The organism is Thalassospiraceae bacterium LMO-JJ14, assembly GCA_021555105.2.
Classification (GTDB): domain Bacteria; phylum Pseudomonadota; class Alphaproteobacteria; order Rhodospirillales; family Casp-alpha2; genus UBA4479.
Map to the genome: position 1 here is coordinate 2,357,278 of CP134604.1, position 56,541 is coordinate 2,413,818.

The following is a 56,541-nucleotide window of genomic DNA, read 5'->3' on the forward strand; positions in this document are numbered from 1 at the left end:
TAACCGTCGTGTATTCCGAAAAAGGCTGGATACGCGCCGCCAAGGGGCATCTGGACGATGTTTCAGGCCTGAAGTTCAAGGAAGGCGACAAGCTCAAGTTCTGGCTGCATGCCGAAACCACCGACAAGGTGATCATTTTTGCCACCAACGGCCGCTTTTACACCATCGGTGTCGATAAGCTGCCCGGTGGCCGCGGTCATGGTGAGCCGATCCGCCTGATGGTCGATATTCCGAATGGCCACGACGTGGTCAAAATCATGAAATTCGAGGGGGGACGGAAATTCCTGGTGGCGTCCGATGTCGGACGCGGCTTCATCGTTCCCGAAGACGAGGTCGCGGCGCAGACCAAAAACGGCAAACAGATACTGAATGTCGGATCCAGTGACGAAGCGACGGCCCTGTCCGTTGTGCCCGATGGCGCGGATCATGTCGCCGTTATCGGCACCAACCGCAAGCTGGTCATCTTCCCGATCGACGAATTGCCGGAAATGGGCCGGGGCAAGGGGGTCATCCTGCAACGCTACAAGGACGGCGTCCTGTCCGACGTGCAGGCGTTCAAGCTGAAGGAAGGCGTGTCTTGGCAAACCGGCTCGGGATTGCGCTCGGAAACCGACCTCAAGGCATGGATCGGCAAACGGGCAGGCGCCGGGCTGGTTAAACCGAAAGGTTTTCCGACCAATAACCGCTTTTCGTAATCCGGCGGATAACTGGACAACAGATCGATTCTGCGCCAGACAGGTATCGTTATGGAACGCGGTTTAGGCTACTTGCTTGGCGGTATCGTTGCCGTTCTCATGTTATCGACCGTCGCCATGCTTTTCAGCGGCGCGATTGTCGGGATTCTTTCGGCTATTATTGCATTTCCGCTCGCAGCCCCGCTCACGACATCGGCCGTGCTCATAACCCTCGTCGGTGCTGGCGTCTTATACTGGTGGAGGCGGCGGTAAACTCGGCACGTACTTGATTTCCAGCCGCTACTTGTCCATCCGCTCCCAACCGTCCGGGGTAATCCGTTCCAACGGTTTGAAGCGCGATTTATAGGACATGTTGGAACAGCCGCCGATCCAGAATCCCAGATACATATACGGTAATTCCTGTCCGTAGGCTTCACCGATCAGCCACAGGATCATGTATGTCCCCATGCTGCGCTCGGTATCGCTCTCGTCAAAGAAACTGTAGACTGCGGACAAACCATCACTCAGGCGGTCTACCAGGCAGGCCCCGGCAAGCGTCCCTGACGGCTTGCGGAATTCGACCACGAACGTGTTGACGGGCGTATCCTCGATCAAAGCCTGATAATCCAGGAAATCCATTTTCGACATATCGCCGCCTTGGTGGCGCGAGCGCTGATAATCGCTGAAAAGCGCATACTGTTCATGCGTTGCGATGGGTTCAACGATTTCCGCCGTCAAATCGTTGTTGCGCCGTAAAATCCGTTTGAAAGACTTACCCGGTTTGAATTCGTCGACCACGACCCGCACCGCAACACAGGCATTGCAGTTTGGGCAGGCCGGGACATAACAGATGCCGTGCGAACGCCTGAAACCGGCCATTGAGAGCTGATCATGCAGGGCGTTGGCGTCACGGCCGACAAGCTCCGTCACAACACGCCGCTCAATCCGGCCCTCGATATACGGGCAGGGCAGGGGGGCCGTGGAAAAGAAAAACCGGGTGTCGGGTAACGCCTGGTGACGCATCTGCTATTCCGCTTTCGGTATCATCAGAATGAAAACGTTACGGCATTTAAGGGGGCAAGTGCAATTCTCACGAATGCATCCGCCGTATCGCAATGATCAGCGCGCGATATTCTGGTCGAGTTCAAGCCCAAGGCTCGGCACGGGAAGAGACCCTGACTGCGGTTTACGGGCCTGCGACGGCACAACGCTGGCTGGGGCTGGCGGCGCGGACTGTTCATTACGGATCTTATTCAGACCAGGCAAGGCTTCCGGTTCCCCCGGCTTGGCGCCACCGGCTTCTTCGGCCTTTACCACAGGATTATCCTTGCCGGTTCCACGCAGCATGATAACGGAAAGCCGACGGTTCGACGGGTGTGTCGGGTTATCCGCGACCAAAGGCTCTGTCGCCGCTTTACCGACGACACGGTCAAAGCGGTCTTCGGGAATGCCGATCTGCATCAGCCAGCGGCGAGCAGCATTGGCTCGGTCCGCGGACAATTCCCAGTTGGAATAGTCATTGCCGCCGCCAAACCGAGTCGAATCCGTATGTCCTGAAATAGAAATGTTTTGCGGCAAAGACTTGATGATTTCCGCGGCTACTTCCAGCAGGCGCTTTGTATGCAGGAACAATTCCGCCGAGCCGCTCTGGAACATCGAAAGGCCGTCCTTGTCGACAAGCTGAAGGCGTAGACCTTCGGGCGTGTTGTCGATCAGAAGGCTGTCCTTCATGGCCTTCAGTTGCGGAATGCTCTCGAGTGTCGCTTCAAGCTGTTCTTTCGCTTCTTCGAACTGCTGCTGCTCTTTCTGTTTCAGGACTTCGGCGGCGGCTTCCTCATCGGGCGCACTGCCGTCCTGGTTTTCCGCATTGTCCGAACCGCCTGTCCCGGCTTTCGGTGGGGGCAAGTCGACCGTAACGCTATCGCGTGACGTCGTGTTCTGCGCAGCGCCTTCTTCGGTAATTGTCTTGCCGCCAAGGATATCGCCGGAGCCGCTGGTCGATTGTGAGGCCGTCACGGGGGCGAAATAGTTCGAAATACCTTCCAACTGCTCTTGCGTGACCGAGTTCAGCAACCACAACAGCAGAAAGAACGCCATCATGGCGGTCACAAAGTCGGCATACGCAATCTTCCAGGCGCCACCGTGGTGACCGTGCCCGCCCTTGTTGATCTTCTTGATGATGATCGGGCTTTTTGATGCGCTTTCTTCGGCCATTCGTGGCCCCCGTTAGCCCGGCGCCGGCAGGTTCTGGGTAATTTCTTCAAGTTCCGCAAAGCTCGGACGGTATTCATCCGGGAGCACCTTGCGGGCAAATTCGACCGAAACCTGCGGGGCGTAACCCTGCATGTGCCCCATCAAACCCATTTTCATACACATGAAATAGTGATGTTCCGAGTTGTATGCCGCTTCAAGATTCGACGCCATCGGCAGAACGAAACCGTATGCCACGAGAATCCCCGAGAACGTACCGACCAGTGCCGCACCGATCAGGCCGCCCAGAACTTCGGGCGGTTCGGTAATCGAGCTCATGGTGACGATAACACCCAGCACGGCTGCAACGATGCCGAGGGCCGGAATGGCTTCACCGATACTGCGCATCGCCGACGAGACCATGAGTTTCTCGTGGTGATGGACATCAAGCTCCTGGTCCATGATGGATTCGATCTCGTGCGCATTGCTGGCCCCCAGTGTCAGAAGGCGCAGATAATCACAGAAGAAATCGATGGCATGATGGTCATGCTGAAACTTCGGAAAATTAGCAAAAAGCGTGCTTTCATGTGGTTTTTCAACATGTTGCTCCAAAGCAAGGTCGCCCTTGGATTTGGCCAGACGGAACACGCTGTAAATGCAGCTCAGCAATTCGACATAGGCGTCTTTCTTGTATTTCGGCCCCTTGACCATGGTGCCGACAGACTTGAAGGCACCTATGACAACCGGCTTCGGGTTCCCGGCCAGGAACGCGCCAAGTGCGCCACCAAGAATGATGACGTATTCGATTGGTTGCCAAAGGATGCGCAAGTCACCGTGAACTGAGTAACCACCGAATACGCAACCGATAACAAGAACGATACCGATGATGAAAAACATCTAGCAGGCTCTCAAACGTTAATATTTTCGCGCCCGCTTATCGCGTGGACGGGCAAAGTGACCCCTATCACCGCTATAGAGGGATTTTGGTTGAAACTCAAGTGTTTGGCACTATTTAGAAGCATTATTCGAAACGGCCTTGATGTTTCATTTCAGTCCGCCGGCATGCTAAAGAAAGTAGATGTCTGTCGAACCCCAACAGTTCCGCCAAGCACTCGCTAAATTTGCCAGTGGCGTAACCGTCATCAGCGCGCTTGGGGCGGACGGTGTGCCTGTCGGGGTGACAGTCAGTGCCTTCACGTCGCTTTCCCTGTCACCGCCGCTGATTCTTGTATGCCTTGATAACATGACGTCGCAAATAAGGACTTATACGGATGGCCCCGGATTTAACGTGAATATTCTTTCGGCAGAGCAGGAAGACATCTCCAACGCCTTCGCCTATCCGGGTCCGATACCGCCTTTCGATACAGTCCCTTATGAACTGGGCGTCCATGGGCTCCCGCTTATCCGCAACGCATCGGCAAATCTTGAATGCCGCCGCGAGGCCGTATATCCGGGGGGCGATCATGTCATTGTCGTCGGGGAAGTCGTGCATGCCCTTTGGGACGATTCTCTGGACCCGTTGGTGTATGCTGCCGGCAAGTACCGGACGCTCAGGCATCTGGAACCGACGGCATGACGCGCGAGGCGCGCTGGCCGGTGCCATGCACGCTCACGGCATCAATCGTCGCCGCCGGCGCCGCCCTTGCGATCTGGGGTTTTGCCCCGGCGGAATTTCCCCGCTCGCATACAACGCTTCTGGGCTTGGCCTTCTTTGCCGGTATCCTCGCCGTCGTTATCGGTCGCATCATGCATCTGGGTACGGCATGGCTGGTACTGTGCGCCATTGCCACGCCGGCCCTGGTTCTGGTGCCTGTCTATCAACCGCCGGTGTGGATATTTCCGGCGATCGTGCTCGTGCTTGCCGGGTTTTACATCAATGGCGTCCGTGAGCAGGTGCCGCTGTATCTGTCCAATGCAATCACCGAACGTGAAATTTCAGCGCTTTTTGAGCGGGCAGGGGGCCGATTGTTCATCGACCTCGGCTGCGGGCTTGGCGGCGTCGTCGCTGCCGTTGCGAAGTCCAATACGGATGCCCGCGTAATCGGCGTCGAGACAGCGCCACTGTCGTTTCTGGTTTCATGGCTCAGGATCGCGGCACTCGGACGGCAGACCGCCCGGATCCAGTTTCGGAGTATCTGGGATACGGATGTCAGCGATGCCGATGCGGTCTATGCGTTTTTATCGCCGGCGCCGATGGCTCGGCTCTACGAAAAGCTCAAAACCGAGATGAAGCCCGGTTCTCTGTTCATATCCAACAGTTTCGCCGTTCCCGGCGGTGAACCGGATGAAATCGTGCAGGTCGACGATTCACGCCAGACGCAATTGCTGATTTGGCGTATGTGAGCGCGCCTTAACGCATATCCGACAGCAGACGCGTGCCGAAGCCCTTGGCCTCCAACGCCGCCATGATCTCGCGCACATGGTTGGCATTGATGGTCTCGATGGCGATATCGACATCCGCTTCCTTGACCGGGACATCGCGGAACATGCGCTGATGCAGGACATCGACGATATTGCCGCCCTTGTTCCCGATGATCCCTGCAACGGCAGCAAGCGCACCAGGCATATCGATCAGCGATATGCGCAGTTTGGCCAGCCTGCCATCGTGAACCAATCCACGCATCAACACCGATGACAGCAGTCTCGAATCGATGTTGCCGCCGGAAATCATCAACCCGACCTTGCGTCCCTTGAAGCGTTCGGGGTCGGCCAGCACCGTCGCCAGCGGCACGGCTCCCGAGCCTTCGACGATCAGCCGTTGAACTTCGACGAGAATCTGCACCGCGCGTTCGATGTCGGCTTCGCTGACCACGGAAATGGATTTCATATGCCGCTTCAGGATCGGGGTCGTAATTTCCCCCGGCTCCTTGACCGCAATCCCGTCGGCGATGGTCTGCCCACTGCCGTGCGGCGGCTCACCCTTGAAAGCCTGGCACATGGAAGGGTAGGCATCTGCCTGCGCACCGACGACTTCAAGAGCCGGATTGTGCGCGGCTGCGGCAATGCAGCACCCAGCGGCAAGCCCGCCGCCACCGATCGGCACGATAATCGCATCCAGATCCGGCACGTCTTCAAGAAATTCCGCCGTCGCCGTACCTTGTCCCGCGATCACATGCGGATCGTCATAAGGATGGATGAAGACCTTGCCCTCGGCCTCGGCGGTCTGCATGGCAAGAATTCTGGACTCGGCAACCGTTTCACCTTCAAGAATGACCTTCGCGCCAAGCGCTTCGGTGCGCGCGACCTTGGTGAACGGTGTATTGGCCGGCATATAGATTGCCGCCGGGATACCCATCTTTTGTGCGTGAAAACCGACACCCTGGGCATGGTTGCCGGCAGAAGCGGCGAGCACGCCTGCCTTGCGTTCGGCATCACTCAACGCCGCCATGCGCACATAGGACCCGCGCACCTTGAAGGACCCCGTCACCTGCTGGCTTTCGAGTTTCAGATAAACCTCGGCACCGGTCAGTTTCGATAGCGCCGGCGAGGCAATCGACGGGGTGCGGAGGACATGCCCCGCCAAAAGTTCCCGTGCATCAGTGATATCCTTGAAATCGATCACGCGCGCCTCCGTCACAGAAGGCGGGTCATACACCCCGGATGCGGCTCTGTCACCGATTTTGAAGGGAATTCACATCGACAATGCGCGGGCCAGCATCTCCGGATCGGCATTGCCGCCTGAACAGACGACGACGACCGTCTTGCCCGCAAGATCGATTTTCTGCGTCAGTGCACAGGCCAACGCCACGGCGCCGCCCGGCTCGACAACGATCTTGAGCGACAGCATCGCCGTTCTCATGGCCATTAAGACCTCATCGTCGCTGACACTGAGGCCGCCTTTCAGCAGACGGCTGTTGAGCGAAAACGTCAGTTTGCCCGGTATCGGCGCCAACAGCGCATCGCAGATGGAAAATGCACCGGCAGGCACCGGTTGGCGCGTTCCGGCTTCGAGCGAACGTTTGTGATCGTCATAGGTTTCCGGCTCGGCGCTGTACACGGGGCAGGCGAGGGTTTCCGAGATTGCCAGGGCGGTACCGGAGATCAGACCACCACCGCCCGCAGGCACGATCACGGCATCGGGCTTGATATCCATCTCCTGCGACTGCTCGGCGATCTCGAGACCGATGGTCCCCTGACCGGCAATGATCAGCGGTTCGTCATAGGGTTTGACGAGGACCGCGCCCTGTTCCTTCTGCAACTGCTCGCCAATCTCCTCGCGGCTTTCCGTCATACGGTCGTACAGCACGACGGTTCCGCCGAGCGCTTTGGTATTCTCGATTTTCGCCGTCGGTGCATCCTTCGGCATGATGATGGTGGACTTCATTCCCATCAGGGTCGCCGCCGCGGCCACGCCCTGTGCATGGTTGCCGGACGAGAAAGCGACGACACCGTTGGCGCGCATATCTTCGGGGATGCGCGATATCTTGTTGAAAGCCCCCCGGAACTTAAACGAACCGGTGCGCTGAAGACATTCCGGTTTGACGACGAGACGAAAACCCAACTGCTCGTTGAGGATCGAGTTTTCAAGCAAAGGCGTGCGCCGGGTCCACCCTTGCAACTGCCGCTGGGCATCCTTGATATCTGCAAAGACCGGGGGTTCAGAACTGTTCAAGGAATCCATTCAGCGCCTCTATACTATTCGGTTCAGCAAGGCCCGGAGGATGCCCGACCCCGGGCACGACGACCGCTTGCATGTTACTGTGACGTGCCGACATCTCGGCAAGTTGAGTTTCGTCGAGAATATTCGACTTGGCGCCGCGGAGCGTCAAGACGGGGATGCGCTCCGTGGCCATGAAAAGATGCCACAGATCAAGCGCCTCGGCCGGATCGGCAAGGATCGGCTTCAGGATATTCTCATCCCAGTCGAAAGTAATGGTGCCGTCGGCGCGTTCGACGTAACTCAGTTTCGCGGCACGCGTCCAGTCTGCGTCTCCGGACAGCGGGTATTCTCCCATGAACGCATCGCGTAAATGCCGGCCGGCGGCAGCCCAGTCCGGCAGGGACGGCGGCGATTTCATATAGGCGACGATCTTGTCGAGGTCGTGCAGGCGCACGACGGGCCCGATATCGTTCAACACCAGCCCCTTCAGGGTGCTGGGAATTGCTGCAGCCATGATCATCCCCATGATCCCGCCCATGGATGTGCCGATGACAACGACGTCATGGATACCGAGCGCGCAAAGGATGTGCCGGACATCGCCGACATAGGTCTCCGGATGATAATTCCGCCAGTCAGGATCGTAATCGGAAAAACCGCGGCCCCGCGTGTCCGGGCAGATCACCCGGCGTTTACGGCTGTGATACTTGCCGATCCCGGCGAAGTCCTTGGAATTTCGCGTCAGCCCGCCAAGGCAGAGCAGGGGCGTGCGCGTACCGTTCTTCGGCCCCGGATAATCCCGCACGTATAGCGAAAGCCCGTCCTGAGACGTTATACGGCGCTCGATAAAGTCCTTCGGCATCAGGTCTTGTCGCTCAAAGACCCAGAAGCGGCGGCAGACCGTTCAGATCGCTGATCATCTCACGGATTTCACCGGGCAGACGTTCCGGCGGTTGGTTGAAGCGATTGACCCAGACGACCTGGAAACCGAAATTCGCTGCTGCCCATGCATCCCATGCATTCGACGACATGAAGCAGATGCGCTCCTTGGGAACATCCAGATCGTCACACGACATCTGGTAGATACGCGGATCGGGCTTGTAGATACCGATCCTGTCAACCGACGATACCGCGTCGAGGTCGAGCTTGGCGTTGTTCACGGCTGCATTCAGCATGTCGGGCGAGCCATTGGACAGCGTCGCGACTTTTTTCCCACCGGCTTTCAGGACCGCAAGGACGCTCGGCACTTCGGGGTAGGCATCCAGTTCGAAATAGATATCGAGCAGTTTCTGACGCAGATCGGCATTTTCGACACCATGCAGCGCAAGCGCATAGTCCAGGCTGTCTTGCGTGATCTGCCAGAACGGCACGTATTCGTGCATCAGGCTGCGAAGCCAGGTGTATTGAAGTTGCTTTTCCCGCCACGTCTGAGCCAGCGGCGCCCATTTATCGCCGAGTTCTTCCTGGCAATGCGATGCAGCGGCGGCAACATCGAACAGCGTTCCATAGGCATCGAAGACGCAGGCATCGATGTTATCGATTGCGGCCATGTCTGAATTCTCCCCGTTTTTGAATAGGCTTTGATTGCAGTTTGGTGCTCGGCTGATAGGGGGTCAATAGGCACACGGCCACAGCTTCGAAAACTGCAGCAAACCAGCAACCCCGGCCTCGCCGAATGATGCCATCTTCTCCCGGAACAACTGTCCGGTGGTCCCAAACACCTGTCCGGGTATCCTGAAATACAGAGAATTACCCCTTGTCGCGGAGCAGGCGGCCCTTTTCACGGCTCCAGTCGCGCTGCTTGACGGTATCGCGCTTGTCGTAGGTGTGCTTGCCTTCGCCCAGCCCCAGTTCCAGCTTCGCCATGCCGCGTGCGTTGAAGTAGATTTTCAGCGGAATCAGCGCCATGCCTTTCTGTTTCTGTGAACCCAACAAATGCGACATCTGCTTTCTGTGCAGCAACAGTTTTCGGTCATGTACCGGTTCGTGATTGAAGACTCGTGATGCGCCTTCGTAGGGGGGGATATGCGCGTTGAACAAATACATTTCGCCGTGCTTTTCACCGGCGAACGCCTCGTTCAGGCTGGCGCGGCCGGCGCGAAGGGATTTCACCTCCGTGCCGGTCAGCTGAAGACCCGCTTCTACGGTTTCGAGAATATTGTAGTCCCGCCGCGCGCGCCGGTTTTGCGCCACGACATTGCCGCTGGTCTTCTTCTTTTTGTTTTTGCCGGCCATTGCATATCCGTTCACGCCCCAAAGGGGCGTTGCCGTTGGCGCCCTTAGTTCAGAAGCCCTGCGGACTGCATCGCGTCACGCACCTGCGCTTTCGAGCTTTCGGCGATCTCGCACAGCGGCAGACGCGTATCCGGATCACACTTGCCCAGAAGACTGGCCGCATACTTGACCGGGCCCGGGCTGGCTTCGCAGAACATGGCGATGTGCAGCGGCATCAGACGCTTCTGGATTTCCATCACCGTATCGAGGTCACGGGCCTGCCACGCATCGTGCAGTTCCGCACAGGCACGTGGCGCGACGTTCGCCGTCACAGAAATACAGCCATCACCGCCTCCTGCGAGGAACGGCACGATGGTGCCGTCTTCACCGGAAAGCTGTGCAAACTCTGGTCCGATCTGCATCGCCGTTTTCATCGGCCGCATCGGATCGGCCGACGCATCCTTGACGCCGACGATATTGGCGATCTTGGAAAGCCGCGCCATGGTTTCAACGGTCATGTCGACCACACTGCGTCCAGGGATGTTGTAAACGATGATCGGAATATCGACCGCATCGGCAATGGCCGCATAGTGACGGTACAGACCTTCCTGCGTCGGCTTGTTGTAATACGGTGTGACGATCAGCGCCGCATCGGCACCCGCCTGCTTGGCGTGCTTGGTCAGCCGGATCGCTTCCGCGGTCGAGTTCGAGCCGGTGCCTGCGACAACCGGCACACGACCGTTATTCGCCTCGATGCAAAGCTCGATCACCTCGTCGTGTTCGTCGTGCGACAACGTCGGGGATTCGCCGGTCGTCCCAACAGGGACGAGACCATCGGTCCCTTCGGCAATCTGCCAATCGACGAAGGATTTGAACGCCGATTTGTCCACCGCACCATTTTTGAATGGGGTGATCAAAGCGACGAATGAACCCTTAAACATCGTTCCCTCCTTGGGACTAAAGATTAAAACAGCCCCGGAACATATATCTGCATGCGCGCCGGGGCAAGACTGCTGGTATCTGCCGCCACCGCTTATCTCGGGGCTTTCTTGCGGTCATCCGCTTAATATTAACAAGTTCGTGACATTTTCAGGACGATGTTGTTCGGATAAGCATGCTAGACGTATGATACGGCTTGTCTTAACGACTGCCGGTTTTTTGATTTTTTGAAGAGGCATGAGCGAAAGTTTGAGGTCTCTGTTTTCACTCCTTCTGATTTGCATACTGACGGTGCCAGGCGCCGTCAGCGCTGACGTCTTGACGGCTGCGGAAGCGCGCGAATTTTCGGCCGCACTCAAAGAAGTCGAACGCGGCTCCAAGGCCCGGCTCGATGTCCATGCCCGCCGTCTGCACGACCCCTTGGCACGCAAAATCGTATCCTGGTACGTATTGTTTCAGGGCGGTTTCGGCACCGACTTCGAGGCCATAGACGCCTTCATCAACCGCAATCCCGACTGGCCGCGCGGCAACCGGCTGCTGGCACGCGCCGAGGAAGCCATGGACGCCAATGCCGATCCGGCATACGTGATCGGCTGGTTCGGCGATCGTTCACCGGTTTCGACCGCCGGTCGCGAGAAACTGGCCAATGCCATCATTCGCTCGGGCGACGTCAAAAGAGGCGTCGCCATGATCAGGGACATATGGATTCATGAAAACTTCGCGAAGTCGCATGAAAAATCTTTCTACCGGAAATTCCGCAAGCACCTGACTCTTGGCGACAATCGCGCCCGTGCCGATCGGCTGATGTGGGATGGCCGCTACTGGCCCGCACGGCGCATGATCTATCGTGTCGATGCGCAGTACCGCAAACTGATCGAAGCCAGAACCTCGCTCAGACGTATGAAGGGCAATGTCGATCTGTTGGTGTCGCACATCCCGAAATCGCTGCAGAATGACGCTGGGCTGGTTTACGAGCGCATGCGCTGGCGCCGCAAGAAGGGGCTGGAGTCCGCTTACGACCTGTTGAGGTCACTGCCGGAAGGCATGCCTTATCCAAACCGCTGGTGGGATGAGCGCGCAATCATGGCGCGTCAGCTTCTGCAAAAGGGCTTCATTACCGAAGCTTATCGGGTCGCTGCACAACACGGCCTGACCGAGCAACATGCGGCGGATCATGCCGAGGCTGAATTCCTCGCAGGATGGATCGCGCTTCGGTTCCTGAACGAACCGAAGCAGGCGCGTGAGCATTTCCAGCGCCTTTACGATGCTGTCAACTACCCGGTCAGCCTTTCCCGGGGGGCATACTGGCTGGCGCGCGCCATAGAACAGGACGGCGATAAGGAAACGGCCAAGACCTGGTACGCGAAGGCCGCACAATTCCCGACGGCCTATTACGGACAACTGGCAACGGCAAAGGTCAATCCGGGGCAGGGGCTTCGCCTGCCGCCCGACCCCAGCGTCGATGCCGATGTCAGAAAACGATTCGATGAAAATGAACTGGTCCGCGCCGTGCGCATGCTGGCTGCGGCAGGCGAGGAAGAGCGCCTGTTTTCGCTTATCATGCATATCGCATCGCTAGAGGATACGGTCGACTGGCACATCCTGACGGCGCGGCTGGCGCGGTTGAGCGGGCGTCCCGACCTGGCCATTCGTGTCACCAAGAAAACACTGCAGAACCACGGTCATTTCGTCGCCGGCGGGTATCCCACCCTTGTCCCGCCCAGACTTCCTAAAAAGGTTAAGGCAGAGACCCCGGAAACCCCGCTGATCCTGGCCATCGTGCGCCAGGAAAGCGAATACGACACCGAAGCCATCAGCCATGCCGGCGCGCGCGGGCTTATGCAGTTGATGCCGGCAACGGCGCGCACCGTCGCCAAACGGGCCGGGCTGCGCTATTCCAAGGTCAAGCTGACCACCGACCCCGATTACAACCTGACCCTCGGCCAATCCTACATCGCCGAGCTGATTGACGATTATAAGGGGTATCTGCCGATGGCGATTGCCGCTTACAACGCCGGTCCGCACCGGGTCAGACAGTGGGTCAAACAAAACGGCGACCCGCGTGATGGCGACGTCGATGCCATCGACTGGGTAGAGCTGATCCCCTTCACTGAAACACGCAATTACGTGCAGCGGGTCCTTGAGAACGTCCAGGTCTACCGCATGCAGCTTGCAGGCACTGAAGTGGCGCTCAGCCTCGAGGAAGATCTCAGAAAGTGAGCGATGAAGACCGTTTCCAGGCTTTGTTCGCCGGCAAACCCGGCTCTGTTCTCGGCGAATTCATAGATCCCCCCGATGAAGCGCGAACCGGGTTCATTGACGCCAAGAAGAAAGCCCTCAGCGAGCGCCGCGATCCGCCGCGCCGGGACCGCGGACCTCGGGTGCCGCCGGGTCAGGAAGTCGTTGATAAATGGCCGGTGCTCGATCTTGGCCATCAGCCGCTGATCCCGCTCGATCAATGGTCGCTTGATATCAAGGGTGCGATTGCACGGCCGCTATCGATCAGCTGGGCCGCATTCAGGGATTTGCCGCAATCAAGGATCGCCGCGGATATTCACTGTGTCACGGCCTGGTCGATGCTCGACAATGCGTGGGAAGGGGTTACGGCACGGCACCTGGTCGAACTGGTGCAACCGAAAGAAACCGTGAAACACGTCATCTTTCATGCCCATGACGGCTATCGCACGAACGTGACGATGGAACGCTTTAGCGCCGAAGATTCGCTGCTGGCGCACAGTTGGAACGGCGAGGCCATCACCCGCGAGCACGGCGGTCCGGTGCGTGCCGTCATTCCGTCACTGTATTTCTGGAAAAGCGCCAAGTGGGTTCGCCAGATCACCTTTCTGGAACAGGATGTGAAAGGCTACTGGGAAGCGCTCGGCTATCACAACGAGGGGGACCCATGGCGGGAAGAGCGCTACGCGTAACCGTGCTGCATTCGGTGAACAGCGATGACGGCCACTTGTGCGTCGATGTCTTCAGACGGCCGGACGGGTCGATCGGGTTCGAGGAATTCCGCCGGGATGTCGAAGACCCGTCCGGCTGGTTCGCTGTCGGCGGCTTCCGGGAAGTCCGTTACGATGACGAGGAAACCGCTATCCGCGATGCCATTGACGCCGTTTCATGGTTTCAGGGGATTTGAAATCCAACACCGGATACGCCACGTATCACTGGTATGATGATCAACACCACGGACAACAAGATGACGAGAATCCTCCGACCTTTGATCCTGATACTTTTCGGGATTTTGTTCGCACAACCGCTGAAAGCTGAGCCGATGTCCTTTTACGATTTCGATTTCACCGCCATTGAGGGTCAGCCCATGCCGGCCAGTTCGTTCGCCGGCAAGGCCGTTCTGGTCGTCAACACGGCATCGTTCTGCGGCTATACCAAGCAGTATGCCGGACTGCAGGCGCTGTACGATAAATACCGCGACAGGGGACTGGTTGTACTGGGCATACCGTCGAACGATTTCGGCTCGCAGGAACCCGGCAAGGAATCCGAGATCAAGGAATTTTGCGAGACCAACTTCGCCATCAATTTCCCGATGACCACCAAGCAGAAGGTCAAAGGCAAGGATGCGCATCCGTTCTATAAATGGGCCGGCGACCAGGTCGGTATCATCGGATCGCCGAAATGGAACTTCCACAAGTATCTGATTGCACCGGACGGCACGCTCAAGGACTGGTTCTCGACAACCACCTCGCCCGATGCGGCCAAACTTGTCAGTGCAGTGGAATCCATGCTGCCGAACTAACGCATCACGAGACCAATCGCGTACAGCGCAGCGGAATCAGCATTATCGATATTGCTCTTCCCCCATGCCGCTTATTAAAGTCCATTTGGGAGAAAACAGCATGAACCTGAATATTGAACCTTTCGGCAACGGTCTTGGTGCGCATGTCCACGGTGTCGATTTTTCCAAACCGCTATCCGCTGAAATCGCGGATGCGCTGATCGCCGCTTTCGCCGATCACCACATCCTGTCATTTCCGGAACAACACGGCCTTGGTACGGACGAAGTCGTGGCAGCCAGCCGCGTCTTCGGCCCGGAAATGGAACCCCACGTTTTCACACAGTACCACCATCCCGACGAACCGCTGATCATGGTGCTTTCCAACCGCATCAAGGGCGAAAAGCCGGCCGGCCTTAAGGACGCCGGGTCTTTCTGGCACTCCGATGTTGCCTACAAGCCGGAACCCGCCAAGGCGACCATGCTGTATGCGCTGGAAATCCCCGATCAGGGGGGCGACACGCTGTTTTGCAACATGACGGCGGCTTACGACGGCCTGAGCGACGAGATGAAGCAGCGCCTCGATGGGCTTAAAGCCTGGCATTTCTATGCGCATCAGAAACGCGATCTTTTCGAGACGGGGCAGGTGCAATCACCGCCGGAGTGCTTGCACCCCGTCATCCGCACCAATCCGATTTCCGGACGCAAGGCGATCTACATCACGCCGTCCTACACGGTCCGCATCGACGGCATGGACGAGGACGAAAGCCAGACCCTGATGCAGGAGATTTTCGACCATTGCCTGCAGGACAAGTACCGCATGGATTATCAGTGGAATGCAGGCGACCTGCTTGTCTGGGACAATGCGGCCGTGATGCACACGGCGACGACAAAGAACCTGGACCCCAGTAAATACCGGACACTGTGGCGGACGATCATCTCCGGCGGTCCGACTTTCTGACGCTGCCGCTTTAAGCAATTGACGGTTTGTTTGCGTGCAGGCGCTCCGTTAAGGTGCCCGAAAATAACCTGATCTTGTGCTGAAGGACGTCGAAATGAGCGATAAGCCACTCTTGCATCTGGTCTTTGGCGGCACGGTTGCCGACCCGTCCGGAACCGATTTCGTCGACACGGAAAACCTCGATATCGTCGGGATTTTCCCGGACTACAAAACCGCGCTCACAGCGTGGCGGGGCGCCAGTCAGGCCCATGTCGACGATGCCGACACGAAATACGTGATCGTGCATATGCACAGACTTCTGGAACCCGACGAAAAACACGAACACTGATCGATCCGCACGCTCAGGCAGGGGTTTCCCTGTCATCTTCACCCGTGTCGGCGTCGCTCAGTTTCTTGCCGGCCAGCAGGCGTTCCGATTTTTCACGGCCCTTGCTGTCGGCAAGTTTCTCGGCCTTGCTGCGGCCGAATTTCTTACGGTTTTCAGCCGCTTGTTCGCGTTTCTCGTCTTTCTGCCGCGCTTTGCGGAACTGATTCAGATTGATGATGTCAGCGCTCACGATAATCCCCGTGGAAATGGACGTTTGCCAAAAGAATAACGCCAACCGCCGGGCGCGGAAAGAGGTGTAACGGCTTCAATCGTCCAGAAACGCACGAATTTTCACGAACACGTCCGAAAACATCTGCTCGTTCAAGCGGCCCGTGTTGGTGTTGTAGCGCGAGCAGTGATAGCTGTTGAACAGGGAAAGGCCATTGTCCGTTGTGTGGCGCGCCGCGTGGGCGAATTTAAAGGCGGATTTCTTCATGCCCAACGCAGACAGCACGGCACCATGCGACAGCGTCCCCAAAGCAAGTATCGCCAGAAGATTCGGCATGGCGGCAATTTCCGCTTTCAGAAAGTCATTACAGGTCGACGTTTCCGCACCGACCGGCTTGTTTTCCGGCGGCACACACCGCACCGCATTGGTGATGCGGCAGTCCAGCAACTTCAAACCGTCTTTCTTGTGCTTGGCATATGCGCCTTCGGCGAAACCGTGGCGATGCAGGGTGGCATACAGAAGATCGCCTGCATAATCGCCGGTGAACGGCCGCCCGGTCAGGTTTGCCCCTTTAAGACCCGGCGCCAGACCGACAATCAGCAGCCGTGCGCCTAAATCGCCAAAAGCCGGCACCGGACCGTTATACCAATCGGGATGCGCACTGATATTGGCGTCACGAAAGGCTTTCAGCCGGGGGCAGAGGTCACACGCATACGCCGGTTCGTTGAACATCAGATCAACACATCAGGGCAGTAAATCACGCAAGATGCGGCTCGTTTTCAAAATCGATACCGTCGTCGATGTAATCATCTTCGGGAAACCCTTCCTGTACGGGTTTGCGCGGTGCACCGGCACGCTGTATCTGGTTTTGAATATCGGAAAGCTCGATGAAATTGTCAGCTTGTCGGCGCAACTCATCGGCAATCATCGGCGGCTGGCTGTTGATGGTCGAAACCACGCTGACCCGCACGCCCTTGCGCTGCACGGCCTCGACGAGTCGGCGGAAATCGCCGTCGCCTGAGAATATCACGATATGATCCAGATACGGCGCCATTTCCATGACGTCGATGGCCAGTTCGATATCCATATTCCCCTTGATCTTGCGGCGTCCGGCGGCGTCCGTAAATTCCTTGGTCGGCTTGGTGACCATGGTGTAGCCGTTATAGTCCAGCCAATCGACCAGAGGGCGAATTGGCGAGTATTCCTGGTCTTCCATCAGAGCGGTATAATAAAAGGCCCTGATCAGCCGACCGTCTTTCTGAAAAACATCCAATAAGCGCTTGTAATCAATATCGAATCCAAGCGCCCTTGCAGCAGCGTACAGGTTCGATCCGTCGATGAAGAGCGCAACCCGTTCATTCAAATTTATTTGCATGTCAAAACCTCAAAGAATATGTACGCGCAATAATTCGCGTGGCGTAATCAAAACCCATTTCGTCGCAAAAATGATCGACGCGGGGCGTTACAATTTATTAGGTAGGCACTTATCAACTTTCGAACAAGGATATTTGAAAACGTGATTTTTATTGGCCTCGGCGGGAATTTGACCTGCCCGACATTCGGCCCGCCGCGCGCCACATGTGGTGCTGCCCTGCAGATCATGGAACAGCGCGGCATCAAGGTCCGGGCGCGATCGAAATGGTATGAAAGCGCACCGGTCCCGATCAGCGATCAGCCCTGGTACGTCAACGGTGTCGTCAGCGTCAAGACCACGCTAAGCCCGGAGAATCTCGTGGATGAGGTACTTGAAATTGAAGCTGAGCTTGGCCGCAGGCGCACAGCGGTGAACGCGCCCAGAACCATCGATCTTGACGTCATCGCACACGACATGAACGTCATTACCGGCGATGAGCGCCATCATGTCACGGTGCCGCATCCGCGCATGCAGGGCCGCGCATTCGTAGTGCTACCGATGGCGGAAATCGCTCCGGACTGGCGCCACCCCATCACAAACGAAACGCTCGGTGACATGATTGCCGTGCTGCCCGCCGGTCAGGAATGCCGGCCGATGCCGGACGGCCTGGGCTTGTTCGGTACGGAATGGACCGGATGATGTCCGCTTTAATCCTTGCATGGCAGAGCTTAAATCCCTATAAACCGCGCAAATTCCCATGATATTTAGCTGGAGAGCACCCGATGGCTCGCGTCACAGTCGAAGATTGCGTTGAAAGAATTCCCAACCGTTTTGAACTCGTTGCCATTGCCGCGCAACGTGCCCGTCACATTTCCGCCGGCGCCGCGCTGACGATCGACCGTGACAATGACAAGAATCCGGTTGTCGCGCTTCGCGAAATTGCCGATCAGACCGTCGATCTGGATGAACTCCAGGAAGACCTTATCAAGAGTCTGCAGCGCCACGTTGAGCAGGATGAGCCTGAAGAAGACCTGGTCGATGACATGGCCATTCGCCAGGAACTCGCCGGTCAGGGCAATGCCGGTGACAACGAAATCGAAGCGCTGACCAAAACCATGTCGATCGACGATGGGGCTTCGGATTCCGATAGCGCCGGTGAGGTCATGTTTGAAGATGTCGATGAAGAAGTCGACGACTGATTTACCGCATATATCCGGTCACAGCGGGAGCCTTTCGGCTCCCGTTTTTATTGCGCCGCAACAATAGCTTGGGCGGCAACATGGAAGCATGATAAGCTGAACCATCATGATGCGGCAGTTTGAACTCGTCGAAAAAATAAAATCCTACGATCCCGGCGCGGACGAGGATGCAATCAACCGCGCCTATGTTTTCGCCATGAAAGCGCACGGTTCCCAGAAACGCGCCTCCGGCGACCCATATTTTTCCCATCCGATCGAGGTTGCCGGCATTCTGACCCACTACAAGGTCGATACCGCGACCATCGTCACCGCACTGTTGCATGACACCATCGAGGATACCGATGCAACGTATGACGAGATCGAGCGGATGTTCGGCGAGGAAACGGCGCGCCTGGTTGACGGCGTCACCAAGCTGACACGGATCAATTTCGTTTCAGACAAGGCCAAACAGGCGGAAAACTTCCGTAAATTCCTGCTCGCCATGTCGGAAGATATCCGTGTCCTGCTGGTCAAGCTGGCTGACCGCCTGCACAACATGCGTACGCTTCAGTACGTCAAGAAACCGGAAAGCCGCCAGCGCATCGCCATGGAGACCATGGATATCTATGCCCCCTTGGCGGAACGCATCGGCATGGGTGAAATCAAGATTGAGCTTGAGGATCTTGCCTTCACCGAATTGAATCCGGATGCCCGGAAATCGGTAGTGCGCCGGCTTGAGTTCCTGCGCAATCAGGGCGGCGACCTAGTCAACCGCATCATCAAGGAATTGCAGCATCTCATGCAGGAGCAGGGGGTCAGCGCAAGCATTCAGGGACGCGAAAAATCACCGTACTCGATCTGGTGCAAGATGCAGCAGCACGATGTCGGCTTCGAGCAGCTTTCCGACATCATGGCATTCAGGATTGTCGTCGACAGCATCGAGAATTGCTACCGTGCGCTCGGCGTCGTTCATGGCGCCTACCGAACCGTTCCCGGCCGCTTCAAGGATTACATTTCGACGCCGAAGCCGAACGGATACCGCTCGCTGCATACCGGCGTCTTCGGCCCGGAAAATCACCGGATCGAGTTGCAGATACGCACGCAGGCGATGCATGAAATCGCCGAGAGCGGAGTCGCCGCACACTGGAACTACAAGGAAGGCGGTAACATCGACGCCGCGCGCCGGGACGGCCCACAATACCGCTGGCTTCGCGAACTGCTGGAAATTCTCGAACATGCCTCGAACCCCGAAGAATTTCTCGAACATACAAAGCTCGAGATGTTCAAGGATCAGGTTTTTGCATTTACCCCGCGCGGTGAACTGATCAGCCTGCCATCCGGTTCCACGCCCGTGGACTTTGCCTATGCCGTCCACTCGGAAATCGGCGACCGATGTGTAGGTGCCAAGATCAACGGCCGCATGATGCCGTTGCGTACCACGCTCCACAACGGCGATCAGGTGGAAATCGTCACCTCCAAGGCCCAGACCCCGTCACCGACCTGGGAACGTTTTGTTGTCTCAGGCAAGGCCCGGGCGCGCATCCGCCGCTTCGTGCGCATGCAGGAACGCGATCAGTATCAATCCCTCGGCCGCTCGATCCTGCAACGCGCGTTCAAGGAATCCGGCAACGACATGACCGAAAAGGGCCTGAACGGCGTACTTAAAACGTTCAGCCAGCCCACTGTCGATGATCTGTGTGCCCAGGTCGGCGCCGGCCACATCACGGCACGTGCCGTCGTCGAAGCCGTGTATCCACGACTCAAATCCACAGAAAAATCCGACAAGATCGTTCCTATCTCGCGTTCTCAATCCAACAAGGGAAAGAGCGACGGTGTCCCGATAACCGGTCTGATACCGGGTATGGCCATGCACTATGCCGGTTGCTGTCATCCGCTGCCGGGCGACCGGATCGTCGGTATCGTGACGACCGGCAAGGGTGTCACCATCCATACCATCGATTGCGAAAAACTGGCGCAGTATCAGGAAGAACCAGAACGCTGGCTCGACGTTGCCTGGGACACAAGCGGTGCGGACCAGAACCACGTCGCCCGTGTGAACGTCACCGTTGTCAATTCACCCGGCACACTGGGCGACCTGTCGACACTGATCGCCAAGAACGGGGGCAATATCTCGAACCTCAAGATCGTCGACCGGCAGATCGACTTCTTCGACATGCTGATCGATATCGAGGTCAAGGACGTCAAGCATCTGGCGGACATCATCGCCGCGCTTCGCGCCTCAACGGCGGTCAATACGGTGGAACGCGCGCGCGGCTGATCCGCAGGCTAGCGCCGCCGCCCCAGTCCAAGGCTGTGCCGGTCGATCGACGACGTTTTCACCGAAACAAACACCTTCATCCCGGCTTCGAGACCGTATTCAGCGACCGAACGGCGCGTAACCCGGGCGATAATCGGCGCCCCCGCATTGACCAGCACATCGACGTGCGGACTGACCCCCTCGGCAACGTTTTCGATATCGACAATGGTGGCTTCGAAAATATTCAACGTCATGCTGCCCCGGGGGCGCTCCAGCGACAGGGAAACATCGCGCGCCCTGAGCCTAAGGCGAAGCGGAGTGCCGCGTTCAAGTTCAAGCCGCGGCACCCAGACGGCCCCCGCGCCGAAGCCAAGCTCCGTCAGCATGTATTCATCGTCATGGCCGGACACCCAGACATGGATCACGGCCCCCGCCTCGAAGCGGCCCGTATGCGGACGCAGATCCAAGCGGCTCATGATGTCCTCGACATCGCCGAAGGCGATGGTATCGCCGTCTGCCAGAACCACCATCGTGTCGGCAAGCCGGACAACTTCCTCGACGGCATGACTGACATACATGATAGGCACGCCCGCATGGTCGCGAAGCTTTTCGATAAACGGCATGATTTCGGCCTTCCGGTCGAAGTCCAGCGCCGCCAGCGGTTCGTCCATCAGCAGGATTTTCGGACTGGCAAGCAGGGCCCGGCCGATAGCGACACGCTGCACCTCACCACCAGACAGGTCGGCGGGGTAACGCTCCAGCAGTTTTGAAATGCCCAGCATGGCCACCACGTCGTCGATACTGTGACGGCGTTCCGCCGGGGCGATCCGTTTCATGCCGTATTCCAGGTTACTGCGCACACGCATGTGCGGGAACAGTCTGGCATCTTGAAAAACATAGCCGACGCGTCGCTTTTCCGGGGCCAGGTCAATACCTGCCGATTTGTCGAAGAGCGTCTCGCCGGCAATGCGGATATGGCCGCTGTCGGGCCGGGCCAGACCTGCCAGACAATCGATGATCGTCGATTTGCCGGCCCCCGACCTGCCGAACAGCGTCGTCAGGCCGCCTTCTGTTTCGAATCTGGCCTTGAGTTCGAAATTTCCGCGCCTGAGACGGAAATCTATGTCGACGATTTTATCGTTCCCGTTCATCCGCCGAGCTTCACTTTTAACCGTCGTGCCATCAGTTCGGAGGCCAGCAGGGCCGCAAAAGCGACAACAACGGAAATCACCACAAGCCGAAACGCACCGGCTTCACCGCCGGGGATCTGCGTCAGGGTATAAAGCGCTATCGGCAGCGTTCGCGTTTCACCGGGGATGTTCGAAACGAAGGTGATCGTCGCGCCGAATTCACCAAGGCTGCGTGCAAAGCCGAGGATCGCGCCCGTGAGGATACCCGGACTGGCCAGCGGCAGCGTCACGGTCGCAAAAACATGAAGCGGCGAAGCCCCCAATGTTCGCGCAGCCTGTTCAAGTCCGTGATCGACGCTTTCAAGCGAAAGCCGGATCGCCCGCACCATGAGCGGGAATGCCATAACGGCAGCCGCGACGGCGGCGCCTTTCCATGTGAAGGCGAGGGTGATGCCGAAAACATCGTTGAGAAACCCGCCGACAATACCGTTTCGTCCAAGCCCCACAAGCAGCACATAACCGACCACGACCGGCGGCAGGATCAGCGGCAGATGGACCAGTCCGTCGATCAAACTTTTGCCGGCGAACTGCTTGCGTGCCAGAAGCCAGGCAACAAGCACGGCTAGCGGCAAGCTGAATCCCACGGCGGCGAAGGCTACCTGGATACTCAGCTTCAAGGCTTCAATTTCAAGATTGCTCATCAATCCGCTGCGACCTCGAACCCGGCGGCTCGGAATGCCGCCTTGCCGGTTTCAGACAGAAACAAATCGATCAGACGATTCACGTCCTTGCTGTCCCGGCCGGTAAGCGGCGCCATCGGATAGCGGATCGGTTCATGCAACGACGGATCGAACCTGTATACGATTTTAACGTCCCGGCTGACCGCCGCATCCGTCGCATAGACGATGCCGGCATTTGCCTCGGCATGCGCAACCACGGCCAGGGCGGCACGAACATTCGGCATCCTCAGCAAGTGGCCTTCAAGAGTCTGCCATGCCCCCAATGCCTGCAAAGCCTGTTCTGCATAGATACCCGCCGGAACATGTACCGGATCGCCGACGGCAACCCGGTCACCTGCAAGCCAGCCCAACAGTGTCTCGTCATCCATGTCGGGCACTTCCAGGGACTTCGGTGCAACCACAACCAGACGATTCGAGGCGAGTACGCTCACCCGGTTCGATACTACGTACTTGTTGTCGGACAGATAGCGCATCCATTTCAGATTGGCGGAAATATAGATATCGGCGGGCGCGCCACCGGCAATCTGCCGGGCGAGGGTAGAGCTTGCGGCAAACACCCCCCGGCAAGCTTTTGAAATCAATTGCGGGCACCTGGAAAGAACGGCCTCGACGGCCTGCTGCGTGCTGGCGGCCGCGAAGACCGTCAATGGCGGTTCATCGGCCCGGGACAGGCCCGGCAAAAGCACTAACGTGCAAAATAAGATGAAGGTCCTGAAGAGACATCGCATGCGCGGATTATAACGGTGGACAATGTAATTGGTATCGGGAATTGCATATGCGCGTCATCTCGGCAGCCGGGTTTCGAAAGGAAATCTTAACGCCTTGCTCCTAGCGTCATTTCAATAAAATTGGTCCCCGGAGGGCAGAATGTCCGCGTTGCAAATATGGCCTGATCACGAGACTTCGGATATCGGTGCCCAGTCGGGATACCGCAGGCGAACATCGTCGCGGGTCAATAACCCAAAACTTTGTGTCACGATCCGCGGCAAGCTGTATCAGTCCATCAACTGGTCTCTCGGCGGTATATTGGTTGGCGATTATGATGGCGTGCTTGTTGCCGGTGACATGTTCGAAATCGACAGCATCGGCCGCGCCGGCAAAAAAAACTGGCCGGTACTCATTTCTGCCCGTGTCATCCGCACCGGAGGTGAAACAGGTATGGATCTCGCGGCGCAATTCATAACCATCAGCGCGCCTGCTTTCGATATCCTTGAAGGGATTCTTCTGCGCCGCCCGCAATTTCAAAACGCTTCATAAACAGCGCATCCCAATACATCCATACTTAGAACGATAGCGAAGTGTTTTTCTGTAGTCCGTGCCTATTCTCTGCATTCCTTACCAGCGGGAATGTTCCGGATAACTATTAAATACGCGTACAAAGGCACGGAATATATTCTGCTGCTCACCCTCGAAGGCTTGGCGGGGAATGCTGATCAATCTTCCGGCGCGCCGTAACCTGATGTCCTGATGATCAGGAATAAAGCTTGTCCGGATCGGTTTTGACATCGGCAATAATGACGATCTCGCCATCTCTGACGGCATTGAAAAAACAATTGCGCCGTCCGGTGTGACAGGCGACGCCTGTCTGATCGACCTGCAACAGGATCGTATCGTTATCGCAATCCCAGCGAAATTCCTTGAGCATCTGAATTTGCCCCGACGTTTCGCCCTTGCGCCAAAGCGCACCTCTGGAGCGTGACCAGTAACAGACACGGCCCGTCGCCAGCGTCTCGCGCACAGCATCCGCGTTCATCCAGGCCATCATCAGGACCTCACCGGTATCTGCCTGCTGGGCAATTGCCGGAACAAGTCCGTCCGTGTTGAATGCAAGATCCTTGATAATGGTATTTGCTATGTCGTCGCTCATCATCATCTCGCTGCGTTGAAGCGCTCGAAGCCGTCGGCAAGGTTTGCGATCAGATCGACCGGGTCTTCCAGACCGATGTGATATCGCACTACAGGGCCGGTGCCGGCCCATGGCGTCGCCGTACGGATATTCGCAGGGTATTGGGCAAGCACCAGACTTTCATATCCGCCCCAACTGGCGCCGATGCCGAACAGATCATAACTGTCTATCATCGCCGCGACAGCGGCCTTGGGTGCGTCGATCAGTTCCACGCCGAAAAGTCCGCTGGCTCCGGTGAAGTCGCGTTTCCAGAGCGCATGGCCCGGGTCGTCGGGCAGGGCGGGGTACATAACCCGCTTGACCTCGTCGCGGCCCTGCAACCAGGTCGCGACCTCAAGCGCGTTCTTTTGGTGTTTTTCCAGACGCACGCCGATGGTCCGGAGGCCACGCTGGCCCAGATAACAATCATCGGGTCCAGCATGATAGCCATAGCTGTTCGCCATACCCTTGAGCGCCTGGAAATGCTCTTCGCTCGCGACAGTCACGGTACCCAGCATGGCGTCGGAATGTCCGACCGTGTATTTCGTCGCCGCCTCGATGACGACATCGACTCCAACCGCCAGCGGTTTGAAGAAATAACCCGACGCCCAGGTGTTATCGATCAGCGTCACGATGCCGCTGCCTTTCAGCGCCTCGACGATTGCCGGTACATCCATGACTTCAAACGTCACCGAGCCCGGACTTTCCAAATAAACGACAACCGTATTGTCGCGCACCAGGTCCTTGATACCGGCGCCGATATGCGGATCGTAAAACTCAACCTCGACCCCGGCACGTTTGAGGATATTGCCGGACACGCGTGAGCGTGTCGGCCCATAAACCGTATCCGCGACCAGCACGTGATCGCCATTTTGAACGAATGTATTCATGGCCCCGGCAATCGCCGCCAGCCCCGACGGGTACGCAACCGTCTTGTGTCCGCCGTGCAGGGCGGTGACGGCAGCTTCGAATGCAAACTGCGTCGGCGTCCCGGAACGACCGTAAGAAGGACCGTTATATGGCGGCTTGTCACGGGTTTCGAACTGCTCGAGCGTCGGGAAGGTAATCGTCGATGCATGATAAACCGGTGGATTGACAACGCCGTGGTTTTCTTCCGGCTTCAATCCGGCGTGTGCCAGGATGGTGTTTTGCCCGTAACCGCTGTTCTTTTGATCGCTCATTTCGTCCCTCACTTGTATGCAGTGGGGTGACATTAACCGAGCACAGACGGCTTGGCGATAGCCCCTTTTTCACAGCCTGCTTGCGACGTTCAGCTATTTCGCCGATGCGGTAGGGCATTGTGATCCATAAAGGATTGTTATCGTAACATTGCGTTTCGTCTTGAGGGTTGTTCGCGAATCGTGTTACGGATTCGGGTCTGCTGGGAGACTGGTTTGTTTTTCCGGTAAGGCGAAAACCTAAAATGAAGTCTTCAGGGAGCTTTATCACTATGAAGAAAACTCAATTAATCTCAGCTGCTGCTGTTGCCGTCATGGCACTCGGCGTGACTGCTGTTAGTGCAGGGACGTTACAAGACGTACAAGCGCGTGGTGAACTGCGTTGCATCGTTTCAACGGGTCTTCCAGGCTTTGCATACACAGATGCAGCGGGCGTTTATCAAGGCTTTGACGCGGATTTCTGTCGTGCCACCGCTGCTGCGGTCCTCGGCGATGCGAGCAAAGTTAAATACATTCCTGCTACCGGCAAAACCCGTTTCACCCTCCTCAACTCCGGTGAAGGTGATGTGCTTTGGCGCAACACAACATGGACATTCGCTCGTGACGTTGACGTTAAAACTACGTTTGTCGGCGTAAACTACTATGATGGTCAGGGATTCATGGTTCCGAAGTCGCTCGGCGTTAAGTCCGCGAAGGACCTTGATGGCGCCACGGTCTGCATCCAGACCGGTACGACCACGGAATTGAACCTTGCTGACTTCTTCCGTGTTAACAAAATCAAATACGAACCGGTTCCTATCGAAACCAGCGACGAAGCCCGCACCAACTATCTGGCCGGTCGTTGCGACGTTTACACCACGGACGCATCCGGACTTGCTGCCTCGCGTGCAACCTTCCCAACTCCGAAAGATCATTTGATTCTTCCGGAAATCATTTCCAAAGAACCGCTTGGACCAGTCGTGCGACACGGTGATGACCAGTGGTCAGATGTTGTCCGTTGGGTGTTGAATATGACCCTTGCCGCAGAAGAACTTGGCGTGACCAAAGCTAACGTTGCTGAACTCGCCAAAGGGACGAACAATCCGGAAATCAACCGGATGCTCGGCACCGAAGGCGACCTTGGCGCAATGCTTGGTCTGAACAAAGACTGGGGCGTTGCAATTATTACTGCTGTAGGTAACTACGGTGAAATCTTTGAATCTCACATTGGTAGCAATACCCCAATCGGTCTGGAGCGTGGTCTGAACGCGCTTTGGACGAACGGTGGTCTTCAGTACTCGCCGCCGTTCCGTTGATCCGGGACGTGTCGTCGGCATAAGCTGACGGCTTGAGCTTTTTGGGCGGGCACAAACACGATGTTGCCCGCCCATTAAAGCTCTCCTCAAACACCGAATGCCACCAAGGCACAATAAATCGGTGATGGGGAAGGGAGGTATCGCAGGGACGGCCATAAATCGGACGCCCTTGCTGTGTGTATAACCGGGGGACGGACGGCCTATGAATACGACCATTGCGGACCATGATGTGGACGGGCGCTCAGCGTTCAGTAAACTTTGGAACAACCGCGAAGCACGATCAGTCATTTTGCAAATATTGACAATGGCTGCATTGATTGGCTTCTTCGCTTTCATCCTTACCAATGCAGTCGCAAATCTGGCGGCAGTCGGCAAAACTTTCAGTTACGATTTTCTCTCGTCTCCAGCCAGTTACGACATCAACCAATCATTGATCGAATACACCTCGCGCGACACACATTTCCGCGCCGGATTGGTTGGACTGCTTAACACATTGCTTGTGGCCATATGCGGGATCATTCTGGCAACGATACTAGGTTTCATACTTGGGGTTTTGCGGCTTTCGCCGAACTATCTCCTGAACCGCATCAGTTATTGCTTTATTGAATTTACCCGTAACGTGCCGGTTTTGCTGCACATCCTGCTGATCCACGGCATTCTCGTTCATTCACTGCCGCACCCCAAGGTCGCAAGCACCGAATACAATATCGCCGACCTATTCTTCCTGTCGAACCGCGGCGTTTTCGCACCCAAGCCGATCATGGAGCCGCTTTTCTGGGCTACCATCATCGCTTTCTTCGCCGGCATCGCCTTTACCGTCTGGTTCAGGGGCTATGCCAAGAAGGTTCAGGACGCCACCGGTAAAATTTATCCGGTGTTCATGATTTCATTGTGCGCCATCATTGTTTTCCCGGCCGCAGTCTTTTTAATCACTGGCATGCCACTTGTTTGGGACGTGCCCGAATTCCAGCGCTTCAATTTCAAGGGCGGCATGGTTCTGCTGCCTGAATTCATGGCGCTCTGGCTCGCCCTGTCGCTTTATACCTCGGCCTTCATCGGAGAAATCGTTCGTTCCGGCATTCTCTCGGTTAGCCACGGTCAATGGGAAGCAGCCGGCGCGCTCGGCATCAAGCGAGGACGTATCCTCAACCTGGTGATCATTCCCCAGGCTCTCCGCGTGATCATTCCGCCGCTAACCAGTCAGTATCTGAACCTGACCAAGAACTCCTCGCTCGCCATTGCCATTGGATATATGGATGTCGTCGCCACTATCGGCGGCATCTCGTTGATGCAGACTGGCAAGGAAATGGAAACGATGATTCTCGTGATCGTGATCTATCTCGTGATCTCGCTGCTCATCTCGGCATTCATGAACTGGTATAACAAACGCATCAAACTGGTTGAACGGTGAGGGAGATAGATCATGAGTGACGTTACACAATCCTATACTCCCGGCACACACCCGGATATGCCACCACCTGCGGGCCAGAGCGGCATCCTGCTCTGGCTTCGCAAAAACCTGTTCTCGTCATGGATAAACACAATTATGACGATAATCGGGGTGTATCTGCTGTATAAGATCATCCCGCCGATTTTCAGCTGGGCAGTTCTAGACTCTGTCATGGAAGCAGGTAGCCGTGAAGAATGCCATGCGATTAGCAATGGGGCATGCTGGGCATTTATTAAAAGTCGCACCAGCATCCTGATATACGGCTTCTACCCAGAAGAATTAAGATGGCGCGTTGATTTGTCATTTGTGCTGCTTCTAGCGGCACTTGTGCCAATCCTGTTTGACAATGCCCCCATGCGAAAGCTGTGGATGTTATTCTCAGTCGCATATCCATTTATTGCTGGTTGGTTATTGTTGGGCGGTCTGGGATTAGAACATGTAGGTACCGACGAATTTGGTGGCATGCTGCTGAATACAGTGGTCGGTGTTACCGGCATTTCGTTTTCTCTCCCGATTGGCATACTCTTGGCGCTTGGGCGGCAGTCGCATTTGCCAATCGTGAAATCGATCTCTGTGTGTTTCATCGAGTTCATCCGGGGTGTGCCACTGATCACGCTGCTTTTCGTGGCCTCGACCATGCTCAACTACTTCTTGCCACCAGGCACCACGTTCGATCTATTGCTTCGTGTACTGATTATGGTGACGCTGTTCGCTTCGGCGTATATTGCCGAGGTTGTTCGCGGAGGCCTACAGGCTATTCCGAATGGGCAGTATGAAGCAGCCAACAGTATGGGATTAAAGTACTGGCAGTCGATGCGGCTGATTGTTTTGCCGCAGGCGTTGAAAATTTCCATTCCCGGTATCGTCAACACCTTCATCGGTCTGTTTAAGGACACGACACTGGTGTTGATCATCGGTCTTCTGGATATTCTTGGAATCGGACGCGCTTCGATGGCAGATGCGAAATGGAATGGCCTCTCAAACGAGGTTTATATCTCCATTGCAGTATTCTTCTTCATCGCCTGCTTCAGTATGTCGCGTTACTCGATCTACCTCGAAGGCAAACTCGACAAAGGATACAAGCGCTAGTAAGCGCATAAGCTACAGGCGCAAAAGCCAAGCAGGGAAAGGACAAATAAAAAATGGGTGAAGCTAGAGCAGTTGCGACTTCGGTTCAATCATCAGCGGGTGAGGATGCACTGATTCAGCTTATCAGTGTACACAAGTGGTACGGGGATTTTCACGTCCTCAAGGATATCAACCTGAAAGTCAAAAAAGGCGAGCGGATCGTTATCTGCGGCCCGTCCGGTTCGGGTAAATCTACCATGATCCGTTGCATCAACCGTCTGGAAGAACACCAGAAGGGACAGATCATTGTCGACGGCATCGAGCTGACCAACGATCTGAAACAGATCGACGCGATCAGACGTGAAGTCGGCATGGTGTTCCAGCACTTCAATCTTTTCCCGCACCTGACGGTTTTGGAAAACTGCACGCTCGGGCCGATCTGGGTGCGCCAGACCCCGAAAGCCGAAGCCGAAGCAACGGCCATGGAATACCTTTCAAAGGTCAAGATCCCCGAACAGGCCCACAAGTATCCCGGTCAGCTCTCGGGCGGTCAGCAGCAACGTGTCGCCATTGCCCGCTCGTTGTGCATGAACCCGCGCATCATGCTGTTTGATGAGCCGACATCGGCGCTCGACCCGGAAATGATCAAGGAAGTGCTCGACACTATGGTCGAACTTGCGGAAACCGGGATGACCATGCTTTGCGTGACGCACGAAATGGGTTTCGCAAAAACCGTGGCTGACCGTGTGATCTTTATGGATGGTGGCGAGATCATTGAATCCAACGATCCGCACGAATTCTTCGAGAACCCGCAGCATGACCGGACCAAGCTCTTCCTGAGCCAAATTCTCGGTCACTGAGGCAACGACTATCCCAGAGGGGGGATGGTGAGACGGTCCGCATTTCGGAAACGAGGCGGGCCGTCTCTCATTTTGGGCAGGCTATTCCCTGCAATCAGTCGAACAGACCGAGTTCACGCGGATCGGGAATAAGTTTCTTTTTCTGGTCATAAACCTCGAACCCGGCACGCTGGTAAACCTGCAATGCATTCGGGTGGTCCAGATTGCAGGTGTGCACGAATAGCCTGTGCGGTCCCCGCGACCAGGCTTCATCAATTGCCATACGCAGCAGATAGGCACCATAGCCCTGGCCGATGAACTCGGGCATAAGACCGAAATAGGCAAGCTCGATTACCTTGCCGTTCTCGGTTTCAGATAGTTCAAAATACCCGGCCGGCACGCCACCTGCGTACAAGACGAAAACATCGACATTGTCCGCCAGAACAGCCGCCGCAAGCTCCGCGTCCGAGATCATGCGGCGTTCCCACCACATATGATCGGCGCCGACGGTGTTATAGAGAAACCGGTAGAAGGCCACCGTGAGCTTTTCCGCGCGCATGAGCGCGAGTTGCCCCAGGGGCGGTGGCGGAGGCGGCGCGCTTGGCGGCGACGTCATCTCCAGATACGTAATTACCGTCTCCAGCTCGGCCGGCTTATCCACCATACCGCTTAATCGGTTTCGATCGGTGTGTCGTGACGGCTGCCCCATTCCGTCCACGAACCGTCATAAATCGCCATCTCGCTTTGGCCGATCAGATGTGCGGCGAAGGCGATCACACAGGCCGTCACCCCTGAGCCGCAACTGGCGACGGCGGGGGATTTAAAATCGACTCCGGCGTCATTGAAAATCTGCGCGATTTCATCCGCCGAGCGCATCTGGAAGTTGGCATCCTTATCCATCAGCTTGTTGAACGGCAAATTGACGCTGCCCGGGATATGTCCCTTGCGTAGCCCGGCGCGGGGCTCGTCGCCGGTGCCGGCAAAACGATCGGCACTGCGAGCGTCGATGACCGTTTCGCGCCCGGACGTGCAGTTATCGATCAACTGATCAACCGTGCGCACAAGGAAGTTATTCATGCGCGGGGTAAAATGGCGCTCGCGCGGGACAGGCGGCAAGTCGTCCGTCGGACGGCCCTCGGCCAGCCACTTCGGCAAGCCGCCGTTCAACACGGAAACGTCCTCATGGCCATAGAGGCGGAACATCCACCAAACCCGACATGCAGCACTTGAACCGCCGTTGACGTCGTAAACGACGATCCGGTTGCCGTCACCGAGCCCCAGCTTGCGCACCCGGCTCGAGAATTTCTCGGGCGACGGAATCATATGCGGCAGTTCGTTGCTGTCGTCAGCAATATCATCGATATCGAAGAAAACCGCGCCGGGTATATGGCATTCGCGATATTCGGCCTTGGCGTTACGATCGACTGTCGGCAGGAAGCTACTGGCATCGACGATACGCACATCCGGTGCATTCAAATGCCCGGCAAGCCATTCGGTCGAGACGAGCGCATCAGGATTGGCATAATTCATAATCTACTCCAGCCATGAAGGTACCGGCAGGTTCTTGCCTTTCAAGAATGCCGGATTGAACAACTTTGATTGGTAGCGTGTACCGGAATCGCACAAAATCGTGACGATGGTATGCCCAGGCCCCAGGTCCTTGGCGAGACGCACAGCGCCGGCAATGTTGATGGCACTCGAGCCGCCGAGGCAAATACCTTCATGTTGCAACAAATCGAATACCCAAGGCAGGGCTTCTTCGTCGGGAATCATGTAAGGATACTCGACAGTGATATCTTCGATGATTGGTGTCACCCGGCCAAGTCCGATGCCTTCGGAAATGGATCCGCCTTCCGATGCTTTCGCTTCGCCGTTCTTGAAAAGGTTATACATCGCTGCGCCCAGGGGATCGGCGCAACCGATGGCGATCTTTGGATTTTGTTCCTTTAGGTACGTCGACGTCCCGGCCAGCGTGCCGCCGGTCCCGACAGCACATATAAACCCGTCAACCTTGCCATCCGTCTGTTGCCAGATTTCCGGTCCTGTCGTCAGATAGTGCGCTTTGCGATTCGACAGGTTGTTCCATTGATCAGCGAACAGGCAACCGCCTTCGGAATTCTTTGCTGTTTCCTCGGCCAGCCGGCGGGCGATGTGCTGATAGTTGTCCGGGTTGGAAAAGGGCAGAGCCGGCACTTCCAGAAGTTCAGCGCCGCACAACCGGAGCATGTCCTTCTTTTCCTGACTTTGCGTATCCGGCATCACAATCTTGCACTTGTAGCCGCGGGTATTGGCCATCAGCGCCAGGCCGATCCCTGTGTTCCCGGCCGTGCCTTCGACGATCGTGCCGCCAGATTTCAGGATGCCTGCTTCCTCGGCATCCAGAACCATTTGCCGCGCCGGACGGTCTTTGACCGATTGGCCCGGATTGAGAAATTCAGCTTTCCCGTATATTTCACACCCGGTCGCATCGGATGCCGCCGCGAGCCGGATCAGCGGTGTATCACCGACGGTTTCTTCAAAACCGCGCTTAATGTCCATAGAATGATTTCCCCAGTCGGATCTTTAGTCGATTGAACTTGAGCGTTTTTCTGATTTCAGATTATCGGCGGCACCACGGGCGATCAAGCATTGGGGGAATGCTTTGCCGATAACAATTGCGTCAGCCCCATTCGGTATGAACTTTGGACGTGTTCAACATCAACCATTGCAGGGCAATAATCGTCATGCCGTTATTGATTTGTCCGTCCTCAATGCAGGCATATGCTTCCTCTAACGGCAAGGTGAACGGCCGGATATCCTCACCCTCGTGTGCAATACCGTGTATCCCGTCGACATTTGATAGATCTGCACGCCCGACAAAAACGAAGACCGACTCGGTCGTACCCCCGGGACTGACTAGGTAATGACTGATTTTGATCAGATCCTGCAGCGGGGTGTCCGCTTCCTCGATGCTTTCCCGGCGGGCGACATCTTCCGGCGATTCGCCTTCTTCTATAATGCCGGCAATACCTTCATATATCCAAGGCGATACGTCGTCATCAAACCACGGTGATGTCATTGAAAAATAGGCGCCCGGACGGAATTGTTCGATCAAAAGAACTTTGTTCAGAACCGGGTCATAAGGCAGTACCGCCACAGCATGCCCGCGCTCGAAGACCTCTCGCGTGATGTCCTGGGTCCATCCCCCGGCAAATTTTTTATGCCGTAAAGTGTAGATGTTGAGATCGAAAAACCCGCTGTAACCGGATTTTTCTTCCATGACTTCTACATCATGCTTTGTGAATGGTGTTTTTTTCATGCAACTAATAATCGGGATCGAACGCCTTTTGTCCAGACACGAACCGGGCGTCAAAAAATAAACTTCATGAAGTTCACGGAGACTAAAATGCCAGAACAACAACCAAGTGTGCTTTGCGAAATCGATGCACGCGGCGTCGCCACGGTCACGCTCAACAGACCGCATGTCAACAATGCCTATAACGGCGACATGGTGAAGAATCTCCTGGACGGCGCACGCGCGCTGAGCAGTGACGAAAATGTCCGCATAATCGTTATCAAAGGTAACGGTAAGCACTTTCAGGCAGGCGCCGATCTGGCCTGGCTGGACGAAGTCCGCCACGGCACGCCAGCAGAAAACCTCGCGGTTTCGCAACAGACAACCGATGCCGTGCGCATGCTCGATCAATGCATGAAGCCGACCATCGCGCTTGTTCAGGGTGCCTGTTTCGGGGGCGGCACGGGTATCCTAGCCGCCTGCGATGTGGTGATTGCGTCCGACGATGCACTGTTCTCGATTGCCGAAGTACGTTGGGGGTTGCACCCTGGCCCGATCATTCCACAGCTTGCCGCCGCCATCGGTCCCAGACAGGTCCGCCGCTATGCCATTACCGCAGAACGTTTCGACGCCCGGACCGCAGAAAAACTCGGACTAGTGCATACCGTGTGCCCCCGTGAAGCGCTGGCGGAAAATGGCGAAGCCATCATCAATGCGATATTGATGAACGGCCCGACAGGCATGGCGGAAACGAAGCGAATCCTTTTTGAAACGTCCGGCATGTATATGGACGATGCGCTTGCGGCGAATCTGGCCCTTAGCCATTCTCTGCAACGCCAAAGCGACGAAGCCGCAGAAGGGCTCCTGAGTTTCATGGAAAAACGCAATGCTGCATGGTATCCGGATTGATTTACTCGTAAAATATGCGGGCTAATTTATTTTAATTGGGGTGAAGGCAATTAAGATCATAGAAATCGATCCGACGGTCGAATTGCCGATTAATTTCCGGACTATCTACGATGCCTGGAACGCGCTCCCCAAATCACCCGTTCTGCCGCTGGAATCTGCATTCTCTCTGGAATTTGTTCCACCGAGGTTATTACCGTGGTCTGTCCTCGTCGACATCGAGCATGATCCCATGGACTTCAGATTTCGTTTCTGGGGCACGGAACGCACAAATTTGATCGGTGTGGAAATGACCGGCAAACTGCTTTCCAATATTGCCGACGAAACCATGCGAGAAGGTAACCGGGATGAATACGAAGACGTCTTCAGACGCCGTAAGGCCGTGCTGTGCCATACCCCCATCGTGGCCCGCTCGGGCATCGAATCATCCAGGCTGTCCATTCGTCTACCGTTGAGTGTCGATGGAGAAAATGTTTCCAGGATTTTTTCAGCCGTGGATCCGGACTCCATCAACGAAGATCATTACGCATATTACGGCACATCCCCGAAGCGAGGAATTTAGGTGTGAGCAGAAGCGAAAAAATAACTTTTACCGGCGCGCTGGGCGATGAACTGGCGGCACGACTCGATTCACCGGATGGTAAGGTCAGGGCTTACGCCCTGTTTGCACACTGCTTTACCTGCACCAAGGATATATTTGCCGCCAGCCGAATCGCCGAAGGTCTGACGGCACACGGGATTGCCGTATTGCGTTTCGACTTCACCGGGCTTGGCGCCAGTGAAGGCGAGTTCGCCAACACAAACTTTACCTCGAACGTTGGTGATCTGGTCGCCGCAGCGGGCTATATGCGCGAGCATTTATCGGCCCCGAAAATCCTGATCGGTCATTCCCTGGGCGGTGCCGCTGTCCTTGCCGCCGCGCCTGAAATTGCAGAAGTCGAGGCCGTGTGTACCATCGGCGCGCCGGCAGACCCTGGCCACGTTGCCAACAATTTCGGCGACGACATCAAGAAAATCGATGCCGAAGGCGAAGCTGACGTCACACTTGTCGGCCGTCCGTTCCGTATCAAAAAACAGTTCCTGGACGATATCCGCGCACAGAAGCTCAAGGACATCGTCGCCCGCCTCGGCCGCGCACTGCTGATTTTTCATTCACCTGTCGACAATATCGTCGGCATCGAAAATGCCCAGGAGATCTATATCGCGGCGAAGCATCCAAAAAGTTTCGTGTCGCTGGATAATGCCGATCACCTGCTTTCGAAACGCACCGATGCCGTTTATTGCGCCAACGTCATTGCTGCCTGGGCGGAGCGATATATTGAGGCAGATGTCGAAGCGGACAGCGAAGTTGACGTGCCTGCGGTAGCGGATGGAGTCGTCGTGCAGGAAACGGGGCAGGGCAAGTTTGCCAATATCATATCCGTTGGCGGACGACACTTGCTGCATGCCGACGAACCGCTGAGTGTCGGCGGCAACGACAGCGGACCGTCACCCTATGACTACCTGATGGCCGCCCTTGGCAGTTGTAAGGCCATGACCATGCGTATGTATGCCGAGCGCAAGGGGTGGCCGCTTAAGCAGGCTCGGGTAACACTGCGCCATGATAAAATTCACGCCGAGGATTGTGCCACCTGCGATACCGAAAAAGGCATGGTCGACCGGATAGACGCCGAAATCGCGTTGAGTGGCGATCTATCCGCAGAGCAGCGCCAAAAGATCTTCGAAATCGCCGAACGCTGTCCTGTGCATCAAACGCTGACCCACGAAATCAGCCTCACGGCCAAACTTTTCGAATAGCCCGGGGCTATGCCCACAAGCGACCGGTGGAACCGAGAATGACCGTGATCAGGCCAAGAACGAGATTGATCGCGACGATCTTGCGGATGCGCTCAAGATTATGCCGCGCATCATCCCAGTTCTCACCCGCAACTGCGGTCCTGAAGGCCGCATACGGTTTCATATAAAGATAGATGAACAGGACAATCATCAGCCATCCGGTTCCGTGCATCCAGTGGATGTGAAGGCCAGCGCCGGTAAACCCGCCGAAATCGATGAATATCTGCCAATAACCGGTTGCCGGAATCACCACCACGGCGATCCAGACCCAATAAAAGAAACGCCCGAAGACACGATTCCACAGCTTGAGCCGCTCGGGCGGTGGTTCGATCGCAGGGACGCTTGGCCGCAATACCTGATAGGCGAAAAACATACCGCCGACCCAAACGACGGCAAACAGGGCATGCAAGCCCAACATAAATGGTGACAGTTCGATCATTTGGCAGCCCTTTCAAGTTCATGGGCGAGGGCACGGATTTCATCCGCAGCCTGCGAAGACGGCTCGCTTTCCGTGACTCCCATACCATCCATCATGGAAGCGGCGAATGCGACACGGTTGCCGAGCGTATTTGTCGTCAATTTAAGATCATTCTGCCCGAGCAGACCCTGCACCGCTTCAACCAGACGCGAACGCGGCGGCACACGGTTGAGGACCAATCGCACATCGGTCCCCTGATCCTTGGCAAAACTTGCCGTCGGTGTTGTCGCCCAGACATCCATGGGTGAGGGCTGCACGGGTATAACGACCAGATCGGCGGCGCGCATGGCGTTCTTGGTTTCGGTTTCGGCATGCGGCGGGCAATCGATGAGGACGATATCGAAATCATTCTTCAGTCGGTCGAGTTCGGTGCCGACGCGCCACCCGGATACATCGCTGAGGCGGATAGCAGCCAGATCGCGGCTGTTGGCTTCACGGAGCGCATGCCATGCCGTCAGGCTCGACTGTGGATCGATATCCATCAGGGCGACGCGGCGGTTGTTGGCCCAGGCAACGGCCAATTGAGCTGCCAGCGTGGTTTTGCCTGCGCCGCCTTTCTGTTGCGCGACGGCAATGATACGTGCGGGCATCGTTCGTTCCTTCATCCGGTCGCGCTGCCGTTGATTTCGGCAGTGCACAATAACAACCTTAATGGGGGTGCCGGTTTCCCTCAATGCCTGAGCGCGAGGAAATAGCATCAACCAAGAAAAAAGCCGTAAATCACAGCACGTCTTTAGCAAGTGCGAAACTGGGTGTACGATTCCCCCATGTACGGGAATGCACTCTTGAGCGTGGCGCAAATGGGCGCCGCCGACCGGGCCGCGATCAAAGGCGGTGTCGCCGGTCTGTCGCTGATGGAACGCGCAGGCAGGGCAGTTGCCGAACGCGCCCAGCGGCTTGCCGGAAAACGGCCGATCGTCGTGCTGTGCGGTCCCGGTAACAATGGCGGTGACGGCTATGTCGCCGCGCGGTACCTGAAAAACCGGGGTTACAGGGTGCGCATTGCCGCCCTCGGCGATCCGGAAAAGCTCTCCGGCGATGCACTGGCCAATTACAGGCGCTGGAACGGCACCGTCGAGCCGCTGGCGCCGATGGTCCTCGAAGAAGGCTGCATTATCGTCGACGCCTTGTTCGGCGCCGGTCTGGCCCGCGAAATCGAAGGCGTTTGCGCCCATGTGCTGAATGCAGCGGCGGCGCTTGAACTCCCCGCCATCGCGGTCGACCTGCCGAGCGGGATTAACGGCGATACCGGCGCCGTCATGGGCTGCGTGCTGCCGGCACTGGAGACCGTTACATTTTTCAGAAAGAAACCTGGGCATCTGCTGTATCCGGGCCGGGGCACGTGCGGCGGCATTCATGTCGCCGACATCGGTATTCCGCCCGGTGTCCTGCATGACATCCAACCGGAAATTTTCGAAAACACGCCTGCGATTTGGTCCGCAAACGTTTTCGCAGGCCATCGCCCGACCCGGCATAAATATGACCGCGGCCATGTGATCATTGCCGGGAGCGCCGTCATGCCGGGCGCCGCGAAACTGGCCGCCCGCGCCGCGCGCCGGGCGGGTGCGGGGTTGGCAACATTATCGGTGCCGGAACCGGCGCTCGGTATTTATCTTGCCGGCGATCCCGGCAATATCGTCGAAGCCCGGCATGATTTTCAAGAAACCCTCGCCGATCCGCGCCGCAACACGGTCCTTGTTGGCCCCGGCATCGGTGTCGGCGAGGAAGCACGAGGCCTGGTACTTCAGGCACTCGCCGGCGGCGCGCGCTCGGTCGTGCTGGATGCCGATGCCCTGACGTCCTTCAGCGATGCGCCGAAATCCCTGTTCAAGGCCATCCGTGGCCCTTGCGTCCTGACTCCGCACGAAGGCGAATTCCGCCGTCTGTTCGCGTTTGAAGGCGACAAACTGTCGCGCGCCCGCGCCGCCGCCAAGCAATCCGGGGCAATCATCGTCCTGAAAGGGGCAGATACCGTGATCGCCGCACCGGATGGACGTGCCGCCATCAATGCCAACGCACCTGAATGGCTAGGCACTGCCGGGGCAGGGGACGTGCTGGCCGGCATCATTGCAGGTTTCCTGGCCACCGGCGCCCCTGCGTTCGATGCGGCAGCGGCGGGTGTATGGTGTCATGGCAAGGCTGCATCGTACATCGGACTCGGTCTCATCGCTGAAGATATCACCGAGGCCTTGCCTCAAGTGTTTACAGACCTAGACTGCGGCTGACACATACGAAGCCGCCTTGAAATCGGCACATAATAAAGGCAATTTACCGGCATGGATGGTGAACCGACTAGTTTTCTGGACCGCACGATCAGCAATCTCCGCGACGGCTGGCGGGCGATTGCGGGTTCGGGATATGACATATCGACCGCCATGGCACGGCCCGATCTGCCGGACTCAGATATCGAGACGCTACGCAAGCAGATGCTGGCCTGCCTCAACAACAAGGGCGGCGAAGTCTCAGCACGCGCCGAAGCAGCAAAGCTCGGGCAGGTTTATCTGGCGCTCGACGAAACCGGCCGCAAACGCTTCCTCAGCGTGCTTGCGCGTGAATTCGACACCGATCCCGCCCAGGTCGACGCCGCCATGGACGCGGTACAACTGGCCGATGACGACAACGACCGCCGCGACGCCGAATATCTGTTGCGAAAAGCGCTGGAAGCACCACGCACCAAGCTGCTGACGCAATTCAATGCACTGCCGGACGGGGTTAAGTTCCTCGTCGATATGCGTGCCGAACTGCTGCGGTTCTCCAGGGAAGATCAGGCCCTGAAAGCGCTGGAGCGCGATCTGCGCGCTATTCTCGTTTCCTGGTTCGATGTCGACTTCCTCGAATTGCGGCTGATTTCCTGGGACAAGACGCCGGCGACCATTCTCGAAAAACTGATTGCCTACGAGGCGGTTCACGCCATCGCCAGCTGGGACGACCTGAAGAACCGTCTCGATTCCGATCGCCGCTGCTTTGCATTTTTCCATCCGCGCATGCCTAACGAGCCGCTTATTTTTGTCGAGGTTGCACTGGTCAACGGCATTGCCGGAAACGTTCAGGAACTTCTGGATGAACATGCACCGGTGCAAAATTCCAGTGAAGCCGACACGGCGATTTTTTATTCCATCTCGAATGCACAACAGGGGCTTGCCGGTATCAGTTTCGGAAACTTCCTGATCAAGCGCGTCGTCGGCGAATTGCGCGAGGAATTCGAGAATCTCAAAACCTTCTCGACCCTGTCGCCGATCCCGGGTTTCCGTAAATGGCTGGATGGCCTGTTCGCTGCCGGTGATCCGAAGATCCTGCTGCCTGCCGAACGCAAAGCGCTCAAGGCCGTCACAATCAAGGACACCGGCCTCAAAGGTGTCGTGAAGGAAACCCTCAACGATCCGAACTGGTTCCATGATGAAAAGCTCGCAGAGGCACTGAAATCGCCGCTATTACGTCTTTGCGCCCGTTATCTGGTTGAGGAAAAGCGCCGTGAAGGCCGTGCGGCCGATCCGGTTGCGCATTTCCATCTTTCGAACGGCGCTGCCATTGAGCGTATCAACTGGCTTGGGGATACAGCATCCAACGGCATCAAGCAGTCCGCCGGCATGATGGTCAATTACGTCTATCACCTCGGCAAGATCGAGGATAACCACGAAGCATACAGTGCTCGCGGCAAGGTTTCGACATCCAGTACTGTACGGGCACTCCTCAAAGGCTGATCGTTGGCGCCTATAAGCCCTTAAATTCTGCCGTTTCCTTGCGATTGACAGTGTAGGCTAAATAAGTAGAGTGTCGCACCGCTTCGGGGCGGGGCGCTTTGGGCACATTTGCCCGTGGTGAACTCGGGCGGGCGTGGTGGAATTGGTAGACACGCAGGTTTTAGGTACCTGTGACGTAAGTCGTGGGGGTTCAAGTCCCTCCGCCCGCACCAAATTTTACCCATGCGCCGGCCACCCGATGCGACGCGGTAAGTACCGCGAGTTGTCATAAACGTATGAATGTCTGGAAATCCGATGCAGGTCACTGAAGTCAAATCCGAAGGTCTGAGCCGCGAATACAAAGTCGCGCTCCCGGCAAAAGAAATCGAAGAGAAGGTGTCGCACCGTCTCTCTGAAATTGCCAAAACCGCCAGCCTGCCGGGCTTCCGTCCGGGCAAGGTGCCGGTCTCCTTGCTGCGCAAACGCTACGGCCCGTCCGTCATGGGCGAAGTGCTCGAAAGCGCCGTTTCGTCTTCCGCCGAACAGGCGATTGCCGAGAAGGGCGTTCGCCCGGTCGGCCAGCCGCAGTTCGAAGTGACGTCGTTCGAAGACGGCAAGGACCTCGAATACACCATGACCTTTGAGATTCTGCCGGAAATCACGTTGCCTGATTTCGCCAAGATCAATGTCGAACGCATGGTACCGAAGGTCGAGGAAAAGGACGTCGAGGAAACGCTGCAGCGGATCGCCGACGCCAACAAAACCTCCGACCCGATCAGCGGGAATCGCAAATCAAAATCCGGCGACATTGTCGTGATCGATTTCATCGGCAAGGTCGACGGCGAAGCATTCCCGGGCGGTTCAGCCGAAGGCTACAACCTGGAACTCGGTTCCGGTAACTTCATCCCGGGCTTCGAAGACCAGCTTGTCGGCGTGGCCGCAGGCAGCGATGCCGAAGTGAACGTCAAATTCCCTGACGAATACGGTGCGGCCGAACTGGCTGGCAAGGATGCCGTGTTCGAGGTCAAGGTCACGGAAATCCGTGAAACCAAGCCGTCGCCGATCGACGACGAACTGGCGAAGCTGGCGGGTGCCGAGAATCTTGAAAAGCTGCGCGACATGATTCGCGAAGAACAGGGCCGCGAGTTCAAGGAATATGGCCGCATGCTGGTCAAGCGCCGCCTAATGGACAAACTCGCCGACATGATTGATTTCGAAGTCCCGCCGCGTATGTCCGAGCAGGAATACAATTCCATCATCCACCAGTGGCAGCATGAACAGCATGGTTCCGACGCCCAGCATGGCGATGCACACGACCACGAAGAAGCGCACAAGATCGAACCCGACAAGGCACAGGCCGACGAGTTCAAGGAAATCGCCGACCGCCGTGTCCGCCTTGGTCTTTTGCTGAATGAAATCGGCCGCACTAACAATATTCAGATCGGCCAGGACGATCTGAACAAGGCGATGATGAACGAAGCGCGTAAGTATCCGGGCCAGGAACAGCAGGTCATGGAATACTTCAAAAACAATCCGCAGGCGCTCGAACAGGCCGCGGCGCCGATGTACGAAGACAAAATCATCGATTTCATTCTTGAAATGGTCAAAGTCACCGATAAGACGGCAACCATGGAAGAACTGATCAAAGAGATCGAAGCCGAGAACGAAGCCGAAGAGACAAAGCCCAAGAAAGCGGCGCCGAAGAAAAAAGCTGCGGCCAAAAAGGACGATGACGACGACAAGCCGAAAAAGAAAGCGGCACCGAAGAAAAAAGCCGCCGCCAAAAAAGACGAAGGCTGATTCCTTATCTGAGGGGCGCCGGAACGATCAACGGGACCGGGGTAAATCCCCGGGACCGGTATTTCTGACTGGATGGCATTCTGCAACTCCGCCCTTGCATGGCGGGGCTTCGGGGATTATCTCGGAACGACAAGTTACACAAGGAGAGACGCGGAATGTCTAACGCTATGGACACCTACATGAACACGCTGGTGCCGATGGTTGTCGAAACGACCAATCGCGGCGAGCGTGCTTACGACATTTATTCGCGCCTCCTCAAGGAACGCATCATTTTCCTGACCGGTGCCGTCCATGATGAAGTAGCGAGCCTGGTTTGCGCTCAGTTGCTGTTTCTGGAATCCGAAAACCCGGACAAGGACATTTCGTTCTATATCAATTCACCGGGTGGGGTCGTGACCTCGGGGCTCGCGATCTATGACACCATGCGGTACATCCGTCCCGACGTATCCACGGTTTGCATCGGTCAGGCCGCCTCCATGGGGTCGCTCCTGATGTGCGCCGGCACCAAGGGCAAGCGCTATGCGCTACCGAATTCGCGGATCATGATCCATCAGCCTTCGGGCGGTGCACAGGGTCAGGCGACGGACATCGAAATCCAGGCGCGCGAGATTCTGAAGTTGCGCGAGCGTCTGAACAACATGTACGTCGAGCACACCGGTCAGAAGCTTGATGTCATCGAAAAAGCCGTCGAACGCGACACCTTCATGAGCGCGGATGAAGCCAAGACATTCGGCCTGATCGATGAAGTCGTCGCCGAACGTCCGCGCCCTGAAGAAGATAGCTGACGGGATTTAAAGGCTTGCGGGTGCGTTTTAATGGCGCGGCGCTAATATCCATCCCTGCCACAGGCAGGGATATTGGGGATTGTACGGCCCCACTCGCGGCGAGTAACATAACGATTCTGAATTAGTATCGGATCAAGGAGTCCAAATGAGCAGCAAGTCCGGCAGTGGTGGAGACGCAAAGAACACGCTTTATTGCTCGTTCTGCGGCAAAAGCCAGCACGAAGTCCGCAAGCTGATCGCCGGCCCGACCGTATTCATCTGCGATGAATGCGTCGAGTTGTGCATGGACATTATCCGTGAAGAGCACAAAACCAACCTGGTGAAATCGGGCGAGGGCGTTCCGACGCCGATGGACATCTGCCAGGTGCTCGACGATTACGTCATCGGCCAGAAACGCGCCAAGCGCGTTCTCTCGGTTGCCGTGCACAACCACTACAAGCGGCTCGGCCACGGCGGCAAGTCCAACGATGTCGAACTGGCGAAGTCCAATATCCTGCTGATCGGTCCGACCGGTTGCGGTAAAACGCTGCTGGCGCAGACGCTGGCGCGGATACTCGATGTGCCGTTCACAATGGCAGATGCCACGACGCTGACCGAAGCCGGTTATGTCGGTGAAGACGTCGAAAACATCATTCTCAAACTGCTGCAGTCCGCCGACTATAACGTCGAGCGCGCACAGCGCGGCATTGTCTATATCGATGAAGTCGACAAGATCAGCCGCAAATCCGATAACCCGTCGATTACCCGCGACGTATCCGGGGAAGGCGTTCAGCAGGCTTTGCTGAAAATCATGGAAGGTACCGTTGCTTCGGTGCCGCCACAGGGGGGCCGCAAGCATCCGCAGCAGGAATTCCTGCAGGTCGACACGACGAACATCCTGTTTATCTGTGGCGGTGCATTTGCCGGTCTCGACAAGATCATCGCCGGCCGCGGCCGTGGGACCAACATCGGCTTCGGTGCAGACGTGCGTGGTCCCGAAGATCGTCAGACAGGTGAAATCCTGGCCGAAGTCGAGCCAGAGGATCTGCTGAAATTCGGACTTATTCCAGAATTCGTCGGTCGTCTCCCGGTCATTGCGACCCTGGAGGACCTGGATGAAGAAGCCCTGATTGAAATCCTCACCAAACCGAAAAATGCATTGGTGAAGCAGTATCAGCGGCTGTTTGAAATGGAAGACGTCAGCCTGACGTTCCGTGAAGAAGCGCTCGAATCGGTCGCCAAGAAAGCGGTAGAACGCAAAACCGGTGCACGCGGATTACGCTCGATCATGGAAAATATCCTGCTCGACACGATGTTCGATCTGCCGGGTCTGGATGGAGTCGAGGAAATCGTCATCAACGAGGACACCGTCGATGACGGCGCACCGCCGTTGTTCATCTATGCCGACCGTAAAAACGACATGGAATCCTCGGCTTCCTGATTAGCTTCCTGTTTTCAGGGATTTAGCCTTACCGATCCGATTATTCGGCCGTTTTCGCATGTCGATTTACAGGTAAACCGCTATCACGCGCATGGCCGGTATGACCGGGATTTCACAGCGGCAAATCCAGTTCCGTATTAACCGCAATATATACCGTTAGCCCTTGCACAAAAGGGGTAAACGGCCCACTTTTTAGGTAATCAGGCACATCGTCGGAATTCCGCAAGGGACGGGGATTGCGGTGTTTTCCGAACTAAATGGAGCGAATGTATGACCACGAACGAACAAAAAGATCAAAAAGAAGATTTTCCGGTTTTGCCGCTGCGCGACATCGTTGTTTTCCCACACATGATCGTCCCGCTTTTCGTCGGCCGGGAGAAGTCCGTGCGCGCCCTCGAAGACGTCATGAAGGACGACAAGCAGATTCTGCTCGTGGCCCAGAAAAACGCCGCCGATGATGACCCCGGAAAAGACGAGATTTACCAGATCGGTACGGTATCAACGGTTCTGCAACTTCTGAAGTTGCCCGACGGGACGGTTAAGGTTCTGGTCGAGGGTATTCAGCGCGCTCGTATCGAGGATTTTACCGAAACCGAGCAGTTTTTTCAGGTCGAGGCGAGCCGCCTGACCGAGCAGCTGGGCGATGAGCGCGAGCTTGAAGCGATTTCACGCTCGGTCGTCAACCAGTTCGAAAGCTACATCAAGCTGAACAAGAAGATCCCGCCGGAAGTTCTGGTGTCGTTGAACCAGATCGACGATCCTTCGAAACTGGCCGATACCGTTGCTTCGCATCTGGCGATCAAGATTTCCGAGAAGCAGGAGCTTCTTGAAGTCGAAAGCGTGATTGAACGCCTTGAGCGCGTGCTCGGCTTCATGGAAGCCGAAATCGGCGTGCTTCAGGTTGAGAAGAAAATCCGCAACCGTGTCAAGCGGCAGATGGAGAAAACGCAACGCGAGTACTATCTGAATGAGCAGCTCAAGGCGATCCAGAAAGAACTCGGTGAAACCGACGATGGCCGCGATGAAACCGCGGAAATCGAGGAGAAAATCGAAAAGACAAAGCTGAGCAAGGAAGCCAAGGAAAAAGCCCTGGCCGAGTTGAAAAAGCTCAAAAGCATGTCGCCGATGTCGGCCGAAGCAACCGTTGTGCGGAACTATCTCGACTGGATGCTCGGCATCCCGTGGAAAAAGCGCACACGTGTTAAAAAAGACATCAAGATCGCCCAGGAGGTCCTGGATGCCGATCACTACGGCCTGGAAAAGGTCAAGGAACGGATCGTTGAATACCTTGCCGTGCAACAGCGTACCAACAAGGTGACCGGCCCGATCCTCTGCCTCGTCGGGCCTCCGGGTGTCGGCAAGACCTCGCTTGGCAAATCCATCGCGGAATCGACCGGACGTAACTTTGTCCGCATGTCGCTCGGCGGTGTGCGTGATGAGTCGGAAATCCGCGGTCACCGCAGGACCTACATCGGTTCCATGCCGGGCAAGATCATCCAGTCGATGAAGAAAGCAAAGTCCTCCAATCCGTTGTTCCTGCTCGATGAGGTCGACAAGATGGGGAATGACTGGCGTGGCGATCCGGCGTCGGCGCTACTCGAAGTTCTCGACCCCGAGCAGAACACGAACTTCAACGATCATTATCTTGAAGTCGATTACGATCTGTCGGATGTCATGTTCGTCACCACGGCGAATACCCTCAACATGCCCGGGCCGTTGCTCGACCGGATGGAGATCATCCGTCTTTCCGGCTACACCGAGCATGAAAAAGTCGAAATCGCCAAACGCCACCTGCTTCCGAAGCAAATGGAAAAGCACGGCATCAAGGATGGTGAGTGGTCAATTTCCGATAACGCGCTTCTGCACCTGATCCGTTACTACACACGCGAAAGCGGTGTACGTAACCTTGAGCGTGAATTGTCGAACCTGATCCGTAAGGCGCTCAAGGAAATCCTGATGGGCGAGGCTACTGACGTGAAAGTCACGGTCCAGAACATCGACAAGTACGCCGGTATCAAGAAATATCGCTTTGGCGAAATCGAAGCTGAAGATCTGGTCGGCGTCGTGACGGGCCTTGCCTGGACCGAGGTCGGCGGGGAACTGCTGTCCATCGAATCCATCATGGTACCGGGCCGCGGCAAGATGACAATCACCGGGAAACTCGGCGATGTCATGCAGGAAAGCATTCAGGCTGCCAAATCCTATGTGCAATCCCGTGCGCACACTTTCGGTATCCGCCCGACTTTGTTCAATCAGCGCGATATCCATGTGCACGTGCCGGAAGGCGCGACGCCGAAAGACGGTCCGTCCGCCGGCGTCGGCATGACGACATCCATCGTGTCCGTGTTGACGGGGATTCCCGTGCGCAAGGAAGTCGCAATGACCGGCGAAGTCACGCTGCGCGGTCGCGTCCTCGCAATCGGCGGCTTGAAAGAAAAGCTGCTGGCAGCGTTGCGGGGTGGAATCAAGACCGTGCTCATCCCGCAGGAGAACGAAAAAGACCTCGCCGACATCCCGGACGTCGTTAAGAAGGGACTTGAGATCGTTCCCGTAACGACCGTCGATGAGGTTCTGGAGCGCGCACTTTCCAAACCGCTTACACCAATAGAATGGTCTGAGGAAGACGACGCGAAAGCTGCTGCGCTCGCAGCCCAGACCCCGGACGAAGCAACAACGGCCAACGGTTTGGTGAAGCACTAAACTTCAATCACGATGCAGAACAATTCAGGGCGCGCTCTTCGGGGTGCGCCCTTTTTGCTGGGCACAAGCTGATACCAGCCAATGCATAAAATTGTAAGGAAACGAATCGGAGTCCCGGATTCACGTGTTTTCCGCAGAAATCCGCGCTTTCACAACCATATCGGCATGTTTTGTGAAAATCATCGTTAATAATTGCTCCGAAATAATGCTTTGTTTACCGTAGGTTACGCTGTAGCCCGCAAAAAACCGCAGAAATCTGCGGCTTCCAAGGGGTGTTGAATTGACGCTGTGAGAGCGCTGGCACTAGATTCATCGCGAGAGCCGCACTCTGGAGAGCGATAAATTTTCGTTTGGGAGGCGGATGTAAGTTTTAACTTAAAACCTTGTAAAAGGGGGCATGAGCCGTGAATAAAAATGATCTTGTCGCCGCTGTCGCGGATTCTGCGGGCCTGACGAAAGCCGACGCAGCCAAAGCCGTCGACGCGGTGTTTGATAACATCAGCAGTTCTTTAAAAGGTGGTGGTGAAGTCCGTCTTGTCGGCTTCGGCACGTTTTCCGTTGTTAACCGGAAAGCAACCACCGGCCGCAATCCGCGGACGGGTGAAACGATTCAGATCCCGGCCTCGAAGCAGCCGAAGTTCAAAGCCGGTAAAGGTCTTAAAGACGCCGTCAACTGATCGACGTCAAAATTCCTTGCGAAGACGCCGGCCCACGTGGTCGGCGTTTTCTTTTATATTTCCCGTTCAGCCCTTGCCGTCCCTGACTCTGCAAAGTATATGGAGCCCATAGGGCGGTTAGCTCAGCTGGTAGAGCATCTCGTTTACACCGAGAGGGTCGGCGGTTCGAACCCGTCACCGCCCACCATTTCCCTTATTTCAGTTCAAAATTATCTACGTATTCACCGTAGCTTGGGATAGCTGCCAGAAGGCTGCTATGATTCATTCGTTTCTGAATGAAAGTTCATTTATGTCAGATACTTTTCAATGTCTCGAAGCCGGCACGATACATGATTGCCGGCTCCCCACCACAATAGCTTTAAAGGAATACTGGGAATCGAAATACGCGATTGAGAATCGGACGCCCCGATACAAAGACGTCAATCTGATGGATCTCTACAAGGTTGCGCGCTTGATGTTCGTCAAAGACGTCGTCGATGATGGAGAAGACTTCGTCAACCGGTTCTGGGGCACTGAATTAAGTAGCGTTCTAGGGATGGAACTGACGGGGGTTTTGGTCAGCGAATATCAGCCAGAGGAAAGAAGTAAAATCCTGCTGACGCGCTACCGGCAAATGGTCAAAGACAGGCAACCTGTTTCACGCCGCGCCATAATCAAGCACCTCGTGGAAAAAGAATTCGTTACTTATGAAGTGCTGCACGTGCCGTTTCTCGATCCCGACGGCAAGAATGTCAGCCATATCATGGCTGTGTATGCGTTCAATTTCCCGCTTGATGAATAAGCACCGGCATTAATTCAAAGAATGTTCTCCCGGGCGTTATGACGCCGCTTGACACCCCGATAGGGGTGCTTTAGATCATCGCTTCCGCCAAGCGCAGTCAGCCTTGGCGATCCCTGGCAAGGGGGTGTAGCTCAGTTGGTTAGAGCGCCGGCCTGTCACGCCGGAGGCCGCGGGTTCGAGTCCCGTCACTCCCGCCACTTTCCAAATCATATTTTTCACTGTTCAGCCTTGGCAGGTATCGACTTTCGCCATGATTTCGAAGACAACCGCCGTCGCGTAGCTGTTTATATGCAACTGCGAAAAAAACCGATCCGGCAGGTCGTTAGGGCATTGAAAAATAGGACCTTGTGAGGCATACCTTAAACGCCTACCGTTGACTTAATTCGTGATGCCCGCACTGGGCTAATACGAGCCATTGACCGGTAAAAAACCGGGGAGAGAAAACTTTGGAAGGCTTATTAAGCGAGTATCTTCCGATCCTGGTTTTTCTGGGGATCGCCACCGCCATCGCCTGCATCGCGGTTTTGGGGTCATTTATCGTCGCACCGCAGCGTCCTGACGCCGAGAAATCTTCCGCTTATGAATGTGGCTTCGAAGCTTTCGAGGATGCGCGTCACAAGTTCGACGTACGTTTTTATCTGGTGGCGATCCTGTTCATCATCTTTGATCTCGAGGTTGCATTCCTGTTCCCGTGGGCGATTTCGCTGGGCAACATCGGCGTTTTCGGCTTCTGGTCGATGATGGTTTTCCTCGGAATCCTGACCATCGGATTCATTTACGAATGGCGTAAAGGAGCGCTCGAATGGGAGTAAGCAACACAGCCCACAATGAGCCGGCGCCGCTGCCACCGGGCGAAGAACAGGACGCCATCCTGCGTCAGGTAACCGGTGAACTGCATGACAAGGGGTTTGTCATCGCGTCTGTCGACAAACTGGTCAACTGGGCACGTACCGGCTCGCTCTGGCCGATGACCTTCGGTCTGGCCTGCTGCGCCATTGAAATGATGCATGCCTATGTCAGCCGTTACGATCTCGACCGTTTCGGCGTTGTCCCGCGCCCGAGCCCGCGCCAGTCCGACGTGATCATCGTCGCCGGTACGCTCACCAACAAAATGGCCCCTGCATTCCGCAAGGTCTATGACCAGATGGCGGAACCGCGATATGTCATTTCAATGGGATCGTGCGCCAACGGCGGCGGCTATTATCACTATTCATATTCTGTAGTTCGCGGCTGTGACCGGGTCGTGCCTGTTGATATCTATGTTCCAGGCTGCCCGCCGACTGCCGAAGCGCTGGTTTACGGCGTGATGCAACTGCAGAAAAAGATTAAACGCACCGGAACCCTGTTCCGCTAACGGCTCACGAATAACAACGCACGGATCATCATGGATCAGGTTCTACAGGAATTGGGCGGTTATATCCGGGACACCCTTGGTGACTCGGTTGAGGACGTCAACGTGCGTCTTGGACAGCTCACGGTCGAAATCAGACGCGATGATGTGTTGAAAGTCCTGAAATTCCTGCGTGATGACGCAAACTGCCAGTTTTTGACGCTGCTGGATGTTTGCGGTGTCGATTATCCCGATGACGATGAGCGGTTCGAAATCGTCTATCACCTGCTGTCGATGACCCATAACAACCGTATTCGCGTCAAACTGCGCACGGACGAAGATACCCCCGTCGATAGTGCAACCGGGCTGTTCAGCGCCGCCAACTGGTGGGAGCGCGAAGTCTGGGACATGTTCGGCGTAGCCTTTAACAACCACCCGGATCTTCGCCGGATACTGACCGACTACGGTTTCGAAGGCCATCCGCTGCGCAAGGACTTCCCGCTGACCGGTTATGTCGAAGTCCGTTATGACGACGAACAGAAGCGGATTGTTTATGAGCCGGTCAAACTGACCCAGGAATACCGCTCCTTCGACTTCCTGAGCCCTTGGGAAGGCGTGCAGCGCATGCTGCCGGGCGACGAAAAGGCCGAAGACGCCACCGAAGAGGAGGCGAAATAATGGCCGAAACCCAGATCAAGAACTACAACATCAACTTCGGCCCGCAACACCCTGCGGCGCACGGCGTGTTGCGCCTGGTCCTCGAAATGGACGGCGAGGTTGTCGAACGTGCCGATCCGCATATCGGTCTGCTGCACCGGGGCACGGAAAAGCTGATCGAGAACAAGACCTATGTGCAGGCCGTCGGCTACTTCGACCGCCTCGATTATTCATCGCCGCAGTGTCAGGAACATGCCTTTGCGCTTGCCACCGAGAAACTGCTGGGGATCGAGGCTCCCGCGCGCGGGCAGGCGATCCGCGTTCTGTATGCGGAAATAGGGCGGCTTCTGAATCACCTGATGAATATCTGCGCCTTCGCGATGGACGTCGGCGCCATGACGCCGATGCTGTGGGGCTTCGAACACCGCGAAAAACTCATGGAATTTTGCGAACGGGCCTGCGGTGCACGCATGCACATGCATTATTTCCGTCCCGGCGGCGTGGCCATGGATGTGCCTCAGCAGTTGCTGGACGACATTTATGAGTGGTGCCCGAGCTTTCTTCAGATCTGTGACGATATGGAAAGCCTGCTGACGGAAAACCGCATCTTCAAGCAGCGCACTGTCGATATCGGCGTGATCAACGCCGAGCAGTGTCAGGACTGGGGGTTTACCGGCGCCAACCTGCGGGCATCCGGGATTGCCTGGGACCTTCGTAAATCCCAGCCTTATGACGGCTATGAAAAATACGATTTCCAGATTCCCGTCGGCAATAACGGCGACTGCTACGACCGCTATCTGGTGCGCATGCTTGAAATGCGAGAAAGCATTAAGATTATGCGCCAAGTGATTGAAAACATGCCAATTGGCCCCGCCAAGTCCATTGATCACAAGATCACGCCACCCTCGCGCGGCGACATGAAGCATTCGATGGAATCGCTAATTCACCACTTCAAGCTCTATACCGAGGGCTTCAAGGTGCCGGCCGGCGAAACCTATACAGCCGTTGAAGCACCGAAAGGCGAGTTTGGCGTCTATCTGATATCGGATGGCTCCAACAAACCGTACCGCTGCAAGATCCGCGCACCCGGCTTTGCCTCTCTGCAGGCGACGGAGTTCATTTCCAAGGGGCATATGCTGGCCGACATCGTCGCCAACATCGGCTCCGTCGATGTCGTATTCGGGGAGATCGACCGATGAGCGATGCACCTGAAACCTTCGAGTTCACTGCCGACAGCAAGGCCAAGGCCGATGCCGTGATCGCCAAATATCCTGAAGGGCGCCAGCGCTCGGCCGTAATGCCGCTTCTGGATATTGCACAGCGCCAGTGCGGCGGCTGGCTGCCGATGCCAGCCATCGAACATGTCGCCGATTACCTGAGTATGCCGGCGATCCGGGTGCTGGAAGTCGCATCGTTCTATACGATGTACAACCTGAAACCGGTCGGGAAGCATTTCGTGCAGGTCTGCACGAACCTGCCGTGCTGGCTGAACGGCTCCGATAACATCATGCGCGCCTGCCAGAACAAGCTCGGCATCAAATCCGGCGAAACCACCGAGGACGGCGAATTCACGCTGCTTGAAGTGGAATGCCTGGGGGCCTGCGTGAATGCGCCGATGATGCAGATCAACGATGACTATTACGAGGATCTGGACAGCGAAGCGACGGCACAAATTCTCGACGACCTGCGGGCCGGCAAACAGCCGAAGACGGGCTCCCAGCTTGAGCGCCATACCTGCGAGCCTCTGGGCGGGCTGACAAGCCTCGCGCATCAGGAAGAGCTTCGCGCACAGAAAGTCTCCGAAAAGGGGGATAACTGATGCTTAAAGACGCCGATCGCATCTTTACGAATATTTACGGGCTTGAAGACGTTGGTGTTTCGGGCGCGCGCAAGCGCGGCGACTGGGACAATACCAAAAAGTTGATCGAGCTTGGCCGCGAGACGATCATCGAGCAGGTCAAGGGATCGGGCCTGCGCGGACGAGGCGGCGCCGGATTCTCAACTGGCATGAAATGGTCGTTCATGCCGAAAGAAGTCGGCGAGCGCCCGCATTATCTGGTGATCAATGCCGACGAGGGCGAACCCGGCACCTGCAAGGACCGCGAGATCATGCGTAACGATCCGCACAAGCTGATCGAAGGCGCACTGATCGCGAGTTTCGCGATGCAGGCGCACGCGGCGTATTGCTATGTCCGGGGCGAGTTCTTCCGCGAGACGGAAGCCCTGCAGCGGGCCGTCGATGAAGCTTATGAAAACGGCCTGATCGGTGACAATGCATGCGGCACGGGCTGGAAATTCGATTTCTACATCCACCGTGGCATGGGGGCCTATATCTGTGGCGAGGAATCGGCGCTGATCGAAAGCCTGGAAGGCAAGAAGGGCCAGCCGAGGCTGAAGCCGCCGTTCCCGGCCAACGTCGGAGTCTGGGGCTGTCCGACGACGGTGAATAACGTCGAAAGCATCGCCGTGGTGCCGACGATCCTGCGCCGGGGTGCGGAATGGTTCGCCGGCATCGGCCGTCCGAACAATACCGGCACCAAGCTTTTCAATATCTCCGGACACGTCAACAAGCCGTGCACCGTCGAGGAAGAAATGGGCATTCCGCTCAAGGAACTGATCGAAAAACATGCCGGCGGCGTACGCGGCGGCTGGGACAACCTGCTGGCGATTATTCCGGGCGGTGCATCGGTGCCACTGCTGACGCAGGAAATGAGTTCGACGGTCCTGATGGACTTTGATTCCCTGAAAGAAATGCGATCCGGGCTCGGCACCGCTGCCGTCATGGTCATGGACAAGTCGACCGATGTGATCCGTGCGATTACGCGGCTGTCGCGCTTCTATATGCATGAAAGCTGCGGACAGTGCACACCGTGCCGCGAGGGATCGGGCTGGATGTGGCGCATGATGGAGCGTATCTGCGCCGGCGATGCCACACCGGCTGAAATCGATCTTCTCGAAGAAGTCACCAAACAAGTCGAAGGCCACACGATCTGCGCACTGGGCGATGCGGCGGCGTGGCCGATCCAGGGTCTTATCCGTCAGTTCCGTCCGTTGATGGAACAACGCGGCGCCGGGCAACAGCCCGCAGCGGCCGAATAACGCAGGAAGGTAAGGACAACCGATGCCGAAGCTGACCATTGACGGTAAGGAAGTCGAAGTCGACGCCGGATTGACGGTCCTGCAGGCTTGCGAGCAGGTGGGGATCGAAATTCCGCGTTTCTGCTACCACGAACGCCTGTCGATCGCCGGTAATTGCCGTATGTGTCTGGTGGCCCTTGAGCGGGCGCCGAAGCCCGTTGCATCGTGCGCGATGCCCGTCGCCGACGGTATGGTCGTGCACACCAACACGCCGGAAGTGCATAAGATGCGCAAAGGCGTGATGGAATTCCTGCTGATCAACCACCCGCTCGATTGCCCGATCTGCGATCAGGGCGGTGAATGTGATTTGCAGGATCAGGCCATGGGCTACGGTCTCGATCATTCGCGCTACAAGGAAAACAAGCGCGCCGTCGAAGACAAGGAAATGGGGCCGCTGATCAAGACGATCATGACACGCTGCATTCACTGCACGCGTTGCGTCCGCTTCACCACTGAAATCGCCGGCATCACCGACATGGGTATGCTGTTCAGGGGCGAGCACGCCGAGATCACGTCTTATCTTGAAAAGGCCGTCGATTCCGAGCTTTCCGGCAATGTCATCGATCTTTGTCCGGTCGGTGCGCTGACGTCGAAACCGTATGCCTTCGTGGCGCGGCCCTGGGAACTCAAGAAAACCGAAACAGTCGACGTCATGGACGCGCTCGGCTCGAACATCCGTGTCGATGCGCGCGGCTCGGAAGTCATGCGCATCCTGCCGCGCCTCAACGAAGACGTGAACGAGGAATGGATTTCCGACAAGACGCGTTTTGCCTGTGACGGCCTGCGTCGCCAGCGCCTCGACAAACCGTATGTGCGCAAGGACGGCAAACTTCAGCCGGCAAACTGGGACGAGGCGTTCGCGGCTATCAAGGCCAGGGTCGATGGCCTCGCCGGATCGAAAATCGCCGCCATCGCCGGAGATCAGGCCGATTGCGAAGCAATGGTGTCGCTCAAGGCGCTGATGAGCAATCTTGGGTCCGCCAATATGGACTGCCGTCAGGACGGATCGCAGATTGATCCGTCACTGCGCGCCGCCTACATCTTCAATTCCTCAATCGCCGGGATCGAACAGGCGGATGCGCTGCTGATCGTCGGGGCCAATCCACGCCTCGAAGCCGCCGTCTTGAATGCCCGCATCCGCAAACGCTTCATGGCAGGTGATTTCCCGATCGGTGTGATCGGCGAAGCCGCCGATCTGCGCTATGACTACGAACATCTCGGCACCGGTCCCGATGACCTGAAGGCGGTTCTCGGCGCCAAGTCGGCGTTCGGCAAAATCCTCAAGAAAGCCAACCGGCCGATGATCATCGTCGGACAGGGGGCACTGGCCCGTGAAGATGGCGCCGCCATCCAGGCGATCACGCACGAGATCGCCGAGGCTTACGGCATGATCGACAAATCGTCGGGCTGGAACGGCTACAATATTCTGCATACCGCAGCATCGCGCGTCGGCGGTCTCGATATCGGTTTCGTGCCGGGCGCGGGCGGTCTGGCCACGAATGAGATCGTTGCCGCTGCCGGGAAGGGGGATATCGACGTCCTTTACCTGCTGGGCGCCGATGAAATCGACATGAACGCGCTCGGCAATGCCTTTGTCATCTATCAGGGGCATCATGGCGATGCCGGTGCGCACCGTGCCGATGTGATCCTGCCGGGGGCTGCCTATACGGAAAAGAATGCAACCTGGGTCAATACCGAAGGCCGGGTGCAACTGGGCCGTCTTGCGGCATTCCCGCCGGGCGATGCGCGTGAGGACTGGACCATTATTCGTGCGCTTTCGGATGTGCTCGGTAAAACAATCGCGTTGAATGACCTCAGGGCCGTTCGCGGCAAACTGGTCGAAGCCAGTGCAAACTTCATGAATATCGACACCGTCGTACCGGCGCCATGGGGCGCATTCGGCACGGCCGGTGACATATCCACTACACCTTTCCAATCTCCGGTCACGAATTTCTATATGACCGATCCGATCAGCCGGGCCTCGGAAACGATGGCCAAGTGCACCGAAACGTTCTCGGGTGCCCAGGAAATGAAGACCGGCACCGATGGCTGAGCTTTTCGAAACCCATATCCTGCCGGTCATCTGGCTTTTGGCCAAGATCGTCGCCATCGTCGCGCCGGTCATGCTATCGGTCGCCTATCTGACGCTGTTCGAGCGCAAGGTCATCGGCGCCATGCAACTGCGCAAGGGTCCCAACGTGGTTGGCCCGTTCGGCCTTCTGCAGCCGATCGCCGATGGTGTGAAACTGTTCCTCAAGGAAACCATCGTGCCGACAGGCGCCAACCGCGGCGTCTTTATCGCGGCACCGATGATTACCTTCATTCTGGCGCTGGTGGCATGGTCGGTAATTCCGTTCGATGCCGGCATGGTGCTGGCCGACATCAACGTCGGCATCCTGTATCTGTTCGCAATTTCGTCACTCGGCGTGTACGGCATTCTGATGGCCGGATGGGCGTCTAACTCCAAATACGCGTTCCTGGGCGCCATGCGTTCGGCGGCACAAATGGTGTCGTACGAAGTCTCGATGGGGCTGATCATCATTACCGTGCTGCTGTGCGCCGGGTCTTTGAACCTGTCGGCAATCGTCGAGGCGCAGCGGGACGTCTGGTTCGTCATACCGCTGTTCCCGATGGCGGTGATCTTCTTTATCTCGACCCTGGCGGAAACCAACCGCCACCCGTTCGACCTGCCCGAGGCCGAAGCCGAACTGGTCGCCGGTTACAATGTCGAATACTCGGCAATGACGTTCGCGCTGTTCTTCCTCGGTGAATACGCCAACATGATCCTTATGTCGGCGATGACGTCGGTGCTGTTCCTGGGGGGCTGGCTGCCACCGATGGATATTGCGCCATTGAACTGG

The 56,541-nt window shown here is 56.6% G+C and carries 59 protein-coding genes and 3 tRNA genes (2 of these 62 cut by a window edge); 39 read left to right on the forward strand and 23 right to left on the reverse strand.

Annotation, left to right across the window (positions count from 1 at the left end; translation table 11 throughout):
• Positions 1-695, forward strand: the end of a protein-coding gene (gene parC / locus L2D14_11070) for a DNA topoisomerase IV subunit A (protein ID WNJ98411.1). Its footprint begins 1,564 nt before the window's first position; 695 of the gene's 2,259 nt are visible here — the last part of the coding sequence; its start codon lies beyond the left edge, outside the window; its stop codon occupies positions 693-695.
• 279 nt (positions 696-974) lie between these two features.
• Here parC and L2D14_11075 read toward each other — a convergent pair whose 3' ends face one another.
• From L2D14_11075 to motA, 3 genes are all read right to left on the reverse strand, one after another.
• Positions 975-1,697 carry an arginyltransferase gene (locus L2D14_11075; protein ID WNJ98412.1) on the reverse strand — a complete coding sequence of 241 codons (723 nt, stop codon included), beginning with the start codon at positions 1,695-1,697 and terminating at the stop codon, positions 975-977.
• Positions 1,698-1,793: 96 nt separating this feature from the next.
• Complete coding sequence (gene motB, locus L2D14_11080) at positions 1,794-2,888, reverse strand: flagellar motor protein MotB (GenBank protein ID WNJ98413.1); 1,095 nt, start codon at positions 2,886-2,888, stop codon at positions 1,794-1,796.
• Between the two features lie 12 nt (positions 2,889-2,900).
• A complete protein-coding gene (gene motA, locus L2D14_11085; GenBank protein ID WNJ98414.1) occupies positions 2,901-3,761 on the reverse strand; it encodes a flagellar motor stator protein MotA in 861 nt (286 codons plus the stop codon).
• Positions 3,762-3,942: 181 nt separating this feature from the next.
• Between motA and L2D14_11090 the strand changes: the two genes are divergently transcribed.
• A complete protein-coding gene (locus L2D14_11090; protein ID WNJ98415.1) occupies positions 3,943-4,440 on the forward strand; it encodes a flavin reductase family protein in 498 nt (165 codons plus the stop codon).
• A complete protein-coding gene (locus tag L2D14_11095) occupies positions 4,437-5,207 on the forward strand; it encodes a class I SAM-dependent methyltransferase (protein WNJ98416.1) in 771 nt (256 codons plus the stop codon). The genes L2D14_11090 and L2D14_11095 overlap by 4 nt, the downstream gene beginning before the upstream one ends.
• Before the next feature lie 7 nt (positions 5,208-5,214).
• On the opposite strand, the gene L2D14_11100 is transcribed toward L2D14_11095, so the two are convergent.
• From L2D14_11100 to dapA, 6 genes are all read right to left on the reverse strand, one after another.
• Entirely contained in the window at positions 5,215-6,426 is a 1,212-nt protein-coding gene (locus L2D14_11100; GenBank protein WNJ98417.1) for a threonine ammonia-lyase, read from the reverse strand.
• Between the two features lie 69 nt (positions 6,427-6,495).
• A complete protein-coding gene (locus L2D14_11105) occupies positions 6,496-7,485 on the reverse strand; it encodes a threonine/serine dehydratase (protein ID WNJ98418.1) in 990 nt (329 codons plus the stop codon).
• On the reverse strand, positions 7,463-8,323 hold the full coding sequence (locus L2D14_11110) for an alpha/beta hydrolase (GenBank protein WNJ98419.1): 861 nt from the start codon (positions 8,321-8,323) through the stop codon (positions 7,463-7,465). The genes L2D14_11105 and L2D14_11110 overlap by 23 nt, the downstream gene beginning before the upstream one ends.
• A 13-nt stretch (positions 8,324-8,336) precedes the next feature.
• The gene (locus tag L2D14_11115) at positions 8,337-9,011 is read right to left on the reverse strand and encodes a haloacid dehalogenase type II (GenBank protein WNJ98420.1); all 675 of its coding nucleotides are present in this window, start codon (positions 9,009-9,011) and stop codon (positions 8,337-8,339) included.
• Between the two features lie 199 nt (positions 9,012-9,210).
• Positions 9,211-9,696: an SsrA-binding protein SmpB gene (smpB, locus tag L2D14_11120; GenBank protein WNJ98421.1), complete on the reverse strand. Its 486-nt coding sequence runs from the start codon at positions 9,694-9,696 to the stop codon at positions 9,211-9,213.
• 44 nt (positions 9,697-9,740) lie between these two features.
• Positions 9,741-10,616, reverse strand: a complete 876-nt coding sequence (gene dapA, locus L2D14_11125; protein ID WNJ98422.1) for a 4-hydroxy-tetrahydrodipicolinate synthase — start codon at positions 10,614-10,616, stop codon at positions 9,741-9,743.
• Positions 10,617-10,851: 235 nt separating this feature from the next.
• On the opposite strand from dapA, the gene L2D14_11130 reads away from it, so the two are divergent.
• The 6 genes from L2D14_11130 (at position 10,852) to L2D14_11155 (ending at position 15,636) form a co-directional block, all read left to right on the forward strand.
• The gene (locus L2D14_11130; GenBank protein WNJ98423.1) at positions 10,852-12,834 is read left to right on the forward strand and encodes a lytic transglycosylase domain-containing protein; all 1,983 of its coding nucleotides are present in this window, start codon (positions 10,852-10,854) and stop codon (positions 12,832-12,834) included.
• Complete coding sequence (locus L2D14_11135; GenBank protein ID WNJ98424.1) at positions 12,831-13,541, forward strand: sulfite oxidase-like oxidoreductase; 711 nt, start codon at positions 12,831-12,833, stop codon at positions 13,539-13,541. The genes L2D14_11130 and L2D14_11135 overlap by 4 nt, the downstream gene beginning before the upstream one ends.
• Positions 13,517-13,756: a hypothetical protein gene (locus L2D14_11140; GenBank protein WNJ98425.1), complete on the forward strand. Its 240-nt coding sequence runs from the start codon at positions 13,517-13,519 to the stop codon at positions 13,754-13,756. Before L2D14_11135 ends, L2D14_11140 begins: the two co-directional genes overlap by 25 nt.
• 60 nt (positions 13,757-13,816) lie before the next feature.
• A complete protein-coding gene (locus L2D14_11145) occupies positions 13,817-14,371 on the forward strand; it encodes a glutathione peroxidase (protein WNJ98426.1) in 555 nt (184 codons plus the stop codon).
• Between the two features lie 100 nt (positions 14,372-14,471).
• On the forward strand, positions 14,472-15,308 hold the full coding sequence (locus L2D14_11150) for a TauD/TfdA family dioxygenase (protein WNJ98427.1): 837 nt from the start codon (positions 14,472-14,474) through the stop codon (positions 15,306-15,308).
• Positions 15,309-15,402: 94 nt separating this feature from the next.
• The gene (locus L2D14_11155) at positions 15,403-15,636 is read left to right on the forward strand and encodes a DUF4170 domain-containing protein (protein ID WNJ98428.1); all 234 of its coding nucleotides are present in this window, start codon (positions 15,403-15,405) and stop codon (positions 15,634-15,636) included.
• Between the two features lie 13 nt (positions 15,637-15,649).
• On the opposite strand, the gene L2D14_11160 is transcribed toward L2D14_11155, so the two are convergent.
• From L2D14_11160 to L2D14_11170, 3 genes are all read right to left on the reverse strand, one after another.
• A complete protein-coding gene (locus L2D14_11160; protein WNJ98429.1) occupies positions 15,650-15,865 on the reverse strand; it encodes a DUF4169 family protein in 216 nt (71 codons plus the stop codon).
• A 75-nt stretch (positions 15,866-15,940) separates the two neighbouring features.
• Positions 15,941-16,576 (reverse strand): uracil-DNA glycosylase, encoded by a 636-nt coding sequence (locus tag L2D14_11165; protein WNJ98430.1) that lies wholly within the window; start codon positions 16,574-16,576, stop codon positions 15,941-15,943.
• Positions 16,577-16,601: 25 nt separating this feature from the next.
• A complete protein-coding gene (locus tag L2D14_11170) occupies positions 16,602-17,219 on the reverse strand; it encodes an NYN domain-containing protein (protein WNJ98431.1) in 618 nt (205 codons plus the stop codon).
• Between the two features lie 141 nt (positions 17,220-17,360).
• On the opposite strand from L2D14_11170, the gene folK reads away from it, so the two are divergent.
• The 3 genes from folK to L2D14_11185 all read left to right on the forward strand — a co-directional run bounded on the left by folK (position 17,361) and on the right by L2D14_11185 (position 20,654).
• On the forward strand, positions 17,361-17,897 hold the full coding sequence (gene folK, locus L2D14_11175) for a 2-amino-4-hydroxy-6-hydroxymethyldihydropteridine diphosphokinase (GenBank protein WNJ98432.1): 537 nt from the start codon (positions 17,361-17,363) through the stop codon (positions 17,895-17,897).
• An 83-nt stretch (positions 17,898-17,980) separates the two neighbouring features.
• Positions 17,981-18,397: a DNA-directed RNA polymerase subunit omega gene (gene rpoZ / locus L2D14_11180; GenBank protein WNJ98433.1), complete on the forward strand. Its 417-nt coding sequence runs from the start codon at positions 17,981-17,983 to the stop codon at positions 18,395-18,397.
• Positions 18,398-18,503: 106 nt separating this feature from the next.
• Entirely contained in the window at positions 18,504-20,654 is a 2,151-nt protein-coding gene (locus L2D14_11185; protein ID WNJ98434.1) for a bifunctional (p)ppGpp synthetase/guanosine-3',5'-bis(diphosphate) 3'-pyrophosphohydrolase, read from the forward strand.
• A gap of 8 nt (positions 20,655-20,662) precedes the next feature.
• On the opposite strand, the gene modC is transcribed toward L2D14_11185, so the two are convergent.
• From modC to modA, 3 genes are read right to left on the reverse strand one after another with little or no spacing between them, the layout of a single operon-like run.
• Positions 20,663-21,784, reverse strand: a complete 1,122-nt coding sequence (gene modC, locus L2D14_11190) for a molybdenum ABC transporter ATP-binding protein (protein ID WNJ98435.1) — start codon at positions 21,782-21,784, stop codon at positions 20,663-20,665.
• Entirely contained in the window at positions 21,781-22,464 is a 684-nt protein-coding gene (modB, locus tag L2D14_11195) for a molybdate ABC transporter permease subunit (protein ID WNJ98436.1), read from the reverse strand. Before modB ends, modC begins: the two co-directional genes overlap by 4 nt.
• Positions 22,464-23,150, reverse strand: coding sequence for a molybdate ABC transporter substrate-binding protein (gene modA / locus L2D14_11200; GenBank protein ID WNJ98437.1), 687 nt, complete (start codon positions 23,148-23,150; stop codon positions 22,464-22,466). The genes modB and modA overlap by 1 nt, the downstream gene beginning before the upstream one ends.
• Before the next feature lie 220 nt (positions 23,151-23,370).
• Between modA and L2D14_11205 the strand changes: the two genes are divergently transcribed.
• Complete coding sequence (locus L2D14_11205) at positions 23,371-23,760, forward strand: hypothetical protein (protein WNJ98438.1); 390 nt, start codon at positions 23,371-23,373, stop codon at positions 23,758-23,760.
• Between the two features lie 214 nt (positions 23,761-23,974).
• Here L2D14_11205 and hisI read toward each other — a convergent pair whose 3' ends face one another.
• Entirely contained in the window at positions 23,975-24,370 is a 396-nt protein-coding gene (hisI, locus tag L2D14_11210) for a phosphoribosyl-AMP cyclohydrolase (GenBank protein ID WNJ98439.1), read from the reverse strand.
• Between the two features lie 2 nt (positions 24,371-24,372).
• Positions 24,373-25,569 carry a cystathionine beta-lyase gene (gene metC, locus L2D14_11215; protein WNJ98440.1) on the reverse strand — a complete coding sequence of 399 codons (1,197 nt, stop codon included), beginning with the start codon at positions 25,567-25,569 and terminating at the stop codon, positions 24,373-24,375.
• Between the two features lie 269 nt (positions 25,570-25,838).
• On the opposite strand from metC, the gene L2D14_11220 reads away from it, so the two are divergent.
• From L2D14_11220 to L2D14_11235, 4 genes are all read left to right on the forward strand, one after another.
• The gene (locus L2D14_11220) at positions 25,839-26,861 is read left to right on the forward strand and encodes an amino acid ABC transporter substrate-binding protein (protein ID WNJ98441.1); all 1,023 of its coding nucleotides are present in this window, start codon (positions 25,839-25,841) and stop codon (positions 26,859-26,861) included.
• A gap of 202 nt (positions 26,862-27,063) precedes the next feature.
• Positions 27,064-28,272: an ABC transporter permease subunit gene (locus L2D14_11225; protein ID WNJ98442.1), complete on the forward strand. Its 1,209-nt coding sequence runs from the start codon at positions 27,064-27,066 to the stop codon at positions 28,270-28,272.
• A gap of 12 nt (positions 28,273-28,284) precedes the next feature.
• On the forward strand, positions 28,285-29,400 hold the full coding sequence (locus L2D14_11230) for an amino acid ABC transporter permease (protein ID WNJ98443.1): 1,116 nt from the start codon (positions 28,285-28,287) through the stop codon (positions 29,398-29,400).
• Positions 29,401-29,453: 53 nt separating this feature from the next.
• The gene (locus L2D14_11235) at positions 29,454-30,239 is read left to right on the forward strand and encodes an amino acid ABC transporter ATP-binding protein (GenBank protein ID WNJ98444.1); all 786 of its coding nucleotides are present in this window, start codon (positions 29,454-29,456) and stop codon (positions 30,237-30,239) included.
• A gap of 94 nt (positions 30,240-30,333) precedes the next feature.
• Here the strand turns inward: L2D14_11235 and L2D14_11240 are convergent, their stop codons facing one another.
• From L2D14_11240 to L2D14_11255, 4 genes are all read right to left on the reverse strand, one after another.
• Positions 30,334-30,882 carry a GNAT family N-acetyltransferase gene (locus L2D14_11240; protein ID WNJ98445.1) on the reverse strand — a complete coding sequence of 183 codons (549 nt, stop codon included), beginning with the start codon at positions 30,880-30,882 and terminating at the stop codon, positions 30,334-30,336.
• Between the two features lie 5 nt (positions 30,883-30,887).
• Positions 30,888-31,748 (reverse strand): 3-mercaptopyruvate sulfurtransferase, encoded by an 861-nt coding sequence (gene sseA / locus L2D14_11245; GenBank protein WNJ98446.1) that lies wholly within the window; start codon positions 31,746-31,748, stop codon positions 30,888-30,890.
• A 3-nt stretch (positions 31,749-31,751) separates the two neighbouring features.
• Complete coding sequence (locus L2D14_11250) at positions 31,752-32,756, reverse strand: cysteine synthase A (protein ID WNJ98447.1); 1,005 nt, start codon at positions 32,754-32,756, stop codon at positions 31,752-31,754.
• Between the two features lie 121 nt (positions 32,757-32,877).
• Complete coding sequence (locus L2D14_11255) at positions 32,878-33,516, reverse strand: NUDIX domain-containing protein (protein ID WNJ98448.1); 639 nt, start codon at positions 33,514-33,516, stop codon at positions 32,878-32,880.
• 87 nt (positions 33,517-33,603) lie between these two features.
• On the opposite strand from L2D14_11255, the gene L2D14_11260 reads away from it, so the two are divergent.
• Genes L2D14_11260 through L2D14_11270 form a run of 3 tightly spaced genes read left to right on the forward strand, consistent with a single transcriptional unit; the run spans position 33,604 to position 36,195 of the window.
• Positions 33,604-34,401, forward strand: a complete 798-nt coding sequence (locus tag L2D14_11260; protein ID WNJ98449.1) for an enoyl-CoA hydratase-related protein — start codon at positions 33,604-33,606, stop codon at positions 34,399-34,401.
• A gap of 40 nt (positions 34,402-34,441) precedes the next feature.
• Complete coding sequence (locus L2D14_11265; GenBank protein ID WNJ98450.1) at positions 34,442-34,960, forward strand: hypothetical protein; 519 nt, start codon at positions 34,442-34,444, stop codon at positions 34,958-34,960.
• A 2-nt stretch (positions 34,961-34,962) separates the two neighbouring features.
• Positions 34,963-36,195 (forward strand): bifunctional alpha/beta hydrolase/OsmC family protein, encoded by a 1,233-nt coding sequence (locus tag L2D14_11270; GenBank protein ID WNJ98451.1) that lies wholly within the window; start codon positions 34,963-34,965, stop codon positions 36,193-36,195.
• 7 nt (positions 36,196-36,202) lie between these two features.
• Here L2D14_11270 and L2D14_11275 read toward each other — a convergent pair whose 3' ends face one another.
• Entirely contained in the window at positions 36,203-36,673 is a 471-nt protein-coding gene (locus tag L2D14_11275; protein WNJ98452.1) for a CopD family protein, read from the reverse strand.
• Entirely contained in the window at positions 36,670-37,302 is a 633-nt protein-coding gene (gene parA, locus L2D14_11280; protein ID WNJ98453.1) for a ParA family partition ATPase, read from the reverse strand. The genes L2D14_11275 and parA overlap by 4 nt, the downstream gene beginning before the upstream one ends.
• A 201-nt stretch (positions 37,303-37,503) precedes the next feature.
• Between parA and L2D14_11285 the strand changes: the two genes are divergently transcribed.
• The 19 genes from L2D14_11285 to nuoH all read left to right on the forward strand — a co-directional run.
• Positions 37,504-38,937, forward strand: a complete 1,434-nt coding sequence (locus tag L2D14_11285) for an NAD(P)H-hydrate dehydratase (protein WNK01679.1) — start codon at positions 37,504-37,506, stop codon at positions 38,935-38,937.
• Between the two features lie 51 nt (positions 38,938-38,988).
• Positions 38,989-40,413: a malonyl-CoA decarboxylase gene (locus L2D14_11290; protein WNJ98454.1), complete on the forward strand. Its 1,425-nt coding sequence runs from the start codon at positions 38,989-38,991 to the stop codon at positions 40,411-40,413.
• Between the two features lie 127 nt (positions 40,414-40,540).
• Positions 40,541-40,625 (forward strand) — tRNA-Leu (locus tag L2D14_11295).
• Positions 40,626-40,707: 82 nt separating this feature from the next.
• A complete protein-coding gene (gene tig / locus L2D14_11300) occupies positions 40,708-42,192 on the forward strand; it encodes a trigger factor (GenBank protein ID WNJ98455.1) in 1,485 nt (494 codons plus the stop codon).
• Between the two features lie 155 nt (positions 42,193-42,347).
• Positions 42,348-42,977, forward strand: a complete 630-nt coding sequence (gene clpP, locus L2D14_11305) for an ATP-dependent Clp endopeptidase proteolytic subunit ClpP (GenBank protein ID WNJ98456.1) — start codon at positions 42,348-42,350, stop codon at positions 42,975-42,977.
• A gap of 145 nt (positions 42,978-43,122) precedes the next feature.
• On the forward strand, positions 43,123-44,397 hold the full coding sequence (gene clpX, locus L2D14_11310; GenBank protein ID WNJ98457.1) for an ATP-dependent Clp protease ATP-binding subunit ClpX: 1,275 nt from the start codon (positions 43,123-43,125) through the stop codon (positions 44,395-44,397).
• Positions 44,398-44,667: 270 nt separating this feature from the next.
• A complete protein-coding gene (lon, locus tag L2D14_11315; GenBank protein ID WNJ98458.1) occupies positions 44,668-47,097 on the forward strand; it encodes an endopeptidase La in 2,430 nt (809 codons plus the stop codon).
• 404 nt (positions 47,098-47,501) lie between these two features.
• Positions 47,502-47,774 (forward strand): HU family DNA-binding protein, encoded by a 273-nt coding sequence (locus tag L2D14_11320; protein WNJ98459.1) that lies wholly within the window; start codon positions 47,502-47,504, stop codon positions 47,772-47,774.
• A 111-nt stretch (positions 47,775-47,885) separates the two neighbouring features.
• Positions 47,886-47,961 (forward strand) — tRNA-Val (locus tag L2D14_11325).
• A gap of 102 nt (positions 47,962-48,063) precedes the next feature.
• Positions 48,064-48,555 (forward strand): PAS domain-containing protein, encoded by a 492-nt coding sequence (locus L2D14_11330; GenBank protein ID WNJ98460.1) that lies wholly within the window; start codon positions 48,064-48,066, stop codon positions 48,553-48,555.
• Between the two features lie 120 nt (positions 48,556-48,675).
• Positions 48,676-48,752 (forward strand) — tRNA-Asp (locus tag L2D14_11335).
• Positions 48,753-49,001: 249 nt separating this feature from the next.
• Positions 49,002-49,367, forward strand: a complete 366-nt coding sequence (locus L2D14_11340) for an NADH-quinone oxidoreductase subunit A (protein WNJ98461.1) — start codon at positions 49,002-49,004, stop codon at positions 49,365-49,367.
• On the forward strand, positions 49,358-49,909 hold the full coding sequence (locus L2D14_11345; GenBank protein ID WNJ98462.1) for an NADH-quinone oxidoreductase subunit B family protein: 552 nt from the start codon (positions 49,358-49,360) through the stop codon (positions 49,907-49,909). Before L2D14_11340 ends, L2D14_11345 begins: the two co-directional genes overlap by 10 nt.
• A 30-nt stretch (positions 49,910-49,939) precedes the next feature.
• A complete protein-coding gene (locus L2D14_11350) occupies positions 49,940-50,563 on the forward strand; it encodes an NADH-quinone oxidoreductase subunit C (GenBank protein WNJ98463.1) in 624 nt (207 codons plus the stop codon).
• Positions 50,563-51,741, forward strand: a complete 1,179-nt coding sequence (locus L2D14_11355) for an NADH-quinone oxidoreductase subunit D (protein WNJ98464.1) — start codon at positions 50,563-50,565, stop codon at positions 51,739-51,741. The genes L2D14_11350 and L2D14_11355 overlap by 1 nt, the downstream gene beginning before the upstream one ends.
• Positions 51,738-52,361 carry an NADH-quinone oxidoreductase subunit NuoE gene (nuoE, locus tag L2D14_11360; protein WNJ98465.1) on the forward strand — a complete coding sequence of 208 codons (624 nt, stop codon included), beginning with the start codon at positions 51,738-51,740 and terminating at the stop codon, positions 52,359-52,361. The genes L2D14_11355 and nuoE overlap by 4 nt, the downstream gene beginning before the upstream one ends.
• Positions 52,361-53,641, forward strand: a complete 1,281-nt coding sequence (gene nuoF, locus L2D14_11365) for an NADH-quinone oxidoreductase subunit NuoF (protein ID WNJ98466.1) — start codon at positions 52,361-52,363, stop codon at positions 53,639-53,641. Before nuoE ends, nuoF begins: the two co-directional genes overlap by 1 nt.
• A gap of 22 nt (positions 53,642-53,663) precedes the next feature.
• Positions 53,664-55,733 carry an NADH-quinone oxidoreductase subunit NuoG gene (gene nuoG, locus L2D14_11370; GenBank protein ID WNJ98467.1) on the forward strand — a complete coding sequence of 690 codons (2,070 nt, stop codon included), beginning with the start codon at positions 53,664-53,666 and terminating at the stop codon, positions 55,731-55,733.
• Positions 55,726-56,541, forward strand: the 5' portion of a protein-coding gene (nuoH, locus tag L2D14_11375) for an NADH-quinone oxidoreductase subunit NuoH (protein ID WNJ98468.1). It continues 198 nt past the right edge of the window; the window shows 816 of its 1,014 coding nt (coding positions 1-816); it begins with the start codon at positions 55,726-55,728; the stop codon falls past the right edge of the window. The genes nuoG and nuoH overlap by 8 nt, the downstream gene beginning before the upstream one ends.

Bases quoted from the DNA above. Each gene is read 5' to 3' on its own strand.
- L2D14_11075 (WNJ98412.1), bottom strand. From the start codon at position 1,697: ATGCGTCACCAGGCGTTACCCGACACCCGGTTTTTCTTTTCCACGGCC.
- motB (WNJ98413.1), bottom strand. From the start codon at position 2,888: ATGGCCGAAGAAAGCGCATCAAAAAGCCCGATCATCATCAAGAAGATC.
- motA (WNJ98414.1), bottom strand. From the start codon at position 3,761: ATGTTTTTCATCATCGGTATCGTTCTTGTTATCGGTTGCGTATTCGGT.
- L2D14_11090 (WNJ98415.1), top strand. From the start codon at position 3,943: ATGTCTGTCGAACCCCAACAGTTCCGCCAAGCACTCGCTAAATTTGCC.
- L2D14_11095 (WNJ98416.1), top strand. From the start codon at position 4,437: ATGACGCGCGAGGCGCGCTGGCCGGTGCCATGCACGCTCACGGCATCA.
- L2D14_11105 (WNJ98418.1), bottom strand. From the start codon at position 7,485: ATGGATTCCTTGAACAGTTCTGAACCCCCGGTCTTTGCAGATATCAAG.
- L2D14_11110 (WNJ98419.1), bottom strand. From the start codon at position 8,323: ATGCCGAAGGACTTTATCGAGCGCCGTATAACGTCTCAGGACGGGCTT.
- L2D14_11115 (WNJ98420.1), bottom strand. From the start codon at position 9,011: ATGGCCGCAATCGATAACATCGATGCCTGCGTCTTCGATGCCTATGGA.
- smpB (WNJ98421.1), bottom strand. From the start codon at position 9,696: ATGGCCGGCAAAAACAAAAAGAAGAAGACCAGCGGCAATGTCGTGGCG.
- dapA (WNJ98422.1), bottom strand. From the start codon at position 10,616: ATGTTTAAGGGTTCATTCGTCGCTTTGATCACCCCATTCAAAAATGGT.
- L2D14_11130 (WNJ98423.1), top strand. From the start codon at position 10,852: ATGAGCGAAAGTTTGAGGTCTCTGTTTTCACTCCTTCTGATTTGCATA.
- L2D14_11140 (WNJ98425.1), top strand. From the start codon at position 13,517: ATGGCGGGAAGAGCGCTACGCGTAACCGTGCTGCATTCGGTGAACAGC.
- L2D14_11145 (WNJ98426.1), top strand. From the start codon at position 13,817: ATGACGAGAATCCTCCGACCTTTGATCCTGATACTTTTCGGGATTTTG.
- L2D14_11150 (WNJ98427.1), top strand. From the start codon at position 14,472: ATGAACCTGAATATTGAACCTTTCGGCAACGGTCTTGGTGCGCATGTC.
- L2D14_11155 (WNJ98428.1), top strand. From the start codon at position 15,403: ATGAGCGATAAGCCACTCTTGCATCTGGTCTTTGGCGGCACGGTTGCC.
- L2D14_11165 (WNJ98430.1), bottom strand. From the start codon at position 16,576: ATGTTCAACGAACCGGCGTATGCGTGTGACCTCTGCCCCCGGCTGAAA.
- L2D14_11170 (WNJ98431.1), bottom strand. From the start codon at position 17,219: ATGCAAATAAATTTGAATGAACGGGTTGCGCTCTTCATCGACGGATCG.
- rpoZ (WNJ98433.1), top strand. From the start codon at position 17,981: ATGGCTCGCGTCACAGTCGAAGATTGCGTTGAAAGAATTCCCAACCGT.
- L2D14_11185 (WNJ98434.1), top strand. From the start codon at position 18,504: ATGATGCGGCAGTTTGAACTCGTCGAAAAAATAAAATCCTACGATCCC.
- modC (WNJ98435.1), bottom strand. From the start codon at position 21,784: ATGAACGGGAACGATAAAATCGTCGACATAGATTTCCGTCTCAGGCGC.
- modB (WNJ98436.1), bottom strand. From the start codon at position 22,464: ATGAGCAATCTTGAAATTGAAGCCTTGAAGCTGAGTATCCAGGTAGCC.
- L2D14_11205 (WNJ98438.1), top strand. From the start codon at position 23,371: ATGTCCGCGTTGCAAATATGGCCTGATCACGAGACTTCGGATATCGGT.
- hisI (WNJ98439.1), bottom strand. From the start codon at position 24,370: ATGAGCGACGACATAGCAAATACCATTATCAAGGATCTTGCATTCAAC.
- metC (WNJ98440.1), bottom strand. From the start codon at position 25,569: ATGAGCGATCAAAAGAACAGCGGTTACGGGCAAAACACCATCCTGGCA.
- L2D14_11220 (WNJ98441.1), top strand. From the start codon at position 25,839: ATGAAGAAAACTCAATTAATCTCAGCTGCTGCTGTTGCCGTCATGGCA.
- L2D14_11225 (WNJ98442.1), top strand. From the start codon at position 27,064: ATGAATACGACCATTGCGGACCATGATGTGGACGGGCGCTCAGCGTTC.
- L2D14_11230 (WNJ98443.1), top strand. From the start codon at position 28,285: ATGAGTGACGTTACACAATCCTATACTCCCGGCACACACCCGGATATG.
- L2D14_11235 (WNJ98444.1), top strand. From the start codon at position 29,454: ATGGGTGAAGCTAGAGCAGTTGCGACTTCGGTTCAATCATCAGCGGGT.
- L2D14_11240 (WNJ98445.1), bottom strand. From the start codon at position 30,882: ATGGTGGATAAGCCGGCCGAGCTGGAGACGGTAATTACGTATCTGGAG.
- sseA (WNJ98446.1), bottom strand. From the start codon at position 31,748: ATGAATTATGCCAATCCTGATGCGCTCGTCTCGACCGAATGGCTTGCC.
- L2D14_11250 (WNJ98447.1), bottom strand. From the start codon at position 32,756: ATGGACATTAAGCGCGGTTTTGAAGAAACCGTCGGTGATACACCGCTG.
- L2D14_11255 (WNJ98448.1), bottom strand. From the start codon at position 33,516: ATGAAAAAAACACCATTCACAAAGCATGATGTAGAAGTCATGGAAGAA.
- L2D14_11260 (WNJ98449.1), top strand. From the start codon at position 33,604: ATGCCAGAACAACAACCAAGTGTGCTTTGCGAAATCGATGCACGCGGC.
- L2D14_11275 (WNJ98452.1), bottom strand. From the start codon at position 36,673: ATGATCGAACTGTCACCATTTATGTTGGGCTTGCATGCCCTGTTTGCC.
- parA (WNJ98453.1), bottom strand. From the start codon at position 37,302: ATGCCCGCACGTATCATTGCCGTCGCGCAACAGAAAGGCGGCGCAGGC.
- L2D14_11290 (WNJ98454.1), top strand. From the start codon at position 38,989: ATGGATGGTGAACCGACTAGTTTTCTGGACCGCACGATCAGCAATCTC.
- tig (WNJ98455.1), top strand. From the start codon at position 40,708: ATGCAGGTCACTGAAGTCAAATCCGAAGGTCTGAGCCGCGAATACAAA.
- clpP (WNJ98456.1), top strand. From the start codon at position 42,348: ATGTCTAACGCTATGGACACCTACATGAACACGCTGGTGCCGATGGTT.
- clpX (WNJ98457.1), top strand. From the start codon at position 43,123: ATGAGCAGCAAGTCCGGCAGTGGTGGAGACGCAAAGAACACGCTTTAT.
- lon (WNJ98458.1), top strand. From the start codon at position 44,668: ATGACCACGAACGAACAAAAAGATCAAAAAGAAGATTTTCCGGTTTTG.
- L2D14_11330 (WNJ98460.1), top strand. From the start codon at position 48,064: ATGTCAGATACTTTTCAATGTCTCGAAGCCGGCACGATACATGATTGC.
- L2D14_11345 (WNJ98462.1), top strand. From the start codon at position 49,358: ATGGGAGTAAGCAACACAGCCCACAATGAGCCGGCGCCGCTGCCACCG.
- L2D14_11350 (WNJ98463.1), top strand. From the start codon at position 49,940: ATGGATCAGGTTCTACAGGAATTGGGCGGTTATATCCGGGACACCCTT.
- L2D14_11355 (WNJ98464.1), top strand. From the start codon at position 50,563: ATGGCCGAAACCCAGATCAAGAACTACAACATCAACTTCGGCCCGCAA.
- nuoE (WNJ98465.1), top strand. From the start codon at position 51,738: ATGAGCGATGCACCTGAAACCTTCGAGTTCACTGCCGACAGCAAGGCC.
- nuoF (WNJ98466.1), top strand. From the start codon at position 52,361: ATGCTTAAAGACGCCGATCGCATCTTTACGAATATTTACGGGCTTGAA.
- nuoG (WNJ98467.1), top strand. From the start codon at position 53,664: ATGCCGAAGCTGACCATTGACGGTAAGGAAGTCGAAGTCGACGCCGGA.